Origin of the sequence: Clostridioides sp. ES-S-0190-01, assembly GCF_020658275.1 — a bacterium.
Taxonomy (GTDB): domain Bacteria; phylum Bacillota; class Clostridia; order Peptostreptococcales; family Peptostreptococcaceae; genus Clostridioides.
The window spans coordinates 1-57,671 of record NZ_JACVWA010000023.1 but is presented as its reverse complement, the minus strand read 5'-3'; the positions used below and the strand labels follow the sequence as shown (position 1 = coordinate 57,671).

The following is a 57,671-nucleotide window of genomic DNA, read 5'->3' as shown; positions in this document are numbered from 1 at the left end:
ATATTAACATCCTAGCTATGTATCAACCAAAATCACTTTTATGCGTTTTTTATATCTAGACATATGTGTAACAACTATATTGCAACACATGTACTCAAGTGAAAAACACTCTGAACAGACTCCAGTTACTCTGCAAGGTGTTTTACGTTTTCCATTTGCTTCTAGTTCAGAACAAGCAAATGTTCGAATTCTTTCAACAGAAATTAAAAAAATTTACAAATATGAACTTCATTGTTTTTTTGAAAAAATGAAATGTATGTGTAAAATATATGGGAACACTTTTATCAAGTTTTTATAGTAAAAAGATTATATTATTAAATTTGCTTAGATATAACTTGAGGGAGTAACAGAATATCAAAAAAGAAATACATAAATATACATATATATTTATAATATGTCTATTGAGATTTTAATTGATAATTAAGAAGTATAAAATTATTTTAACAAATTCATAATTAAATCTTAATTTTTTAAATTATACATATAAAAGTCAATATTTACTTTTATATGTATAATTTTACACAATTTTATTGAAAAGTTATTTTATTAAAGAAATATGTATTTATAATTACTGATGTTATTTATAATAAGCTATTTTAACTTTAAAAATTAATGTTAAAAAAAGAGTCTGTAGGTCAGTATCAAAAATAACTTTATAAATATCTCAAATAGACTAATCTTACATATATTTCCGATAGATTATATTGATAAAAAACACTAAAATTAAATTAATAAGAATACTTGGAGGGATGGTAATGAAAGAGGAATGTTTTATTAATATTGAATACGAAGATAAACGTTTTTCAATTAACATTAAAGAAATTTTGTACATAGAAAAGCAAGAGTATGAATCAAAAATTTATACAGAAAATGGAACTTATTATATTGGAGAAAATTCTTCTAGTGTAAGAAAACTACTGAAAGAAGAAAATTTTTTCAAATGCAGTAACAGTTATATTGTAAATTTAGATAAGTGTGAATTTTATCTCAGCAATAATTGTATTTTTGTAGGAAATAATTTTATAAGAGTTTTAGGTTTAGATAGAAAAAAGAAATTAGAAAAGAAGTTAGAAAAATTATATGATTATAAATATTAACTTTGAGAGGCTGTATTTTATACAGCCTCTTTATTTATTTTATTGTATTATTAATAAACTTTAAATTATGATAAAATATAAGACAAGTATTGCTTTTAATAAATAAAATATAGGATAAGTTTTATATAACTACATGATTTTATATAACTACATAATAAGAAAAGTAGAATATATTTATATAAATAAAAATTAAATTCATAAACAACTAAATATATTATATGATGTGTAAAAATATTAGACAAATTATAATATATAATTTGAATATTAAAAATTGCTGTATTTTGAAAAAGTTTAAATAACTTAGTTTGTAAATTTATTTTAAAATAAAAAATAATAAGATAAAGCATATTTTTTAAAAAATACATATAGGAGAGGATAGTAAAATGGATAAACCAAAAAATAGTCTAAACATTGATGAAAGAAAATTAAAATGTCCTTGTATTTATAAGCATTTTAAAGGAAAATATTATGCTACAATGGGATTGAGCAAAGCCATTGATAATAATGATATAGAAAAAATCTGTGAAACATACAATGAAAAAGGTTCAACTAAAAACAAAATTAGGTATAAGCTAGATGTTAAGCATACTGAGCTAGATGAAAATATTTATATATATATAGACATGAATGGAAGTTTTTATCATAAAAAAGAAAAAGATAATAATAATTTGGTTTTATATAAAACTCTATATGATGATACAGGGATATTTGCAAGGCCATTAGATATGTTTTTATCAAAAGTAGATAGAGATAGGTATTTTAATCCAATTCAAGAATATAGATTTGAAGAATTTTATAAATAAAATATGATGATTATTTTTTATAAGTTGAGAAAAAACCTGTTATTATATAATAAATTGTGGTAAATATAAATAGTATGAGCTAAGAAGGATATATTAGATTAAGTTATAAAATAGAAACATAGTAAACTATTATATGGTATAATTAAAGTTTGAGAAGTGACAATTTATATTTAATAAAAAATAGACAGATATATTAGGAGGAAATATGGGAAATACTTTTTATATAGTAAGACATGGACAAACAGACTGGAACTTATTAGGAAAAACACAAGGTCATGGTAACTCTGACCTTACACCACAAGGGATAGAACAAGCAAGAGAACTTTCTGAAGACATTGGTAAGTATTCGATTGATTATATTTTTAGTAGTGATTTAGGAAGAGCAATGCAAACAGCTCAAATTTTAGGTGATAAGCTCAATATTGAAGTACAAAAAACTGAAGCACTTAGAGAAATGGGATTTGGAGTTTGGGAAGGTCTTTTAATAAAAGAAATTCAAAAAGACTATTCAGATATATATTCAACATGGAGAAATGAGCCACATTTAGTAAATATACCAGAAGGAGAAACTCTTAAAATTATAAAAGAAAGAGTGGATACTTTTATAAAGGAATTAAATGAAAAATACAATGATAAAAATATAGTTCTTGTTACACATTCAATTACATTGAGGGTTATGTTACTATCATTCTTAGAGTCAGGTATGGAAAATATATACAGAATTAAGCAAGATAATACTGCTTTAAATATAGTAGAGTTTAAAGATTATGGTCCAGTAGTAATAAAGATGAATGATACAAGTCATATAAAAAATCATGTAAAAATAAATAATTCTGCACTTGAGTAAGTATCAAATTATAAGGAGAAGTTTATGAGTAAAGTTATAGTGGTTGGTGGAGGTCCATCTGGCATGATGGCAGCCTTGTCAGCTTCGAAAAATAATAATGAAGTAATATTGATTGAAAGAAATGGAGAGTTAGGGAGAAAGTTAAGAGCAACTGGTGGAGGTAGATGTAACTTTACCAACAATAGAGAGATAGAAGATTTTTTTGATAAGGTTGTGAACAATAAAAAATTTCTATACAGTAGCTTTTATACATTTACAAATAAAAATCTTATATCGTACTTTGAAAGTAAAAATTTAGAATATAAGATTGAAGAAGAAAATGACCACAAGGTCTATACTAAGAATGATAAGTCTATAGAAGTAATAGAATTATTAAATAAGGACTTAATTAATCATAATGTAAAGATAATGTATAATAAAAAAGTTGTGGATATTATAACTGAAGAAATTACTGAACAAGGTGACCATAACAATAATAAAGCAAATTATTCAATAAAAGGTGTCATTTTAGATAATGGAGATAAGATATTAGGAGATAAAGTCATTATATCAACTGGAGGAGTTAGTTATTCAAAAACAGGTTCAGATGGTTCAATGTATAAGGTTCTTCAAAATCATGGACATACATTAAATAAACTATATCCTGCTTTAGCGCCACTTACAATAGAAGAAAAATGGATTAAAGCTTTGCAAGGAATATCTATGAGAAATGTAGAAATATCTTGTAAGATTAAGAAAAAGAAAATATCAAAATCAGGAGACATGTTATTTGCACATTTTGGGATAACAGGTCCTTGTGTACTTATAATCTCTTCTTATATCAACAAGATTATTGAAAAAGATAAGATAGAATTAAATATAGATTTTTTACCAAACTTAGATGTCAATGAAATTTCTAATATAATTAGAGAATTTCCAAATAAAAATATCTTAAATAATCTTAAACAGATATTACCTCAAAACTTCTTAAAAGAAATTCTTTCTATATTATCTTTAAGTGATAAAAAAGCAAATGATTTATCTAAGGCTGATGAGATTAAAATTATTGAGTATATAAAAAATATGAAACTAACTTGTAATGGAACTACAGGGATAAACACTGGAATGGTTACTTCTGGTGGTATTTCAGTTAAAGAAATTAATTCTTCTACAATGGAGTCTAAGTTAATAAAGGATTTATTTTTTACAGGTGAGGTGATAGATGTAGATGCAGAAACTGGTGGATATAATTTACAAATAGCATTTTCAACTGGATATCTTGCAGGGATTAGTGTATAAGTTTTTGATAAGTCGATTATTAAATATAAATAAAATAGAGGTGTAGGTATGAGTAATTTGATTATAGCTGTGGATGGACCAGCAGGGGCTGGTAAAAGTACAATAGCTAAGATAGTATCAGAAAAACTAAATATAAATTATATAGATACAGGTGCTATGTATAGAGCTGTTACTTATAAGTGTTTAAAAAATAATATTGATGTTAATAATGAAAAAGAGGTTATTAAAATAGCTAAAAATTCAGATATAGATTTTGAAAATAATAACATATACTTAGACCAAAAAATTATAAATAATGAAATAAGAACAATAGAAGTAAGCAATAATGTTTCCAATGTAGCTAAGATAAAAGAAGTAAGAAAGTTGATGGTTGAAGTTCAACGAAAAATTGGAACAAAAAGTTCAGTAATATTAGATGGTAGAGATATAGGTTCATATGTTTTTCCAAATGCAGATTATAAATTCTTTTTAGTAGCTACACCAGAAGAAAGAGGAAGTAGACGTTATAAAGAACTTTGCAATAAAGGATATAATACTACTTTAAAAGAAGTAATTGAGGATATAGTAAAGAGAGATGAAATTGATTCAAATAGAGAATTTGCACCACTAGTAAAAGCTGAGGATGCACTAGAAATAGATACAACAGGAAAGACTATAGATCAGGTTGTACAAGAAGTTGTATCTAAGATAAGTTTTTAAGCTCAATTTATCTAAAATGAAAATATAATGTAGTATTGAAGGGAGATAAACGTGAATTTTTATAGATTTGCAATAAATATTTTTAGATGTTTTTCTAAAGTGTTTTTTAAATATGAAGTTATAGGTGCCGAAAATATACCAGACAGAGGAAATATAGTGGTGGCTTCAAATCATAAATCAAATCTTGACCCTGTATTTTTAGCTGCAGCTATAAAGAATAGAGAGATAGCAGCTATTGCAAAACAAGAATTATTTAAAGTGAAGCCACTAGGTTTTATATTAAAAAAATTGCATGTTATGCCTATAAATAGAGAAAAGCCAGATGTATCCACTATAAAAACTATTTTAAGGTCAATTAGAGATGGTTATATATTAGGAATATTTCCAGAAGGAACAAGAATTAAAGGAGACAACTTTGGCAAAGCTAAGGCAGGTCTTTCTCTATTTACAATAAAGAGTAAATCTAAGGTTGTACCAGTATCGATAATATCTAAGTATAAACCTTTTAGTAAAGTAATTGTGTACTTTGGAGAGCCAATATCATTTGAAGAACATTTTAAAGAAAAGTTAAGTAATGATGACCATGAAAGAATGTCGCAAGAAGTTTTAGAAATAATAAAACAGAATTACTTTAAATATTCAAAATAAGGGGGGGATTTTGTGAATGTTAAAATAGCAAAAAATGCAGGATTTTGCTTTGGAGTAAAGAGAGCAATGAAAATGGCATGGGATGAAGTAGAGAAAAATGATTCTGGAATATATGCTTTAGGACCTCTTATTCATAACAAGCAAGCAGTAGCAAGATATGAACAAAAAGGTCTTAAAACTGTAGATGAAATCGATATAATACCAGATTATGAAAATATGATAATAAGATCTCATGGAGTTCCTGAGAAAGTATACAAAGAAGCTAAAAATAAAAAACTTAAAATTGTAGATACTACATGTCCATTTGTAAAGAAAATACATACAGTAGTGAGTGAGTATCATAATAAGGGTTATGAAATAATAGTTATTGGAGATATGAAACATCCAGAAGTGATAGGTATAAATGGATGGTGCGAAAACTCAGCAATAATAATAAAAGCTGTAGAGCAAATGGAGAATATGGAATTTGATAATTCAAAACAATATTGTGTTGTTGCACAGACAACAATAAATCCAGATTTATATTCAAATATAGTTAATAAATTAGCTGATAAACTAGAAAATATAGTATTTAATGATACAATCTGTTCAGCCACAAAAACTAGACAAGAAGCAGCTAAAGCATTAGCAGGAGAAGTTGATTGTATGATAGTTATAGGTGGAAAACACAGCTCTAATACTCAAAAGTTAGTAAAAGTTTGTGAAGATTTAGTTCCAACTTTTGCAATAGAAACTAAAGACGAATTGGATGTAAATATGCTTAAGAAGTATAAAACTTTAGGAGTGACAGCAGGAGCATCTACACCAGATTGGATAATAGAGGAAGTAATAACATTTATTGAAAATTTATAAATATAGTAAACGATGAAAAAATGTGTAATATCGGTATAATATATAAAATTTGTTGTAATATCTATATGTAATTTTATATTATAATATAAAATTACATATGGCAACTAGATAACCTAATATCAGAAAGTGTGTATCTTAATATGCAAGAAATTAACAATATAAGATATGCACTTTTTAATATTAGAAATTTAAAAGATATAATGATATTGATTATCAATAATAAATGAAATATAATATAATTATTGCGAAATTAATATAGGAGGTAAATTAATGGAAATGTTAATATCTGCTTCTGAAGAAGCATTTTTACATGTGGGTTCTATGATTGGATTTTTTATTTTGCTATTTGGATATATAAACTATAAAACTAGTGGTAATTTTACTAATATTATATCAAAAAATAGAAAATATCAACCTTTAATAGGAGCTTTGATAGGAGCTATACCAGGTTGTGGTGGGAGTTTGGCAATAATGCCATTATATATAAGTGGAAAACTAAGCTTTGGAGCAATCATTGCAAGCTTAATAGCAAGTATGGGAGATGCTGCATTTATACTTATTTCATCAAATATTAAAATGTATTTTTTTGTGACTATAGTTAGTACAATTACAGGAGTAATAACAGGACAACTAGTAGATTATTTTAAGTTAGAAGAAAAATTGAAATTAAATAAATATCGAAAATCAGAAAAACATAATACAGATAAAAATTACCATAAAGATAATGAAGAATCGCATAATCATGATGATATAATTTTGGATAATTTAGCTAAATCTCATGGAAATACAAATAGACTTGCATTTATAATAACACATGGTAAAGGGTACAAAATTTATATAGGAATTGTATTAATAGGTTTTATATTTATGTCTCTTGCTCATTCTGGAATAAATCTTCCTATTATTGAAAAATTACATTCACTAGAAGAAGCAATAGCAGTTATAGGAATACTATTCTCAATAGTTTATATGTGGTGTTTTAAAAAGGTATTTAAAAATTCTAATCAAAAAGAGGAAGAAAATAAGAAAATTTCCCTAAGAGAAATGCTTATACATTCTGTAGGTGAAATTTCATTTGTTATTACATGGATTTTTATTGCATATCTTATTTACGATTTGATAATATTGGTTTTAGGTGGAGATGAATACTTAGTTAATTTAGTTTTATCAACAGGTGTAATTAGTGTATTTATAGGTGCAGGTCTTGGGCTTATTCCAGGGTGCGGTATACAAATTGTACTTATGTCATTTTACTTGAAAGGAACTATACCACTTGGTGCAGTAATAGCTAATTCCATATCTCAAGATGGAGATGCACTTTTTCCGCTTTTAGCAATGGATAAAAAATCTTCCTTATGGGCTATGATTATTACTACTATACCAGCTATAATCGTAGGAATTATAGTTTATGCTTTTTTAGGTTAATTGAAAGTAGATTTTAATATAAATGATAAAAATACATAAATCTATACTATGGATATAGTAACAAGTATTAAAAATATAAAAAATAAAATTTAATATAATTAAAATATTTATAAATAACATGAGAAATAATATTATTGTTTCTTATGTTATTTTTGTTTAATTTAATAAGCTATGGAATAAATTTCAATCAATACTTTTTATTGAAACTCATATATAATATATATTAATAAATCAAACTATAATATATGATACAACAAGTATATTGATATAAAAAATTTAAGAGGAGTTGTAAAAATGAGCAATTTGAAAAAAAAGTGTGATGTTGCAAGTGGAAGAGATAAAGCTGATATTGTACTTAAAAATGGAACAATTATAAATGTATTCACAGAAGAATTACTAGTAGGAGATGTAGCAATAGTAGATGATACAATTGTTGGAATCGGCGAATATAGTGGTAAAATAGAGATTGATTGTAGTGGTAAATACTTATCACCTGGTTTTATTGATGCACATATGCATATTGAATCTACAATGGTAATGCCAATTGAATTATCAAAAAAATTACTAAAGTCAGGTACAACAACTGTTATAGCTGACCCTCATGAACTAGTCAATGTAAAAGGAGCAAGTGCAATAGACTTTTTACTAGAATCAACAAAAGAAATACCCTTAAATGTATATATTATGCTACCATCATCTGTCCCTGCAACAAGATTTGAAACTAATGGAATAGGAAATTTTAGTGCAAAAGATATGGATGCTTACATAAATAATCCTAGAATCTTAGGATTAGGAGAGGTAATGTGTTTTAATGATGTCATATCTGCGGAAGAGGAAATTTTAGATAAATTAGAGGCTTTTAAAGATAAAATTGCAGATGGACATGCACCAAATATAAGTGGGAAGTCACTTCAAGCATATGTATGTGCAGGAATAAAAAATGACCATGAATGTATAACTTTTAATGAAGTGTATGAAAAATTAAGAGCAGGTTTAAAAATTTTTATAAGAGAAGGAAGTGCAGCAAAAAACTTAGAAGCCATAATAAAGGGATTATTGAAACACAACTTACCAATTGAAGAATTTATGTTTTGTACAGATGATAAACATTTGGATGATATAGAAAAACAAGGTCATATAAGATGGAATATAAAGTGTGCAATCGATTTGGGTATGGAGCCAATTAAAGCTATTAAAATTGCAACTTACAATTCAGCAAGAGCATATGGTCTAAATAGAATTGGAGCAATAGGTGCTGGATATAAAGCGGATATTGTTGTTTTAAACAATTTAGAAAACATGGAGGTAGGTAGTGTTTATAAAGATGGTAAATTGATAGATGAGGGAATTTTTTCTGATTATAATTATGAAATTAAGGATAAAGATTTACTCAATACAGTCAAATTTAAAGACGTTGATAGAGAAAAAATACAATTAAAGTCAAATGAAAAAAATTATGTAATGGAAATTGTACCATATCAAATTCTGACAAATAAATTATTTGAATCTATACCAAACAAAAATGGATATTTCAATCCAAATGAAGAATATTCAAAGCTTTGTGTTGTTGAGAGACATAGAATGACTGGAAACATATCAGTTGCACCATTAAAAGGGTTTGGTATAAAAAATGGAGCAATAGCAACTACTGTAGCTCATGATTCACATAATATCATAGTTGCAGGAGATAATGATGATGATATTATAGTTGCAGTAAATTACTTGAGAGATATACAGGGTGGCTATGTAATTGTATCAAATGGAAAAGTACTTGCTCACTTAAGTCTTAAAGTAGCTGGATTAATTAGTACTCTTCCAGCTGATGAAGTGCAAGAAACAACTGATAATATGTTAAAAATAGCAAGAAAAATGGGAGTTCCAAAGTATGTAGACCCTTTTATTACACTTTCATTTATGGCTCTTCCTGTTATTCCAAAAATAAGACTTACTGATTTAGGTCTGTTTGATGTAGAAGAATTTAAATTTATATAGATTAGAGTATTAGAAGAATAAAAATAAATAGGCAGGATTTAATACATAAATTAAATCCTGCCTATTTATTTTTATTACTTAACATAAATTCCAGTTTAAATGTTCTAATCAAATAAAGCTTGAAATTTTCAGTATATAAGATTTACATATTCATGAAAATTTCTATATAAAAAGTAAAATATTTTATTTATATACAGAAATATAGGGTAGTAATATAAATATAGTATAAATTATTGATTAAAAACAAAAGGAGAGATATTTATGTTAAGTATAGGTACAAAAGCACCAGAATTTACATTAGAAGATAAAGATGGAAATAAAGTCAGTATGTCTGATTTTAAGGGGAAAAAAGTGGTAATATATTTTTATCCTAAAGATAATACACCAGGATGCACACGTCAGGCATGTGCATTTAGGAACGCATATGAAGGATTTAAAAATAATGATATACCAGTTATTGGGATAAGTAAAGATAGTATTAAATCACATCAAAAATTTGCAGAAAAGCATGAGCTTCCTTTTATTTTACTTTCTGACCCAGATTTAACTACTATTAAGGCTTTTGATGTGTGGAAAGAGAAAAAAATGTATGGGAAAACTGCTTTAGGAGTTGTTCGTGCAACTTATATTGTAGATGAAAGTGGAATTATTGAAAAAGTTTTTGAAAAAGCAAAACCAGATACAAATGCACAAGAGATTCTTGAATATTTGGAAAAATAGGAGTAGTAGAAATTTATGATTATAATGTTATCACCAGCTAAAAATATGAAGAATGTACAAGAATTTGATAGAGATTTAAGCTTGCCCTGTTTCATAGATAAAGCAAAAGAAATATCAAAGAATATAAAAACCTTTAGTGTAGAGGATTTCAAAAGTAAAATGAAAATCAACGAAAAATTAGCTATATTAAACAAGAGTAGATTTGATAATTTTAAATTTGACAGTTTAGGTACTCCTGCAATCTTAACTTATGCTGGAATACAATATAAAAATATAGAAGCAGAGAATTTTACAAAGCAAGATGAGGAATTTGCAAATAGTTGTATTAGAATCATAAGTGGATTGTATGGGGTCGTAAAACCCTATGATAGTATATATGAATACAGATTAGAAATGCAGACAAAGTTACAGATAAGAGAATTTAAAAATTTATATGAATATTGGGGAGACAGTATATATAACGAATTAAACAAAGAAAATACAGCTATTGTCAATCTTGCATCAAGTGAATACAGCAAAACTGTGGAAAAATTTATTGATGACAATCATACATATGTAACATGTAATTTTAAAATAAATAAAAATAATATGTTAAAAGTCGAATCTACACAAGCAAAGAAAGCTAGAGGAATGATGGTAAAATATATTGTTAAAAATAAAATAGAAGATATTAACGACTTAAAAAAGTTTAACTTAGAAGGGTATAAATATCGAGAAGATTTATCTAATAATAAGGAGTATGTGTTTGTAAAAGAGTAGATATTTTTATATAGACTTTAAATTGAATTGTTAAATTTAGGTAAAATATAATTACTGAGTATTGAATTGAATTGGATTTTAAAATATAATTATTCTTAAATCAAAAAAAGAAAGGAGTGATCTTCCAAAATGGAAAATCACAAACAGATGCCTTGGCATTCGATGGCAACACATGAAGTATTAGAGAGTTTAGACTCATCAGAGGAGGGGCTCACCGATACCGAGGCGGAAAACAGGATTAAAGAGTATGGTTTAAATGAACTGAGAAAAAGACCACCTAGAACAGTTTTACAAATGCTTTGGACCCAAGTTACAGATGCTATGGTATTGATATTAATAGGTGCATCAGTATTATCTTTAGCATTTGGAGAATTTACAGAAGCTTTTGTAATTCTAATAATTGTAACAGTAAATGCAGTTATTGGTATTGTTCAAGAAAAAAAAGCAGAATCATCATTGGAAGCACTAAAAAATATGAATTCACCTACAGCACGTGTTATACGTGATGGTGAAGAAAATGTTATTCAAGCAAGTAATCTTGTAATAGGAGATATTGTTTTTTTAGAAGATGGAGCGATGATTCCAGCAGACATTCGTTTAATAGATACATCTAGTTTAAAAATTCAAGAAGCTTCTTTAACAGGAGAGTCTGTCCCATCAGAAAAAGATTCAGATGGCATTTTACCTGAAGAATGTGTATTAGGAGACCGTAGTAATATGGCCTATACGTCTTCAATTGTCACATATGGTAGAGGTGTAGGTGTTGTAGTTGCAACTGGGATGGACACAGAAGTAGGTAATATAGCACATCTTTTAGATTCACAAAATGATTTTGATACTCCTATAAAACGTAAACTTAATACTGTTGGAAAAACATTAAGTGTTATAGGTATTATTGTATGCGTTATTATATTTGCAATAGGTGCATTTTATCAGAGACCTCTCTTACCAATGTTTATGATTGCAATTTCACTTGCTATATCAATCATTCCAGAGGGATTACCTGCAACAGCAACCATTGTAATGGCTCTAGGTGTGCAACGTATGGCTAAAAGAAACGCTTTGATTAGAAAGTTGCCAGCAGTTGAAACATTAGGAGGAGCTACAGTAATATGTTGTGATAAAACTGGTACATTAACCTTAAATAAAATGACTGTTACACATATTTCTGTAAATGGCGATTTTGAATCTGGAAAAGTAACATCAATAGATACTGCGTCTGAGAAACATCCACTAGTATATAAAGAGCTTGTTTATGCTGGTGCACTTTGTAACGATGCATGTATAAATCCAGATAAAAAAGATGAAATATTAGGTGATCCAACAGAAGGTTCATTGATTTTTATGGCTAATAAATTTGGAATAGATCAAGAAGCTCTTGAAGAGAAATATCCACGTGTATTTGAGCAACCTTTTGATTCTGACAGAAAATGTATGACAACTGTTCATGATATAGATGGAAAAATCACAGCATATACTAAAGGTGCAGTGGATGAACTTCTCCATTTATGTACCAAAATATTAACATCAAAAGGTGAAAGAAACATTACAGAGATGGACAAAAAAAACATACACGAATTATGTCTTACTATGTCTAAAGATGCATTACGTGTACTTGGTTTTGCTAAGCGTGAAATTCTATCGATACCAAAGGAAGATAGTGAAAACATAGAATATGATTTGACATTTATTGGTATGGTTGGTATGATTGACCCACCAAGAACCGAGGTAACTGATGCAGTAAAAACTTGTAAAGAAGCGGGCATAAGAACCATAATGATAACAGGTGACCATAAAGTCACTGCCACAACAATAGCTCATGAACTTGGAATTTGGAATGAAGGAAATACTGTTATATCTGGTGATGAACTTGATAATTTAAGTGATGATGAACTTGATAAAGCTGTTAAAAATGTGACAGTATTTGCTCGTGTATCACCATTTGATAAACTTAGAATTATACAGTCTCTAAAAAGAATTGGAGAAGTACCAGCAATGACTGGAGATGGGGTAAATGACTCCCCTGCATTAAAGTCTGCTGATATTGGTATAGCTATGGGTATAAGTGGTACAGATGTGGCAAAAGATTCTTCAGATATGATTTTAATGGATGATAGTTTTACCACAATTGCATATGCAATAAAAGAAGGTAGACGTGTATATAGAAATATACAAAAGGTTATACAATTCTTGCTTGTTGGAAATATAGCAGAGATACTTACACTATTTGTTGCAATATTGTTAAACTGGGATACTCCACTTCTTGCTGTGCATATTCTATGGGTAAACCTTGCAACAGCAACTCTTCCAGCTCTTGCTCTTGGAGTTGACCCACCAAGTAGAAATATAATGAAGCATCAGCCTGTTAAATCAGAAAGTTTGTTTGAAAAAAACCTTGTACAAAGAGTTATTACTCAGGGGATATTTGTAGCAATAATGACCATTTTAGCATATAAAATTGGTCTTAATATAGGAAACCATACTGTAGGTCAAACAATGGCATTCTGTGTATTAGCATTTTCACAAATGTTGCGTGCATTTAGCCAGCGTTCAAATACAGATTCTATGTTTACTAGAAATAGTGCTAAAAACCCATTTCTTTTAATCTCATTTTTAACTTCTGCTTTGCTTATGGCAGTTATATTATTTGTCCCTAATTTTAGAGATGCATTTAATTTAACTGTTTTAAATAGCTCACAGTGGCTTGTAACAGTGATTTTAGCTATAATGTCTGTAGTGCAAGTAGAGGTTGGAAAAGTTCTTAAAAGAAAATTATATGAAAAATAGTTGACAAAATTAGGAAAAAAATATAAGATATAAAACATAGAAAAATTAAATAAATCTTATCCAGAGAGGTGGAGGGACTGGCCCTATGAAACCCGGCAACCAGTATATTTATATACATTGGTGCTAAATCCTGCGGCGAAAGCTGAGAGATGAGTATAATTAAGCTTATACAGAGCCTGAGTTATATACTCAGGCTTTATTTATTTTAAATCTCATCTGACAAATAGTTTAATTTTCTTAATTAAAATCTAAGGGGGATACAAAAATGTATAACAAAGAAACAATATGTGTGCAAGGAAATTATAAGCCAGGAAATGGAGAACCAAGAGTTTTACCTTTATATCAAAGTACAACTTTTAAATATAGTAGTATAGACCAACTTGCTGACTTATTTGATTTAAAAGCTGATGGTCATATGTATTCCAGAATAAGTAATCCTACAGTTCAAGCTTTTGAAGAAAAGATAAGTTTGTTAGAGGGAGGAGTATCATCTGTTGCTGTATCATCAGGTCAATCTGCAAATATGTTAGCAGTTTTAAATATATGTAAATCTGGAGATAGTATACTTTGTTCTTCAAAAGTATATGGAGGAACATTTAATTTATTAGGGCCTAGTCTTAAAAAATTTGGAATAGATTTAATATCATTTGATTTAGATGCAAGCGAAGATGAAATAGTAGAACTTGCAAATGAAAATACTAAAGTTGTATTTGCAGAAACACTTGCAAATCCAACTCTTGAAGTTATAGATTTTGAAAAAATAGCAAATGTAGCTAAAAGAATTAATGTTCCATTTATAGTTGATAACTCATTAGCATCACCAGTACTTTGTAATCCGCTAAAATATGGAGCAAACATAGTCACTCATTCTACTACAAAATACTTAGATGGCCATGCTTCAAGTGTTGGTGGAATTATAGTAGATGGTGGAAATTTTAACTGGGACAATGGGAAATTTCCAGAATTAGTTGAGCCAGACCCAACATATCATGGAATAAGTTATACTGAGAAGTTTGGCAATGCTGCATATGCTACTAAAACAAGAGTTCAATTACTTAGAGACTATGGAAATTGCCTGAGTCCATTTAACGCATATCTTACTAATTTAAATATTGAAACACTACATCTTAGAATGGAGAGACATAGTGAAAATGCACTTAAGATAGCTGAGTTTTTAGAAAAACATAAAAATGTAGATTGGATTAACTATCCAGGGCTTGAAAATAATAAGTATTATGGAAATGCCAAGAAATATCTATCAAAAGGATGTAGTGGAGTTTTATCATTTGGAGTAAAAGGAGGACTTGAAAATGCTAAAAAATTTGTGGAAAAACTACAAATAGCAGCATTAGTAACTCATGTATCAGATGTAAGAACTTGTGTTATACATCCAGCTTCAACTACTCACAGACAATTAACAGAAGAACAATTAATTGCGTCTGGAGTATTACCTTCCCTAATAAGATTATCTGTTGGAATAGAAAATGTAGAGGATTTAATAGCTGATTTAAATCAAGCTTTAAATTTCTAATAGTATAAGAGAAAGAGAAGTGAAAAGATATGGCTTTAATACTACCAAAGGGACTACCTGTTATTAATAAATTATTAGATGAAGGAATAGATGTAATTTGTAAAGAAGACTTTAATAAAGATTTAGAATACAAAGAAAATATAGATACTAAAATAGCTATATTAAATCTAATGCCAATAAAAATAGATACAGAGCTAGATTTACTTAGAAGAATAGACAAGACAGGTTTTAATGTATCTGTAGAATTTATTAAAATCTCAACAAGAGAGAGTAAAAGAAGTTGTAATGAATATGTTAAGAATTTTTATAAAACATTTGATGAAGCAAAAAAAGAATCTTTTGATGGTTTTATAATAACAGGAGCTCCAGTTGAACAAATGGAGTTTGAAGAAGTTGATTATTGGGATGAACTAAAAGATATTATGGATTATTCTAAAAGAAAGGCTAAATCGACATTATATATATGTTGGGCAGCTCAAGCAGGTCTTTACAAATACTACAATGTAAAAAAACTTCCATTAAGTCAAAAATGTTTTGGAGTATTTAAGCATGAAGTGGATAAAAATAGTAAGATAGTAGATGGATTTGAAAAAGAGTTTTTTGCTCCACATTCAAGACACACTACTGTAAATATTGAAACTTTGAAAAATAATGATGAATTGAGCATTGTAAGCCATTCTAAAGAAGCTGGTCCTTATATAATTACAAATTCAAGAGATGTATTTGTAATGGGTCACAGTGAGTATGATAAATACACTTTAGATAAAGAATATAAAAGAGATGTAGATAGAGGTGATAAAATCTCAATACCTAAAAATTATTATATAAATGATGATCCTTCAAAAGAACCAACTGTTAAATGGAAAAAGCATTCAGAACTTTTGTTTAGAAATTGGATAAAAAACTATCTAATAATATAAAACGCAACTAAAAAATATGAGAATCTATAAGGTATAAAAGTAATTATCATACTTCTTTATACCTTATTTTTATTTTATAAAATTGACATTATAAAAGTAGTTTTATATAATAAAACTAAACCGACTGTTGGTCTATTGAAAGGAGAAAGTATATGAGAATTATAAAAGACCCTGAAGAACGTAAAAATGAAATACTTGATACAGCTGAAATGCTTTTTTGTACTAAAGGTTATACAAAAACTACTGTAAATGATATTTTAAATGAGATTGGAATTGCAAAAGGAACATTTTATTACTATTTTAAATCTAAAGAAGAGGTAATGGATGAAATTATAACTAGAATTATAGATAATGATATAATGATGTTGAAAGAAATTGCTTCAAATCCAGATATTCCAGTTATTGAAAAGTTCTTTCAGATATTAATATCTCAAAGACCTAAAGTTGGAGGAAGTAAAGAAAAAGTGATTAACCAATTTCAACAACCCAACAATGCTGAGATGCATCAAAAGACAATAGTCAAAACTATTTTAAATTTTACACCTATATTAACAGAGGTAGTAGAACAAGGTATAAGAGAAGGTGTATTCAATACAAAATATCCAAAAGAGACAATAGAGTTTTTACTTGTTTCTTCTGAGTGTATATTTGATAAAGGCATGTTTGATTGGGATAATGATGAAATACTGCAAAAAGCAAAGGCATTTGTTTGTATTATGGAAACGACCTTGGGAGCACATAAAGGAAGTTTTGATTTTGTATATAATATGTTAACAGAAGATTAAATTTATTGTAATAGTAAATAACTTTAGATTTTTATTTTTGAATAAGATTAAAATGAGAGGAATCGGTGTAAAATAAATACATCGATTTTTTATTAAAAATATCTTATTCAAAAATTTCAATAAGATAAGATAAACTATTTATATTATAACTGAAGTTACAATATTGTTATTGACAATAAATCCTTAATACTATAATATTTAATACATTAAATATTTATAGTGTTAAGGATTATTTATAAAATATTTTTGAATTTAAAGTTAAAAATATTAGTAAAATAAAGTATTTTTACAGGGAGAATTTATATGGATGAGATAAGTTTTAAAAAAGCACTGCTAGAATTAACTAGAGATATAAATATCAAATTTACAACTTCATTAAGTCAGTTCTATCAACCACTTGGGATTACAGCAGTACAAGCTTTGATTTTATCAGAACTATGTGAACATGGAGAGAAAAAAATAAGTGATTTAGGTAAAAATTTGAATATGACAAATAGCAATGTGTCAGTAATATGTCAAAGACTCGAAAAAAATGGATTTTTAAATCGTATAAGAGATAAAGAAGACCAACGAATTGTAAAAGTTAAAGTTACAGAAAAATCGCTGGATATACAAGAAAATATTTCAAGTAGTATTTTTGATGACTATTTTGAAAATATGACTAGTGAAAAATTGCAAGATATGGAAGATATAATAGAGGGCTTAGAAAAATTAAATAAGCTTTTAACTCATATTGATTGCAAATAACATAAAATTAATTTAAAGGAGAACAAAATTATGGATGAACACAAACCACAAAAGAGGTCAATACTCTATTATTATACAATAATAATAATAGTAGTAATGTTTTTAAATGCTTTAATATTTCCAAGTCTAATGGATAAAAAAATGATTGAGATTGATTATGGAAAATTTCTTACAATGTTAGATTCAGGAAAGGTTAAATCTGTTGAAATAGAAAGTAATAAAATTGCAATAAGCCCATCTAGTAGTAAGGATAAAAATATATACATAACTGGTAGAATGGATGACCCAGAACTAGTTGATAGATTAAAAGATGCAAAAGTAGAATTTACTAAGATTATTCCTAAAGAAAATTCACCTCTTTTGAGTATTTTACTTACATGGATAGTACCTATAGGTATTCTTATGCTATTTGGTAATTTAATGATGAAATCAATGCAAAAACGAATGGGTGGCAATAGTATGCAATTTGGAAAGAGCAATGCCAAAATGTATGTATCTGCTCAAAGTGGAAAAAGATTTAATGATGTAGCTGGTCAAGATGAGGCAAAAGAAGCTCTAAGTGAGATAGTAGATTTCTTACACAATCCAGAAAAATACAAAAAAATAGGAGCACAAATGCCAAAAGGTGCACTTTTAGTAGGGCCTCCAGGAACAGGAAAAACACTACTTGCAAAAGCTGTAGCAGGCGAAGCAGATGTACCATTTTTCTCAATATCTGGTTCTGAATTTGTTGAGATGTTTGTAGGTATGGGAGCATCTAGAATACGTGATTTATTTAAACAAGCTAAAGAAAAAGCTCCATGTATAGTGTTTATAGATGAAATTGATACTATAGGTAAAAAGCGTGATAATGGAAGTGGAATAGGCGGAAATGATGAACGTGAACAAACTTTAAATCAATTATTAAGTGAAATGGATGGATTTGATGGTGGAATAGGTGTAGTAATACTAGCTGCAACGAATAGACCTGATAGTCTTGATAAAGCATTACTTCGCCCAGGACGATTTGATAGACGTATACCAGTTGAACTTCCAGACCTTGGAGGACGAGAAGCTATCCTAAAGGTACATGCTAAAAATGTAAATGTAGACTCAAATATAGATTATAATGCAATTGCTAGGTCTACATCAGGTGCATCTGGAGCAGAACTTGCAAATATTGTAAATGAAGCAGCACTTTTAGCAGTTAAGTCTGGCAGAGATGTAGTAGAACAACAAGATTTTGAGGAATCTGTTGAGACTGTAATTGCAGGATATCAACGTAAAGGAGCTGTGATTTCTGATAAAGAAAAGAAAATCATAGCTTACCATGAAATAGGTCATGCACTTGTTGCTGCAATGCAGAAACATTCTGCACCTGTCCATAAAATTACAATAATACCTAGGACTTCAGGTGCATTGGGTTATACTATGCAAGTTGCAGAAGATGAAAGTGTACTTATGTCCAAAGAGGAAGCCATTGATAAAATAACTACTTTTACAGGTGGTCGTGCTGCTGAAGAAGTTATTTTTGATACTTGTACATCAGGTGCATCAAATGATATAGAGCAAGCTACTAAGATTGCAAGAGCTATGGTTACTCGTCTTGGTATGAGTGAGGAATTTGATATGGTTGCTCTTGAAACAGTAAGTAATCAGTACCTAGGAGGAGACTCTTCTCTTGCTTGTTCTTCAGATACTGCAGCTAAAATTGATGAAGAAGTATTTAGAATAGTAAAGACTTGTCATAAAAAAGCAATTGAGATTTTAGAGAATAATATTGATAAGCTACATGAACTTGCTGAATATTTATTAGAAAAAGAGACAATTACAGGTGATGAGTTCATGGAAATACTGAATTTAAAGTAACCATGTTGAAATAAAGATTGTAGTAATAGTTTTATTTAAAGATATATTTGTATATTTAAAAATGTTAATGTATTTTCAATAAAATATAAATAAATATCTATATAAATCAAAACAAGAGAATCGATAAAAATGACTGTGTAAAAAATAAAAATGCCTAAATAATAGGCATTTTTATTTTACAATTAAACTACATACTTGTATCTTTACATAATCTTAATCATTAAAAATACATCTTAACTACATTTTTATACTAGAATTGATATTATAATAGTAATGAAATGTACAAGGAGGTTGTTTGATGGACAGACCAAATCCTGATATTCTATTAAAAAAAATAAAGAATGAAGAAAAAAAACTAAATAGAGGTCAGTTAAAAATATTTTTTGGGTATGCAGCAGGTGTAGGTAAAACTTATTCTATGTTGGAATCTGCACAAAATTTAAAAAAAGTAGGGGTTGATGTAGTTGTTGGATATATTGAACCACATACTAGACCAGAAACATTAGCATTACTTGACGGATTAGAGACTCTTCCTGTAAAAGAAATAGAATATAAATCTATAAAATTAAAAGAGTTTGATTTAGATGCAGCATTAGCAAGAAAGCCAGAAGTTATATTAGTTGATGAGTTTGCTCACTCTAATGTCACTGGGTTAAGGCATACTAAAAGATGGCAGGATATAGAAGAATTATTACTAGCAGGTATAAATGTATATACTACTGTAAATGTACAACATCTAGAAAGTTTAAATGATATTGTGGAGATAATTACAAATGTATCAGTCAAAGAAACTATACCAGATAAATTTTTAGATACAAGTACACAATTAGAGCTTATAGATGTTGAACCTGACGTACTTCTTGAAAGATTTAATGAAGGTAAAATATATAAAAAGGAACAGGCAATTAGAGCAAAAGATAATTTTTTTATAAAAGACAATCTAGTTGCACTTAGGGAAATTGCACTTAGAAAAACAGCCGAAAGAGTAAATAAAGAAGTTCAAATGACTAGATTATCAAAGGGTGATGTAACAGTAATACCTACATCAGATACACTTCTTGCATGTATAAGCCCATCTCCATCTTCAGCCAAGGTTATTAGAACTGCATCTAGGATAGCAGATAGTACGTTTGCTAAGTGGATAGCTTTATATGTTGAAACTCCAAATACAGCAAAATTGCCTTTTGAGGAGCAAAAACAATTACAAAACAATTTAAAACTAGCTAAGAAGTTGGGTGCTGAGATAATTGTTTTACATGGTGAAAATGTAATAGAACAGATACTTAGAATTGCCAAGATAAGAAATGTAACAAAAATTGTAATAGGCAGAAATCATTCAAATACTAAAAAATTGAGTAAAAAACTGAAAAAAGATATAGTTGACAAATTAATAGATGAAGTTGATTATATAGATATACATATAATCCCTTATAAATTTGCTTCAGAGGTTAAATATAGACCTAAAAAAGATAACTCATCAATAAAATCAAAATTTAAAATTAGTAAAACTGATTTTATAAAACTTATAATTATTACTTCAGTGATAAGCATTTTGGCATATATAGTACAAAGTATGGGATTTATAAGAGAAAATATATTACTAATATATATGTTAGGTGTAGTTTTGGTTTCTATGTGGACTAAAGGATATAGTACAGGTATAATAAGTTCTGTATTTAATATAGTACTGTTAAATTATTTTTTTACAGCACCTTTATATACACTGTCAATAGCTGATTCAAATTATATAGTAACATTAGTTGTATTCTCAATAGTTGGTATAATAACTAGTACTCTTACATCCAAGATACAACATGAAGCAGATACAGCTGCTAAAAGAGAAGAAAATACAAAAATGATATATCAAATCATTAAGGGATTTTTAAGATTGTCGAATAAAGATGATATAGTAAATAAGGGTATAGAACTTTTATGTCTTAGTCTAAGTAGAGATATAGTTTGTTATTTAAATGTGGATAAGGATAAGAAATCAAAGTTCTATAAAAAAAATACTGCTAATAAGGACAAAAATGATTTAGATATAGAAGATGAAAAGGCTGTTGCAAGTTGGGTATTGTCTAATTCAACAGTAGCAGGTAGTGATACAGATACACTTCCTGGTTCAAAAGGATATTATATACCAATTATAGGTATGAATTCAACTTTGGGAGTCATTGGTATATCATGTGTTGATTCAAAATTAGATACAGAAGATATAAGTTTAATTGAAACAATAACTGCTCAAATGGCAATAGCTCTTGATAGAGAAATTCTATCAGAAGCAAAAGAAAACACTAATCTTGAGATAGAAAGAGAGAGGCTTAGAAGCAATCTTTTAAGAGCAGTTTCACATGACCTCAGAACACCATTAGCAGGAATATCTGGAGCAGTTAGTACAATTATAAAAAATAATGATACTATAGGTCAGGATATAATAGACGAATTACTTAGTGGTGTATATGAAGATACTCAGTGGTTAATAAGACTTGTTGAAAATTTGCTTAGCATGACTAAGATAGATGAAGGAAAGTTAGAAGTCAAAAAACGTTCTGAACTTGTTGAGGAAATTATATCAGAGTCATTGCAAAATATAAAAAAAAGAATTGAAAATGCAATTATAGATATTAATATACCAGAGCAAATATTATTTGTTCCTATGGATGCCAAATTAATAGAACAGGTTTTAATTAATCTAATAGATAATGCTTTAAAATATTCAAAAGAGGATTGTAAGATAAATATAATTGTATATGAAAAAGAAGATTATGTTTGGTTTGAAGTGTCTGACAATGGTCCTGGAATATCAAAAGAATTGAAAGAGCATATATTTGATCGATTTTTTACTGGAGAAGAAGGTACTAAGGATTCTAGAAAAGGTGTTGGACTTGGATTATCAATTTGTAAATCTATAATTCAAGCTCATAAAGGTGAAATTTTAGTAGTAAACAATAAAGATAAAGGTTCAACTTTTAAATTTAGTTTGCCAAAAGAAAATGAATAGTATGAAATTTTGAAATTTAGTTTTGGAGGAAGAAATGAGTAAAAAACTTATATTGTTAGTAGAGGATGATAAAACAATAAGAAAATTTATATCTACTGCACTTGCAACTCAAGATTATGATGTTAAAGAGGCTATAACTGGTAAAGAAGGAATATCAATTGCTGTATCATATTCTCCAGATGTCGTTCTATTAGATTTAGGGTTAGAAGATATGGATGGAATAGAGGTAATAAAAGCTATTAGGCAGTTTTCAAATATACCAATAATTGTAGTTTCAGCGAGAGAACAAGACAGAGAAAAGGTAGAAGTGTTTGATGCAGGTGCAGATGATTACTTAACAAAACCATTTTCTATAGTAGAGTTATTAGCTAGGGTCAGAGTAGCGTTTAGACACTCACAAGTAGAATTACAACAAAAAGAAGAGATTAGGTCTACGTTTGAAGTAGGTGAATTATTTATTGATTTTGATAAAAGAAAAGTTATTGTTGACAATAATGAAGTACATTTGACACCAATTGAATATAATATTCTTTCATTACTTGCAAAGCATCATGGAAAAGTACTTACTCATAATTTTATAATAAAAGAAATATGGGGTAGTATTATAGGCAATGAAACTAAGTCTTTAAGGGTTTTTATGGCAACATTAAGACGAAAAATAGAGAAGCAACCTGCTGACCCTAGGTATATAATTACAGAAGTTGGTGTTGGATATAGACTAAATGATGAATAGGCAAAATGGATGCTAAAATTGTATAATTTAGATTAAGTTAAAATGAAGTGTGTATGCTATTATTAATTTAAGTATATGCATTTCATTTTTTAGTACTTTTTTAACATTGATAATATTAAACACATTTTAAAATAAAAGTATGGTATAATTTGTAAGAAAAGTCTAAGTTAAAAAATAAAAGATTTAATATTTATTTTCTAATAAATTTAATATAAATAAATATTAAATAATAATTACTGAAATAGTGAAAAATAATTACAGTAATAAATATATATAATTTTAAAAATGTAAATTGAGGTTTAGGAGTAGATTTATGTATATATTGAATTTAAATACAAGAGAGATTGCAAAAGATTTTAGAACAAAATTTTATATACCAGAAAATTCATATCTTATATTAAGTGCTCCAAAAAATTTAAAATTACTCAAGGAAACTTTGGATATAGATGAAATAACATTTAATGATTGTCTTAAATTTGATGAAATAACAAAGCTTGATTTATTTGATAATTATGATTTTTTGAGCCTAAATACTTTTGAATTGAGAAATGGAGAAGCTGTTATAGAAGAAGTAAATATGTATTTATCAGATAATTTTATATTAGTTGTTGTAAATGAAGAGCATTTTCTATTTGAATTTGTAAAGAATCTTATTTTAAAAAACTCTCAACTTGAAAAAAATCCTGTCATAAACCTTTTTAAGATAAATTATTTAATTTTTAGAGAAGTTATAAAAAATGGTTTTGAATCTTTAGAAAAAGTTGAAGAATTAATTCTTGAAATAGAAGATGAGATGATGGACAATATTCATAAAAATCATGTTTCTAGAATAAGTGATGTAAGAGGATTGACTAGAACTATAGTTAAAAACACCAGACCACTTTTATATATTGGAGATAGAATAGTTAAAGAAAATATACGATATTTAAAATACTCGAATGTAAAAAAATATAATCTTGAAAATTTTCAAGGGATAGATTTTGGTATTGATAAATTATATAATTTTGCACTATCAACACGTGAGCTAGCAGATAAACTCCTAGATATTTATTCTTCTAGAGTAGGTGAAAAAACGAATCACTTAATTACAAAATTGACCTTACTTACGGCTATCTCTGCACCACTTACAATTATAACGGGAATATATGGAATGAACTTTAGGTATATGCCAGAACTAAACTGGCTTTATGGATATCCAGCAACATTACTTTTGATGTTAGGCATAGTTTTTGTTGGAATTATAATATTTAAAATAAAAAAATTATTGTAAAAATAAGATGCTTTTTAAACGATTTTAGAAAAATATATTAAAAGAAAAAGTGTATTAAGAAAATAAAAAAATATTTTAAATTGAAAATATTTATAGAAAATATTGACAATTATATTTTCTTTGCTATAATTATTAAACAAGAAGATTAATAAATTATAAAAATGGAGGATAATACTATGAAAGGGATTTTAAAAGAACTAGTGGCAAAACTTTATAGCTTTTTTTATTTTATGTTCTGGGGCTTTTATTTTAGCGCTGGCTATTTATTTTACAAAAATACATGTAATTCCTTTCTGGTGAGGCCTTGATTTTAATAACCTTGGGCATAGGTCAATTTTATAAAAATGATTATTTTATATGGTCATGTAAGATTTGATGCTTAATAGATTATTTTAGAGAACTCATTAATGAGTTCTCTTTTTTATTTTAAACTCAAGTATAAAAATATAACATTAGGGGGTAGTAAAGATGATAGTGGTATTAAAAGTAGGAGCAGATAAGAGAGAAGTTAAGAAATTAATAGAAGCTATTTGTAAAGAAGGTGTAGAAGTGAATCCTATAGATGGAAAAGAATTAACTGTTTTGGGGTTAGTTGGAGATACTAGTAAAATAGATGCCAAAAGAATAGAAGCAAATAAGGTGGTTGAAAAAGTTATGCATGTAGTAGAACCTTTTAAAAAAGCAAATAGAAAATTTCATCCAGAACCTTCAATTATAAATGTAGATGGTATGGAAATTGGGTCAAAAAAACTTACTATGATAGCTGGTCCTTGTTCTGTTGAAACAGAGGAACAAATAGTTTCTATAGCTGAAGATGTAAAAAAATCAGGAGCAGGATTTTTAAGAGGAGGAGCATTCAAGCCAAGAACATCTCCATACGCTTTCCAAGGATTAAGATATGATGGATTAGATTTATTAAAAAAAGCAAAAGAAAAAACAGGTCTTCCTATAGTTACAGAAATAATGTCAACACAAGATATAGATGTATTTGAAGAAAATGTAGATGTAATTCAAGTTGGAGCAAGAAACATGCAAAACTTCGATTTATTGAAAGAATTAGGAAAAACAAATAAAACAATACTTTTAAAAAGAGGATTATCTGCTACAATTGAAGAGTGGCTAATGTCAGCTGAATATATAATGGCTGGAGGAAACGAAAGTGTGGTTCTTTGTGAAAGAGGTATAAGAACTTTTGAAACATACACTAGAAATACTTTGGATTTAAGTGCAATCTTAGCTGTAAAAAAACTTAGCCATTTACCAGTTATAGTTGACCCAAGTCATGCAGCAGGAAAATCATGGATGGTTGACTCTCTATCTAAAGCAGCAATTGCGGTTGGAGCAGATGGTTTAATAATAGAGGTTCATAATGACCCAGCTCATGCACTTTGTGATGGTAAACAATCAATTAAACCAGATGAGTATGAAGGATTAATAAATGAACTAAAAACTATCGCATCAGCAGTTGGAAGAGAAATATAATCTATAGAAGGATGGTTAAACGTGGAAGAAAAATTATTAGTTAATCTAAAAGAGAATAGTTACAATATATTTATAAAAAAAAGTATATTAAAAAATATAGGTAAAGAAATTAAAAAAATATATTCTGGAAATAAGATTTTTATTGTTACAGATGAAAATGTAGCAAAATTATATTTATATGAAGTTAAAAATAATTTGATTGAATCTGGATTTGAAACTAAAGCTATAATATTAGAAGCTGGTGAAGAGACAAAGTCATTTAATACTCTACCTAAAATATATGAAAGTTTACTTGACTTTAAGTTAACTAGAAAAGATTTGATTATCACATTGGGAGGTGGGGTAATTGGAGATTTAGGAGGATTTACGGCAGCAACTTTTTTAAGAGGTGTAAATTTTATTCAAATTCCAACATCTCTATTAGCTCAAGTGGACAGTTCTGTAGGTGGAAAAGTTGGAGTTGACCTTGAAAGGGGAAAAAACTTAGTAGGGAGTTTTTATCAGCCGAAAGCAGTATTTATTGACCCAGATGTATTATCATCTCTTCCAGAAAAATTTTATAGAGATGGAATGGCAGAGGTTATAAAGTATGGATGTATAAAAGATAAAACTTTCTTTAATAAGCTTGAAAACTTAAAAAATAGGGAAGAAGTGATGCAACATATAGAATACATTATACACAAATGTTGCCTTATCAAAAAAACTGTAGTTGAAGCTGATGAGAGAGATTTAGGAGATAGGATGCTTTTAAATTTTGGACACACACTAGGTCATGCTATTGAGAAACACTATAACTTTACAGGTTATACTCATGGAGAAGCTGTTGGTGTAGGCATGTATAAGATAACATTAGAGAGTGAAAAAAAAGGGATTACAAAACAAGGTACATCAGAGCTTATAAAATCAATTTTAATAAATTATGATTTACCTTATGATGTTGAATTAGGAGATAATAAATCTATAATAGATACTATATCTCTTGATAAAAAAAATCTAGGTGATACACTAAAAATAATACTTTTAAAGGATATTGGAGAAAGTATTATATATGATACTACTTCTAAATTTTTTCAGGAGGTAAAATGATGGGAAGCTTAAAAATATATCCAAGCAAATTATCAGGAGATGTGAAAATTCCTCCATCAAAAAGTATGGCACATAGAGCAGTTATTTGTGCTGCTTTAAGTGATGGAAAAAGTAGAATTTCTAATATAGATTTTTCTGATGATATCATAGCTACTATAAGAGCAATGATATCATTAGGAGCAACCATAGAAAAAAAAGAAGACATTTTAGAAATTACAGGAATCTACTCTAAAGAAGCAATCTTAAATAAAGAGAATCAATTGAATCAACCTAAATTGACTATAGATTGTAATGAATCAGGTTCTACTTTAAGGTTTCTGGTACCTATATCTTTAGCCTTTGATGGAGTAAAAAGATTTATAGGAAGAGGTAATCTTGGAAAAAGACCACTTAATACTTATTATGAGATATTTGACAGACAAGGCATAGAATACAACTACAAAGAAAATAAACTGGATTTAATCGTATCAGGAAAACTTAAACCAGACGAATTTAGAGTAAAAGGAAATATAAGTTCTCAATTTATAACAGGATTATTATTTATATTACCTACATTAGATAGTGACTCAAAGATAATAATTACCACTGAACTGGAATCTAAAGGGTATTTAGATTTAACTATTTCAACTATGAAAGATTTTGGGGTAGAAATTGTAAACAATAATTATAAAGAATTTATCATAAAAGGAAATCAAACTTATAAAGCTATAGATTATAAAGTTGAAGGAGATTATTCTCAAGGTGCATTTTATTTATCAGCAGATGCTATTGGAGAAGATATTAACATACTTGACCTTAAAGAAAATTCTCTTCAAGGAGATAGTGAAGTTATTGAGATTTTATCAAGGATGGGTGTGGAAATTTTAAGAGAAGACAACAAAATCAAAGGAATAACAAATTGTCTAAATAGTACTTTGATAGATGCATCTCAATGCCCAGATATAATACCCGTTTTATCTGTGGTAGCAGCTTTAAGTATAGGGAAGACGACTATAATCAATGCTGGAAGACTTAGAATTAAGGAGTGTGATAGACTTCATGCAATAAATGTTGAGTTAAGTAAGCTTGGGGCAAATATAGAAGAAAAAGAGGATAGTTTGATAATTGAGGGAGTAAGCAAATTAAATGGAGGCGTAGAGGTATGGAGTCACAAAGACCACAGGATTGCCATGACACTTGCAATTGCTTCCTGTAGATGTGATAAACCAATCATATTGAAAGATTTTGAGTGTGTATCAAAGTCTTATCCACATTTTTTTAAAGATTTTGAGATGTTAGGAGGAAGAATTGATGAGTGGAATATGGGGAAATAATTTAAAAATATCCATCTTTGGAGAATCTCATGGAAATGCTATAGGTATAAATATAGATGGTCTTCCAGCTGGCATTGAGTTAGACTTTGATAAAATTGATAAAGAAATGAAGAGAAGAGCACCAGGAAAAAATTCTATATCAACTTCAAGAAATGAAAGTGATATACCAGAAATTTTAAGTGGATATTTTGATGGAAAAACTACAGGAACTCCATTATGTGCAATTATAAGAAATAGTGATACTCGCTCAAAAGATTATGGAGAAGTTAAAAACTTGATGAGACCAGGTCATGCAGACTATACAGGTCATATAAAATATTCTGGGTTTAATGACTATAGAGGAGGAGGACATTTCTCAGGAAGAATAACTGCTCCATTAGTATTTTGTGGTTCTATATGTAAACAAATTTTATCACAAGAAGGTATAGAGATAGGAGCCCACATAAAAAAAATCAAGAATATAGAGGATAAGGGTTTTAATTATATAGACATCTCAAGACAAGAATTATTAAATTTACAAAATTTAGAATTACCTTTGCTTGATTTATCAAAAGAAGAAGCTATAAAAAATACTATTCTAGATGCAAAAAATCAGGGAGATTCAGTTGGTGGTATAATTGAATGTGCAGTGGTAGGTGTTAATGTAGGTGTTGGAAATCCGTTTTTTGATTCTGTTGAATCTACTCTATCACATTTACTATTTTCTGTTCCATCTATAAAAGGTGTAGAATTTGGATTAGGATTTGATATTACAGACATGTATGGTTCTCAAAGTAATGATGAAATGTACTATGATAGAGATACAGTAAAAAGTAAAACTAATAATAATGGTGGGATTGTTGGAGGGATTACAACTGGAATGCCAATAATTTTTAAAGTAGCAATTAAGCCAACTCCATCAATTAGTAAACAACAAAATACTGTTAATATAAAAGATAAAAAAGATGATGTTTTAGGTATTAAAGGTAGACACGACCCTTGTATAGTTCAAAGAGCTGTACCTGTAATAGAAGCAGTAACAGCTATTGGAATTTTTGATTTGATGAAAGGACGATAATAATGGAGGATTTAACGAGATATAGAAATAAAATTGATGATATAGATAAGGAACTTGTTCAACTATTTGAAAAAAGGATGAATATAGTTCTCGAAATTGCTAGATATAAAATGAAAAATAATACTACTATACTTCAAAAAGATAGAGAAGAAAAAGTATTGAGTAAAGCAGTAGATAATCTAGAAGATAAAAAATATTCACAAGAGACTGTACAATTTTTCAATTCAGTAATGGAAGTTAGTAGAAATTTGCAAAAAAGATTAATAGATAATGATGTAGAGGAAAAAAATGAAAACAGTTCAAATTCATCAAATGAAAATTTTGATTTGTTAAATCTATATAAATATAAGTCATTAAAAAGTGAACTTAATAAAAAAAATCTCCTAGTAGGATTTCCTGGTATATCAGGTTCATTCACAGAAGAAGCACTAACAAAATTTTTTAACACTCAAATCACAAAAAAACAATTTAAAGAATTTGAAGATGTCTTTATAGCACTTCAAAATAAAGACATAAATTATGGAATAATACCTATAGAAAACTCCTCTACAGGAGCAATTTCTGAAACTTACGACCTTTTAGGAAAATATGGATTCTATATAGTTGGGGAAGAGTGTATAAAAATAAATCAAAATTTAATTGGAATAAAGGGCACAAACCTTGAAGATATTAAAGAAATATATTCACATCCACAAGGAATAGGTCAGAGTAGTGAATTTTTAAAACAAAATAGTCAATGGAAATTGATACCTTTTAATAATACAGCAACTAGTGCTGAACTTGTTAAAAGGCTTCAAGATAAAACAAAGGCAGCAATTGCTAGTAAAAAAGCCGCAACGATTTATGGATTAGAAATAATAAGTCCTTGTATAAATGATATAACAGATAATTATACTAGATTTGTGGTAATTAGTAATGAGATACACATTGAAGAAGAGTCAAATAAGATGAGTATTGTATTTTCTGTTGAGCATGAAGCTGGAAAGCTTTATAAAATACTTGGATACTTTGCTGAAAACAATATAAATATGACAAAAATAGAATCAAGACCAATGAAAAATGCTTCTTGGAGATATTTCTTTTATATAGATTTTGAATGTTCTATATATGATTCAAAAGTATGTAGTTTGTTAGACATGATAAAATGTAATACAGCATACTTCAAATTTATCGGTGTATATAGAAATAAAATTGAATAGATAAATGTAATTTTTTCTTTAAACAGAATGATTGGAGGTGGAAAGATGAATTTTTTTGGTCTAATAGGTGAGAAGCTATCTCATAGCGTTTCACCTCAAATTCATAAGAGGTTATTTGAAATATTGAATATTGAAGGTGCTTATAAGAACTTTGAGATTTCAAAAGAAAATATACCAATGTTGGATGATGCTATAAAATTATTGAGAATCAAAGGTGTAAATGTTACTGTCCCATATAAAGAAAGAGTCATGGAGTTTTTAGATTTTATATCTCCAGAAGCAAAGCGTATAGGAGCAGTTAACACAATTTTACTTAAAGAGAATAAATTATATGGCTATAATACAGATTATTTTGGACTTGATATTATGTTCAAAATAGCTAATATTGATATTCAAGGAAAGACAGCTGTTATATTAGGTACTGGAGGTGCATCTAAAGCAGCTATAACATACCTTCTTGATTCTGGAATAGATAAAATTTATGTTTCAAGTAGAAAAAAAGATAATAAAAAGCTATCAAATAATTCAGCTATATTAATAGATTATGAAGAGCTTAAGAATATAAAAGGAGATATAATATTAAATGCAACTCCAGTAGGAATGTACCCTAATATAGGATTATCACCTGTCTCAAAATCTATTATACAAAATTTTGATATATTAGTAGATTTGATTTACAATCCTAAAAAAACTTCTTTTCTAGAAATTGGTCAGAATCTAGGTAAAAAAACGTGTAATGGATTATATATGTTGGTTGGGCAAGCAATAAAATCTCAAGAAATATGGCAGAATACTAAAATAGATAATGGTGTTTTAAATATTATATATGAAGAAATAAAATTAAACTTTTTATAGGGGGATTTATTATGATAAACAAAGAAAAAGTAATATTAATAGGTATGCCAGGCAGTGGAAAAACTACAATTGGAAAACTTTTAGCACAGGAATATAATTGTAGTTTTTGTGATATGGATGATTATATAAACAAAATATCTCAAAAAAGTATAGCAGAATTATTTTTAGAGGGAGAAGAGGTTTTTAGAAATTATGAAACTCAAGCATGTAGAGAACTTTCTACTAGCGATAAAACAGTAGTCTCTACTGGTGGTGGTGTAATAAAAAAAGATATTAATATAGAAATACTCAAAGAAGCAGGAATAATACTTTTTATTAATAGACCTATAGAAAAAATTTTAGAAGATATAAATATTAATTCAAGACCCTTATTACAAGATGGAAAAGAGAAATTATACAATCTTTATAATGAAAGAATAAATCTTTATAAAAATGCTGCGGATATAGAAATTTTAAATGATAAATCATTAAATGATGCTGTATATAATATCAAAAATGCAATTAATAAAAATTTTAAATTTGAATTTAATGAAAAAATAATCTAGGGGGAAATAAGAATAATGAATATTGTTGTTGTAGGATTAGGAGTTATAGGAGGTTCTTTTGCTAAGGCATTTAAAAAAGCTGGATATGAAGATGTGTTTGGAGTAGATATAGATTCTGAAACTCTGAAAAAAGCAGAAGAGTTAGAAATCATCAAAAAAGGATGTACTACAGGGAAGGAATTTTTCAAACAAGCTGATTTGATTATATTATCTATATATCCTAGATTAATTGTAAATTTTTTAGAAAATAATAAAGAGTATTTTAAAAGAGGAACTATAATTACTGATACCACAGGAATAAAAGAAGTTCTTATAAATGATGTCTTAAAAATTATTCCAGATGATATAGATTTTATATTTGGTCATCCAATGGCAGGTAGAGAAAAAAAGGGAATTGATTTTGCGAGTGATGAGGTATTTAAAGAAGCAAATTATATAATTACTCCAACTGGCAGAAATAATATAAAAAACTTGGAGTTTGTTGAGAATTTAATTTTAGAGATAGGATTTAAAAGAGTAAAAAAATTAACTGCACAAAAACATGATGAAATGATAGCTTTTACATCTCAATTACCTCATGTAATGGCAGTTGCTCTTATAAATAGTGATGAAGAAGGTAGAGATACAGGCAAATTTATTGGAGATAGCTATAGGGATTTAACTCGTATTGCAAATATGAATGAAGACCTATGGAGTGAACTTTTTTTAGGAAATAGAGATAATTTATTAAAATCTATAGAAAATTTTGAGATGGAAGTGAATTTAATAAAAGAGGCTATCTTTAATAATGATAAAAATAAACTTGTTGAATATTTTAAAACATCTTCAGTCAGAAGAGAGTATTTAGAAAAATAGACTCTTATTTAAATTATATAAATTTAAAATTACATGTAAGTGGGTATAAATATAAACAATAACATATTTAATCATATTAGTTTTATTGTTACTAATGTAATTAAATATGCTATTGCTGTATTTATACCCTTAATTTTATTATCCTATAAATAATACTTATTTAATATGTTCTTTATTAACAATTTATAAAACTCAATTGTAAAAAAGAGTTTTTAATAGTAAAATAAAGTGAATCAACTAAATATAACTAGTGGAGAGGGTGAGGTGTAGCTACTTGAAATATAGTAGGCAAATATTAAAAAGTATATTAATAGCATTTATGGTACTATTCTTTTTTAGTGTATTTGCGTTTTTTTATATAAGTAATATGGATAATGTATTAGAATATGAGACAAAGAATTATTTATCAGAAATTAGTGAAGAGAGTAAGATTGCAATTAATAGTAAGTTGAAAAGTAATTTAAATGAATTAGAAAGTATTTCTAAGTTTTTAGAAATAGAAGATAATTTTAATTTAGAAAAAACTTTAAAAATCTTGGAATCATATAATAAAAATAGTAACTATAATAACATTGGTATGATTTTACCTAATGGCAAAGGCTATGCTAAAGGTATTTTTGGAACAGATTTTTCAGATAGGGATTATTTTAAGTTGGCCATTAAAGGTACAGCTAATATATCAAAGCCTTTAATAGATAAAGATACTGGAAAATTGACGAAAACATATGCAGTCCCATTATACAATAATGGTAAAATTGTTGCTGTTATTGCAGCTGATTATGATGTTGAGTTTGTATCTGAGTTTTTGTCTATTTCAACTTTTAATGGTGAAAGTTTTTCACTTATATGTGATAGCAATGGTGAAATAATTATACCATCTTATCACAAAAATTCAAATTCAAATATTACAAATCTTTCACAAGTTAATTTTAAAAAAACATTTACTTTTAAAAATATGAAAATATCGGATAAAGGAGTAGTAGAGGCTAAAGAATCAGGAAAAGAAATTTATATGGCATATACTTCTTTAGGAATAAATGACTGGTTTATAATATCAATCATTCCAAAGATAGTTGTATCTAAAAAGCTAAACAATTTAATGATGATTACAATTATTGGATGGATTATACTTTCATTTTTGTTTTTAGGTGTTATACTGTACATATTATATTCAAAAGCAAAGAGTCAAAAGACTATAGAAAAAATAGCATATACAGATCTTGTAACTGGTTATTCAAATTGGCGAAAATTTGAATCAGATGCTATAAATTTACTAAAGAAAGCATCACAAAATGATAAACATGCAATGGTAACATTTGATATTGATAAATTCAAAGCAATTAATGATATATATGGCCATAAAAAAGGCAACTCAATTTTAAAAGATATTGCAGATACATTAAATAATATGACTCATGATAATGAGACTTTTGCTCGTGTTAGTTCTGATAATTTTAATATCTTATTAAAATATAATACAAAAGAAGATATAATAAATACTATTAAAAAATTCATTATTAGTAATGACTTTGTAAATTTGTCTTTTGGAATCTATGAAATTAAGGATAAGAACTTATCTATAAGTGCATATAGTGATAGAGCTTCACTTGCGAAATTATCAATAAAAAACAATAGAGATATAAATTTTGCTTTTTTTAACGATGAGTTAAGGGATAAGTTATTACTTGAAGATAAAATAGAGAAAGAAATGGAATATGCACTTGAAAATAATCAATTTATAATGTACTTACAACCAAAATACAATATTAAATCAGATAAATTTTGTGGAAGCGAGGCACTGGTTAGATGGCAATACACAGAAAAAGAATTTATATATCCAAGTGATTTTATTCCTATATTTGAAAAGAATGGTTTTATTACAAAAATTGATATGTACATACTAGAACAAGCTTGCAAAGAAATTAGAACTTTATTTGACAAAGGTATTTTACCTTTACCTATATCTGTGAACTTTTCAAGAGTTGACTTTTTAAAAAAAGATTTTATCACAAAAATAGTTAATATATGTGATAAATATAAAATACCATATAGTTTAATAGAAATTGAAATTACTGAATCTAGTATGTTTGGTGATACGGACACTCTATTTGATGTAAGTAGAAGACTTCAAGATATTGGATTTATAATTTCAATGGATGATTTTGGGTCAGGATATTCTTCTGTAAATATGCTTAAAAATATACCTTTAAATGTAATCAAATTAGATAGAGGATTTTTTATTGATGATAAGAATATTGATAAAAGCCAAATTGTTATAAAAAGTATAGTTTCGCTTATTAAACAATTGGGAATAAGAGTCGTTGCTGAAGGAATTGAAACAAAAAGTCAGGTGGAAATGTTAAGGGAAGCAAATTGTGACATTATTCAGGGTTATTATTTTTCAAAACCATTACCAGTTAAAGAGTTTGAGAAATTAGTCTATAAAATATAGGTCAATAAATTTTAATTTGGAGGTGGTAAGTAAGTGATAAGAGCAAAATCGTTGAAAAGCGTAATGAGTATTATATTAATATTTTTATTCACAATAATTTCTTTTTCTGATTTTGCATTTAAAACTAATGTTCAAGAAGAAGAAAACAATAAAGTTAGTTTAAAAGAAATATCTTTACAAAGTTCTAATGCTATAAAAATAAAGCTAGACAGTTCATTATCATTTGTTAAGAGTATAGCGAATATGGTTTCATATTTTGATACTATAGATAATCCTGAGATAATCCCGTTATTAGCTAAAATATCAAAAGAATCTGATTTTCAAAGAATATCAATTGCTTCTCCTAATGGAATAAGTCGTACTAGCGATGGGAAAGTTGTTGATATATCAAATTACCAATATTTTAAGAAAGCTATTAGTGGAGACAGTAACATATCTGAAGTAGTAAAATCTCCTATTGATGGAAAAGATACTTTTGTTATAGCTACACCTGTATACAAAGAAAATAAAGTGATTGGTGTTTTATATGGTTCATACTATAATGATAAATTAGCTGAATTCATTGACATAACAAGTTTCAACAGTGAAGGATATATAGATATATTTGAATCTAGCGGACAATTTGTTTTGAAATCTTCACATACAAATGCTATAGTTGGAGCAAGTAGTAATATATACGATATATTCAAGGAAGCTTCTTTTGATGCTGGTTATAGCTATAAAAAAGTATATGAAGATACAAAACATAAAAAGAATGGATTTATTTCATATAAATACAAAGGTAAAGAACGTTATGCAACATACACACCAATAGGTGTAAATGACTGGTATGTTCTCTCAGTAATACCACAATATACTGTAAGAAAAAATATTGATAAAATAAATCAATTAGCATTTTCTTTAATTTGTAAGGTGTTCTTATTATTTATTGCACTAATAATATATATCTTCTATAAAAATAATAAATCACAAAAGCATATTCTAAAAGCCAATAAGGAAATATCATCTATTACAAATAGCATTCCTGGAGGAGTTCAAAAATGTACTGTTGATGAAAAATTTGAGTTTGAATTTTTAAGTGATGGATTTGTTGATTTGTTTGGTTACACAAGAGAAGAAATAAAAATGCAATTTAATAATAGTTTTTATAAAATAATACACAAAGATGATGTTGAAAGAGTAAAAAAAGAAATCTCTGAACAACTTTATAAAAATAAAACTATTGAATTGGAATACAGAGTTATAACTAAAAGTGGTGATATAGTCTGGATATCTGATAAGGGGGAACTTATAGTAGAACCTGATGGTAAAAAATATCTTTATTGTGTTACAGTAGATATTACCAAAACAAAACAATTAGAAAAAGAAATGGAACAAAAGAATTTAGAACTTGAAATGGTATCAGAAAATATATTAGGCGGAATACTTATAACAGAATTTGATGAAGATTTTACTATACAATATGCTAACTCTGGTTATCTATCAATGATTGGATATACACGTAAACAGTTAGAAGATGAACTCCAATATAAATCATGTAATCTTGTTTTTTATGATGATAGAAAAAAGATTCTTGAAAATTTAAGACATCAGTTGATTATTGGAAATATCGCTGTAGGTGAATATAGAATAAAGAAATGTGATGGCAAGATGATATGGGTTTCTTTAAAAGGAAGGCTTATTACTGATAGTGATGATAGCAAAAAAGGAATTTGGATTTTAACTGATATAACTGATTTAAAAAATGCAGAACAAAAACTTAGAATTAATGAAGAAAGATTTAGAATTGCATTAAATCAAACATCAAATATTATATTTGAGTATGATATAAATACAAAATCTCTTGTAAATACTAATAAGAGTATGGAAAATTATAATATTGATAAAATAAATGAAAATGTTCCTTATTCCTTAGTTGAAGCAGGAATTATTTATAAAGACTTTAGTGAAGATTTTATAAAAATGTATGAGAAGATAATAAGTGGAGAAAAAACTGCAAGTTGTGTTGTTAAAATAAGAGTTCCAGATGAAGGCTACATATGGAACAAAATTACATTAACTACTATTTTTGATGAAGATGGTAAACCTATAAGAGCTATTGGGATACAAGAAGATATAAGTGAACAAAAAGAAGCAGAAATAAGATATAATCAAGCATACAAATATCATTCCGCTATATTATCAGAAGCAATAATAACCTATGAAATAAATGTATCAAAGGATATTTTTATAAGGGGTAATGAAAATTGGTATCGACAATTTGGAATTAAACCAAGCAATGACTACTCTGAAATGGTAAAATCTATATCAGAGACTGTTATTTATAAAGATGATAAAGAAGTCTTTTTAAATACATTTTTATGTAGACATTTATTAGAAGCCTATAAAAATAATATAAGTGAAATAAAGTTGGAATATAGAAGAATGAATCAAGATGATAAAATGATTTGGGTACTTTGTACAATGCATTTAATAAAAGACTCTATTACGAATGATATAAAAGCACTTGCTTATATTAAAGATATCGACGAACAGAAAAATGAAGAAATTAAATTAAAATTAAAAGCTGAAAGAGATACTTTAACAGGATTATATAATAAGGGTACTACAGAAAATCTTATTAATGATTTTCTAAATTCAGAAGAATCAAATTCAGGAATTCATGCCTTTTTAATTATTGATATAGATAATTTTAAATCAATAAATGATAATTTAGGACATGTTTTTGGAGATAAAGTTTTGTATGAAGTTTCTAAACAACTAAAGCCTATATTTAGAAATAATGATATAGTGGGGCGTATTGGTGGTGATGAATTTATAGTATTCTTAAAGAATATTCAATCTTTTGAAAATGCTAAAAGTAAAGCAGAAAAAATATGTAATATATTTAGAAATTCTTATACTGGAAATAAAAAAACGTATAAGATATCAGGTACAGTTGGAATTTCATTCGTACCAGAACATGGAGCTGTATTTGAAGAACTTTATAAAAAAGCAGACATGGCACTTTATTATGCAAAGAATAAAGGAAAAGATAAGTATTCACTTTATAATGATTGTATATGTGAAAATAAACTTGAAACCGATATAAGTAATGGTAGTGTGAAAGAAGAAAGTCTAAAAGGTGAAATTGAATATGAAGATTCTAATCTATCACTAAAAGAAGTTCTTGATTCTATTGATAATTATATATATATAGTAAATCCGAATACTTATGACCTTATTTTTATTAATAATAAGGTCTCAAATTTAGACTTAGAAATAAAAATAGGAGATAAATGTTATAAATCATTATTAAAATCTAATATTCCTTGTAATAACTGCCCGATTAATGGATTAAAAGAAAATAGAGATTCAAAATTTAAAACAGAGACAAATATATTTGGACAAAATGTATCAATTGCAAGTTGGATTAATTGGATAGATGGAGAATATAACTGTCTTATAGAGTGCATAGATATTTCTTTATATAAAAACAAAAACAAATAAAAAGGATTATAGAAATATGATTAATTTAATATTGGGTTTAATATTTATAATTTACTATTTTTATCTTAAAATAGTTTTTGGTGGTATTTCATTTAGTGGATTTTTCTTAGTTATAGGAATACTATTAATTGTTTATCGAATCTTAAAAAAGAAAATTAAAGAAAAGAAGGTTTTTTATAAAGTGCTAAAAATACTAATTAGTGTTTTCTTAATAGTATTCATGATTACTGAAAGCTTAATAATCTTTTATCCTAAAAATAGTTTTGAGACAAAAAGTGATTATCTTTTGATTTTAGGAGCTTCTGTAAAAAAGACTACACCAAGTACTACATTGAAGGGAAGATTAAACACTGCTTTAAAATATTTAAAAGTTAATAGTGAATGCTATGTAGTAGTATCAGGTGGTAAGGGTAATGGAGAAAATATAACTGAGGCAAAAGCTATGAAAGATTATCTTGTTAGAAATGGTATAGATAGCAATAGAATAATAGAAGAATATAAATCTACAAATACTTATGAAAACTTTAAATATTCAAAGCTAAAGATAGAAGAGCATAGTAGAAAAAGAATAAAAAATATAAAAGTAAAAATTGTAACAACTGATTTTCATGTTCTTAGGAGTAAAATACTAGCATCTAGAAATGAATATAAAAATATTTCTTTTTACGCTAGTAAGTCAAAGCTTTCATTTGTTCCAACATATTATACAAGAGAATTTTTTGCAATATGGAAAACAATTGTTTTTGATAGGTGAAAGTGATATGTGACAAATAAAAATACTAGATATAAATCATAAATTTATATCTAGTATTTTTTATGTAAAAATCCAATGCAGATTTCACAGTATGAATTGACCTTGAAGAAAGGCGATAACTGGAAGATAGTAAGGTAAATCATAAAAGCGTGCATTTCTATATAAGATTTGCATACTTTTAATTTGACAATAAAACTTTGCAAAAGTTATTGACAAGTAAACTTGGTAGTGTTATATTATAATTGACAAGTAAACTTGGCAATAAAAGGAGAATATAGATGAATAAAGAAGAAATTTTAGAAAGAAGTAGACAAGAAAAATCAGATGAGGGATATTTATTCGTATTAAATAAAGGTCAACGATATGGAACTTTATTATTTGTAGGTATAATAGTACCGCTCATTATCTTAAATCTTATAAAATTAAGAACAACTGATTTATCCTTATTATTAACTATATTATGGGGCTGGTTAACTGGGAACTATTATGGGAGTTTTAAGGCATTAAATAAAAAGAGTGGCTTTATTATCCTTCTCTCTTCTATTATAACATTGAGTAGTTTTATCTATTACATTACACAAGTATTTTAAGAAAGGGGAATTGATATGAATAAAGAAGCTGTTTTAAACAAGGCAAAATTGGAAAAAAACGAAGAATTTGAAAACACAGTAAGTCAAAAAGCTACTGCAATTGGTTCAATTGCTTTAGCGATTATTTGTGGTGTTGTTTTCGCAGTCAAAGTAGTTGTATCTGACATGAGAGGTCTTGAAAAAGTAACACCATTCTATGATATTTTAGCTGTATTAACTGGCTATGTATCAGTTGCTTATTTTGTTGTTTACAGAAAGATAAATGAGAAAAAATATTTGCTGATAAGTATAGGGGCTTTAATTATTTTTGCACTATGTATTTTTAAATTCATTTATACGTTATAGGTAGAAGTGATATGGAAAAAGAAGAATTGATATTAAAAAATAGTTTGAAAGAAGCAAGGTCAGAAGCAAAATTATCTCAATCAGCATTAGCAAAAATGGTTGGAGTATCACGTAATACTATTAGTTCAATAGAAACAGGACAATTCAATCCTACTGCTAAACTTGCATTGATTTTATGCATTGCATTAGATAAAAAGTTTGAAGATTTATTTTTCTTTTAGGATGGATTAATTTATGAGAATAATAGTATGCCTATTCATAACTATAACTGCGAAAGTATTATTAACTCAACAAAGAAGAAAAGAAGTGAAAAGAGAAGCACTAATCTAAATAGATTGTAATGCTTCCCTTTTTTCTTTAAAGTACTATTGGTAAATATTCATAATATTAAGATAAATCACTATGAAAATAATTTCAAGTTTATCTTAATTATTTAAAAATATAAATGAAGCTTTCAAAAATCAATTTAGTTTACATAATATAAATATAGTTAACTTTTTAGATTCGCTTGTAGCTTAAACATCAAATTACACATTTAAATAGATTTTAAGGAAGTTTGTATGAAATATGTATAAAACATCGCGTGGTTTTATAGAGTGCATTTAAAATCCAAAATGCGGAGAGATAAATTTTGGCTGAAATTTATAAAAATGAAATTTATGAATTTAATTAAAAAAATAAAAGAAAAGTTTGCTAAAATAAAAAATAGAAACGCAAATATTTTTAATGGAAATTTATGCGATACAACGAGTCTTTAATTTGAAAAGGATTTGAATGAAAATAAAATTCGATAAATTCTTTGTGGTAGAAATATGGTATAGCTAAAACAAAAAATATAAAGTTTAAATAATTTAATGTAAAAACTATTTAGAGTGGTAAATTAATATACTTGATTTCTATAAATTTTAAAAATATAAATACAAATATAATGTTTATGAGAATCCTAAAAAGATGAAAAAATAATAAAAAAAACAAAAAAATTACTGACATTTCACTGACAAATAAACGATTTATGTTTATACAAGCATTGAAAAAACTATATTATTAAAAAAAGGCATAAAATAATATAGTTTATGCCTTTTTTTAATAATATAGTTTTAAGTATAAATTATATTTAATATAATAAATTTTAATTAGCCTAAATAGCTTCGTGATAAACCTGATTTGGTAAGGAGAGAATTAAATAAGTTTATTGGTAAGTATAAGTAACAAAATAATACTGGTAAATTTTACTAATGACAATTATAATTACTTTATACATAAAATTAAATACAAAATACTAATATTGAACTGATTTTTAAAAATTGTTAAATAAACATATTGAAGAATAGATATAATAGGAGAGAAGAGTCTATGAGTTTGATTCTAAGTGATATTTTTAGAACGGTTTTAGTAAGTAATTTATTCCTAATTCTTTTATTAGTATTTAGAATAAGTGTATTTAAAAGATTTAGTAAAAGATTTAATTATTATATCTGGTTTATTGTAGTTATTAAACTCTTGCTACCATTTACATATTATACTTTTACATTTAATACATTGAAATATCAAGATAGTATTAAAAAGATAAACTTAGAAAACTTTAATAATATTTCTATTTCTAAAAGTGGCATTTTAATATTTATTTGGATTATTGGTGCAATAGTATATTTAATTTACAATATTTTGAAATATATAAAACTCAAAAATTTAATTAATGATTTATCTTATGAGATAGATGATAAAGATATAATCAAGCTTTATGAAAATTTATTAAAGGAACTAAAAATAAGTAAAGATATAAAACTTAAATACACTTATGAAGTTGAAACACCTGCATTTTTTGATTCATGTGTTCTTTTGCCACCATGTGAATATACATTAAAAGAACTTGAATGGATATTTAGACATGAACTTATACATTTTAAGAATAAAGACCTTTATATTAAATATTTAGTGTTATTTTTAAAATGTGTTTATTGGTTTAATCCTTTTATGTATATTATGGATAAGATTATAGATTTAGATTGTGAACTTTATTGTGATGAAAGAGTTTTAAAAAATTGTAATATAGAAGAGAAAAAAGAGTATGCTTTAATTATCATAAATATGATGAGAAAAAAATTAAATTATTCAAATAAATTTGTAGCTGGTTTACATCAAAAATCAGATATTCAAAAACGTGTTTATTATATGTTTAGTGAAAAATATAAAGGAAGCACTGTTGTAGTATTGTTTTTATGTTTATTTTCATCAATAATGTATTTAAAATTAGAATTTATCTCTACAAACTTTTTGAATAACTCTATTTCAAATTCAACATATATTGAAAATAGAATCAAAAGTAAACCAACCTATGAAAAAAACATTAGAATAGAAAATCAAGATAATCATTAAATATATGTAATGAAATAATTTCTGTGTTAAAAGGTTAAGATGTAAGTTTAATAAAAACATTAAAAAATTTAATTTATATTAAGGAGTCATAGTTACAAGTAAAAGAATTTTATTCCTATTATGTATAAGGAGAATACTATTTTTTTATATTGGAATAATAATAGTAAATCTATAATATAGAAAAGAGGTATTTATAGTATGCATGAAAATAAAAAGAATCTATTAGATGGAAGCTTAGCTCAATATAATGATGCAGCAGTACCAAAAATACCAGTATTTGCTGGTAATGATATAACTTCAGAAGTTTATTATTTTAAACCTAATCAAGTTCTTAATGCCCATAGACATCCTAATGGTGAACAAATATTTGTGTTCTTAAAAGGAGAAGGGAAAATGAAACTTGGAGAACATGAGTGTGATGTAAAACAAGGTGATACTGTTTTTGTACCAACAGGAGAATGGCATGAAATTACTAATGGAAGCAATGAGGAAATGGTTGCTGTTCAAATTACAAAAATCAATGCTGGAGCAGAATACAGAGGATAGATATATAGGTATCTTTACGATACTTTAATTTCTATTTTTTAATATAAACTTTAATCTCAATTATAAAAAGAGTCTTTTAAAAGACTCTTTTTATAATTTTTGTAAGCTTTTAGTTAAAACTGATGCATATTTATTTTATATTTTTTATTGCATTATTTGCAAATTCAGTATTTACTATGTCTTTGTAAGGGGCTTCTTTGTCTAATTCCTTAGCTTCTTTCATAACATCCATTAGTTTATTTAAACCTTCCTCTTTTAATACAGGGTTTTGAGACCATGCATCTATTGACTTATATCTATCTACAACTGTTACTAAATCTTCTAGAGATATATCTTCAAAGAAAGGTTGCATAGCTTCGGCGATTTCTTTACTAGGAGCTTTTTGAACCCATAATTGACCTCTATAAACAGCATTTGTAAATCTTTGAATTAAATCTTTATTATTTTTCATGTAAGATCTAGTAGTAGAGTAAGCTGTAAATGGTATTTCTCCAGAATCTTTTCCTATAGATGTTACTATATATCCGCTGCCTTCTTTTTCCATGGCAGTTGCTGTAGGTTCAAATGCTGTTGTAAAGTCACCTTCACCACCTGCAAAAGCCCCAGCCATTACTCCAAATTGTACATCAGTTCTTACGTTGACATTGCCTGTTTTTAAATTTTCTCCAATAGTAAGTCCTTTGTCTTTTAGAACATATTCAAAAGTCATTAGTGGAACGCCACCTTTTCTACCACCTAATATTTCTTTTCCTTTTAAATCATCATAGGAGAAATTAGGCATCTTTTCTCTGGCAACTAAAAAGCTACCATCTCTTTTAGTTAATTGTGCAAAGTTTACAGCATAATCGTTTTTGTTTTGATTATATACATATATGGAAGCTTCAGGACCCATTAAGCCTACATTTGCTTCACCTGAAATTAAAGCTGCCATAGTTTTATCCGCACCTTGAGTATTTATAAGGTCAACCTTTATTCCTTCATCCTCGAAGAATCCTTTTGTAATAGCAGCATATTGTGGGGCATAAAAAACAGAATGAGTAACTTCTGCAATAGTTACTTTATCTAAGTCTTTAGATGAAGCAGACTTATCATTTTCATCATTAGAGTTAAAATCACATCCAGTTAAGCATACTGTGCTCATAACAATAGAACTTGCAATTGCGATTATTTTTTTAAACATAATAAATACCTCCCATAAGACATCCGAATAATATATAATATTAAATATTTGTTGTAGTTGTTACAAAAATATATACCTATAGAATTTATTTCTACAATAATTTAAAAATAATTTTTATATTTGAATTTTTCAAGTAATCGATTATATTAAATAGATTGTATTGATTATTTGTAAATTAAGATATAAAATTAAAACAGTAATGTTTTTATATAAATTATATAGGCACAAAATTTATTAATAATAGATATTAAATTAATTCATATAAATAATAATTTAATCTTATAAATTTAAAAAATGTTATTGTGTAAAGTAGTGAAGATTTGCATTTTATATTTTGGCAAATATAGTTAAACAAGTACAGTTAAAATGGAGGAAATTAAATGAAACAAAATAAATATGATAATGATGAATTTTTTTGTAAATACAGTGATATGGAACGCTCTAAAAAAGGTCTTGAAGGTGCTGGAGAATGGCATACTCTAAAAAAAATGTTACCTGATTTTGAGGGGAAACGAGTATTAGATTTAGGGTGCGGTTTTGGATGGCACTGTCAATATGCAGTTGAAAATGGTGCAGAGTCTGCTATTGGAATTGATATTTCAGAAAAGATGTTAAAAGAAGCAAGAAATAAAACCAAATTTGATAATATAAAATACATATGTATGCCTATTGAAGATATAGACTTCCCAAAAGATTGCTTTGATGTAGTAATTAGTTCTTTGGCTTTTCATTATATTCAATCATTTGAAGATATATGTAAAAATATAAGCAATTGTCTTTCAAGCGGAGGAGATTTTGTATTTTCAGTTGAACATCCTATATTCACTGCATATGGAGCTCAAGAATGGTACTGTGATAAAGATGGAAACAATTTACACTGGCCAGTAGATAACTATTTTATAGAGGGACTTCGAAAATCAAATTTTTTAGGGGAAGAAGTTATAAAATATCATAAAACATTAACTACTTATCTAAATACTTTAGTTAAAACTGGATTTGAGATATTAGAAATAATCGAACCTCAACCAGAAGGGAAATTATTAAATACGATTCCTGAAATGAAAGATGAATTACGTAGACCTATGATGTTACTTGTTTCTGCAAGGAAAAAGTAATAAAAAATAGTGGAATTTTGGTTGCAAGTGATTATGGGATTCTATTGGGTGACACAAGCTATATATTCAAAGAGGGTGAAAGCACTTGTTGCTTTCACCCTCTTTATTACACTATAAACATGTACATTTGACACTGTAAATATAGGTAAGGCATTTATCAAACCTGTATTTACAGGAATATGGTTACTTTCTATAACAATGCAAAATGAGAACTTTCGAAAATTGATTTCATTATGGAGAACTATTTTCAAATGTAAAGATGCTTGTTAAAGCAGTTTTACCAAGACCTCAACTTGTGTATTTCCATCAAAAGAAATATAATATAGCAATGGAGGTGTTACGCGTGAGCTATATAACAACAAAAGAACCCTTGAAAAATTGGGAAATTGCATACATAATAGTGATATGAAATTACTCTGCTGAGCGGATTAAGTAAACAAAAAAATGAAGAATATGTGATTTGTTTCAGCTGATGGACGATATAGAAATAGTAAAGTAAAGGATGGTGAAAACAAATGAAACGAATATTTTTGGTTGAGGACGATAAAGCAATCGCTAAAAATCTTATGCTTTTGCTGCACTCAGAAGGATTTGAAGTCACTCACGCTCCTACACGAGGTGAAGCTATTGCCATACTTTCCAGTAATAAATTTGACTTGGCGTTAATTGATATTTCCTTACCTGACGGAAATGGTTTTACAGTTTGCACAGAAATCAAAGAAATGCAAGATGTTCCTGTTATCTTTCTGACAGCTTCAGGCGATGAGGCGAGTGTTGTTACTGGGCTGAATATAGGCGCAGATGACTATATAACAAAACCTTTTCGTCCACGTGAATTGATTGCGCGAATTGGAACTGCCCTACGAAAAAACGGACGTTCAGAAGCGGCTTTTGAAATCTGTGGGCTTCATGTCGATATGGCAAGTGGCGTTGTGAAAAAAAACAGCAATGAGGTTTTTCTTTCAGCTTTAGAGTACCGCTTGTTGTTGGTGTTTATTAATAACCCCAAAAGTATTATCACGAGGAGCAGGCTCCTTGATGAATTATGGGACGCGGCGGGTGAGTTTGTCAATGATAATACATTAACTGTGTACATAAAGCGCTTGAGGGAGAAGATAGAGAGCGACCCAGCAAGCCCACAAATAATTCTGACTGTTCGTGGGACAGGGTATAGATTGGGGGACGATTATGCTTCGAAATAGAGAGTTTAAGCAGTTTGCTATTTTGTTCTCTTTAATGGCTGTCACCACTGTAACGCTTGGATTTACAATAAATATGGTGGCTGGAATCCTTTCTATTATTTCTGTTACTGCCTTTGGTTTAGCGTTTTTCTCTTTTACCAAAGCTCGATATAAAAATATTGCACAGATTTCTAATCAAATTGATCTTGTGCTTCATAATGCTGACCATCTGTATATTGGTGAATCGGACGAGGGCGAACTTTCCATTCTGCACAGCGAGATAACAAAAATGACACTATGTATTCGGGAACAAAACGATGCGCTGAAAAAAGAAAAAGAACATCTTGCTGATTCGTTGGCTGACATAGCCCACCAACTCCGCACACCTCTTACATCCGCGAATATTATTCTGTCATTGCTATCAAATAGCTCTGATGAAAATCAACGAAAGGCATTGGTGAGGGAAACAGAGGAATTATTTGTAAAGATGGATTGGTTGATTACTTCCCTATTGAAGTTATCTCGCTTAGACGCAGGTATTGTAGTTTTCCAAAGCGAGCAGATAGATGTGAACAACTTGATATACAACTCACTTCGACCATTTCTAATTCCAATTGAACTGCATAACATTGCTTTACAAATAGATGTGCCTAAAGGAATGATTATTCAGGGTGATTCGGGTTGGCTTTCAGAAGCAATTCAGAATATCCTCAAAAATTGTATGGAAAGTGCAGGCGATAATGGGAAGATTGAGATTGTTTGTGAGGATAATCCGCTATTTACTGAGATTACTATCCATGACAGTGGCACAGGATTTGAAAAAGAAGATTTACCTTATTTGTTTGATAGATTTTATCGTGGTAAAAACGCAGAAGCCACAGGATATGGGATTGGATTGGCACTCTGTAAAATAATTATAACACGACAGGGAGGGACGATTACTGCAAAAAATCACCAAAAAGGTGGCGCGATATTTGTAATTCGTTTCCCAAAGTGACTAATCTCTCACCTGAAAGTCACACAGATGTAAGTTGAAAGTTATATTATATGGTTAAACCATAAGAAAGGAGACTTACATAATGGAGTTCTTAAAAATTGAAAATCTATGCAAGGTCTACGGCAAGGGCGAGAACAAAGTTACCGCACTTGATAATGTTTCGCTTACAATAGAAAAGGGGGAGTTTACTGCAATCATTGGTTCATCTGGCTCAGGAAAATCCACATTACTTCATATCATCGGTGGAGTGGACGTACCAACAAGCGGAAAGGTGTATTTGGACGGTCAGGATGTATATGCCCAAAGCAATGAAAAGCTGGCCATTTTCCGTAGGCGACAAGTCGGACTGATTTACCAATTTCATAACCTTATTCCAACTCTGAATGTTGTGGAAAACATCACTTTACCTATACTGATGGACAAGCGAAAGGTCAATGAGGAACGCTTAAATGACTTGATGGACCTACTTGGGCTAAAAGACCGCAAAACGCATTTACCAAATCAGCTTTCTGGCGGTCAGCAACAGCGTGTTTCCATAGGACGTGCTTTAATGAATGCCCCAGCGGTAATGCTTGCTGATGAACCCACAGGTAGTTTAGACAGCCGAAATGGACATGAAATTATCAATCTATTGAAATTAAGCAATAAAAAATATCGTCAAACCCTTATCATTGTAACGCATGACGAAAATATAGCCCTGCAAGCAGACCGCATTATCTGCATATCAGATGGCAAAGTGACGCGAGATGAAAGGAGGTAGGTATATCCATGAACATTTTCAACAAAGTTGCACTGCAAAACATGAAAAAGAGACGCACACGAACGATTGTAACAGTTATCGGAGTTGTTCTGTCTGCTGCTATGATTACAGCAGTCGCTACACTTGCCATTTCCCTGCAAAACTATATGGTAAATGGTTCGATTGAGAAATATGGTGGTTGGCATGTTGAGTTTTTGGATGTTAATTCCTCTTTCGTACAGAAACAGATAGGAAATGATAAAGTTGCAAATACCGCAACATTTGAAAATATTGGCTATGCAAAGCTTGATGGCAACAAAAACCCAAACAAACCGTATCTTTTTATAGCTGGATTCAGCGAAAAAGCCTTTGATACTTTGCCTATAACTTTGATTTCTGGCAGATTACCTGAAAACAGTGGAGAGATTCTTGTTTCGGGTAAAGTTGCAACAGATGGTGGTGTCAAATTCGCAGTGGGCGACACTATTTCTTTGCCTGTGGGAAACCGTATGAATGGAAATGAGAAGCTTAGTCAGAGTGACCAATATACTGCTGGAGATGAAACTCTTGTTCCACAAGGCGAGAGAAGCTACACAGTTGTTGGTACCTGCCAAAGGCCTGTCTTTGAGGAATCTTCCGCACCAGGATACACATTGATAACCAAAGCGGATGCACAAATCAAGGCTGACAGCCTTAGCCTGTTTGTCACGTTGAAAAATCCACGTAAGGTTCATTCATATACAAACAGTACTGGAGACCATGCTTACGTTTTAAATGATAATGTGTTGCGTTTCATGGGTATTTCCGACAATAACTTGTTCAATATGCTTTTGTACTCAGTTGGTGGTATTGTGGTCGCCATAATCATGCTCGGCTCGATTTTTCTGATATATAATTCGTTTAACATGTCGTTGAACGAACGCACACAGCAGTTTGGAATCCTTTCATCTGTTGGAGCTACAGCAAAGCAGCTACGTAATTCAGTTTTATTTGAAGGTCTTTGCATTGGTGCTGTTGGCATACCAATTGGTGTTGCGGTTGGTATAGTTAGTATTGGACTTGTTATTTCTGTTATCTCCAAAAATTTCGCAAATGTTCTCTACACCAATGTACCTTTGACCTTGACGTTGTCCATCCCAGCAATCGTTGTTGCGGCAGTGGTCAGCATGGTTACCATCTTGATATCGGCTTATATTCCAGCTAGAAAGGCTGCCAGCAAACCAGTGATGGAGTGTATTCGCCAGACGAACGAGGTGAAAATTGAATCCAAAGCAGTAAGGATATCAAAGCTTGCACAGCGTATTTACGGTCTGGAGGGAACTCTGGCGCTGAAGAATTTTAAAAGAAACAAGAAACGCTATCGTAGTATTGTGCTATCGCTTGTTTTAAGTATAGTGCTGTTCATATCGACCAGTGCTTTGGTAGCTGATTTGAAACAAGTTTCAAATCAGGCATCAGAGGTTACTGACCAGGACATCATTTTTTCCACACAGGACATGAATGACAGTAAAATGCTACAGCTATACAATAAGCTGAAGACTACCAATGGTGTGTATGAAGGCTTGTATCAAGAACTTATGACCTATTCATGTGTTGTTAAAGTAAGTGAACTTACAGATGATTACTTGAACTATGAGGGTTCACATTCGCCATCTGAAACGGTTGATATGCCAGTAGATATGCAGTTTCTTGATGACAGTACGTATCTGAATATTATCAAAAGTCTGGGGTTGCCAACAGAAGAGTACACTGGGCAAAATGCAAAAATGATTGCCGTTTCCATGATGGTGGAGGATGACCATACTATTGATATCTTCACAAATTCTTCCATAAATCTTAAACTTACTCCTGAAGCTGATAGCAAGTCGAACACAGTCGATAGGCAAAATGTAAACATTTCATTTGTAAAAGTCGTGCCACCTGATTCTCCACCAGGTGTCAGAAACTCAAAGATGAGGAAAGCCTGCTTCAGGGTGTTGGCACCTTATTCGGTCAAAGATTCGTTTGAGACTCCAAGTATTTCTAAAGGAATTAAAAGCCTGAGTTTTAAATCAAAGAATCCCAATCAGTCAGTTGCAGAAATGGAGAAAATCATCGAGAGGGAAGGGATTACGGCTGAGTACAACCTGTACAATATGTATGGAATGATGGACGAAAACCGTAATTACATCTTTATTGCCAATGTGTTCGCATATACTTTTATAATTATGATCTCGCTGATTGCAGTAGCCAATGTATTCAACACAATTTCCACAAATATCAAGCTACGCCGTCGTGAACTTGCCATGCTTCGCTCTGTGGGAATGTCTGAACGTGATTTTCAGAAGATGATGAATTTTGAGTGTGCCTTTTATGGCATGAGGTCGCTGCTCTTTGGACTTCCTATAGCTGTAATTTCTTCCTGGCTAATTCATAAAGGAATGGTCAAAGATGATATAGATTTTGTACTTCCATGGACCAGTATCGGAATCAGCGTGTTTGTCGTTCTCTTTATAGTGTTCATTACAATGTTGTATGCCATTAGTAAAATAAAAAGAGAAAATATTATTGATGCGCTTAGGGATGATATGACTTAATAGAAAATAAAAGAGACATCTGCGTGATTGAGTTCAAATGATTCACAATTGTCCCAAAAGGCGATTTAAACATTGAAAATACAGAGTTCATCCTATGGAAGTAGTGTGAATTATACTAGGGGTTCTTATGAACCCCCCTTTCTATTTTTTGTATAAAAAAGTGGATGACTCAAATTTTTATTTTGAGGTACCCACTTTATCTATCATTTATTATATGTAAAATAATAAAACTATACTTCTACATAGTATATTTCATTTCCATTTTTTTCTATAATACTTTTTAAATCTTCAAACTTTAAAAATACAGTGGCAGTATTGTCATTTGGATGTATACCTATTTTATCCATTTTCAATAAATCTTTATCAAATACAATTTTTATAATAGCATCAGTATCATTTAGTATACCAAAAGGTGTTACAGCTCCCTTAGTAAGTTTTAGATATTTTTCAAGTCTTTCTTCAGAAGCGAAACTAAGAGGTTTACTATCAATTTTTTGGCGTATATCCTTTAAATCTGCTTTTTTATCCTTACCTAAGACAACTAAAAAGTGTTCTTTACCCTTAGAATCACGAAGGAATAAATTTTTTACAACAAACTCCATTTGTAGTGTTTTTAATTGTTCCATTTCATCAATTGTATAGACTGCAGGATGATTTACAATTTCATAAGATATATTTAGTTCATCCAATTTTTTATATACTTCTTGTTGAGCGTTCATAATTTCCTCCTGTTGGTAATTTATTTGATATATAAAAATAATATTATCATAGAACACTTTAAAATAAAACATGCATTATTATTCCGTACAAACAAAAGTCTACTACACTTTCTCCATATCTAATCATAAAATCTTTCAACAACCTTGCCTAATTTCATTTCAATTCTTACTATTATAATAATTCAGAATATATATATTTTCAAGTAAAAAATGATATATATATATAATATAAGCCAAAAATAATTTGAAAATAGAGCCTTAGTTACCATTTATAAATCATATAAAAAGAGGTTATGTAAGGTCAGATATGAAAAAACTATATTATACTATCTTTTCTTTTTCGAATAAACTATACTTTAAATATAGATATTTAATTTTAATAATTTTAGCAATAAATTATCTTAGAAAGGAATGTGCTTTATATGTCTACAGACAAAGTTGTTGGAATCATAGATGAAGAATTAGCTGAACTCGCTGGAATTAAATATACTGGTAAAATTTATGCTTCTTCTGGTGTTATAAAACATATAAAGAAAAAACATAGAGGTCAATTGAGTAAAGACATTTTTAATGATATACTAGAAACTATAAAAACAGTGCTAAAATCTCCTGAGTATATAGGAAGTCATCCTAAAAAACCTGGTAAAAGTGTAGAATTTGTAAAAAAACTTGATGATTATATATTAGTTGCTACAGAACTAGATACAAAAAAGGGATATCTATATGTCTCTTCATTATACGCCATAAAAGAAGCAAAATTAGAAAGTAGAATTAGTAGTGGAAGAGTATTACAATATGATGGTTAACATAATATTATTAATTTTTCCTAAAGCATTGAAAAATATTATCAAATAAGTTATAATATAAATATATATGTAAATATTTATTTATTAGATTTGAGGTTGGAAAAGGCACCCAATACGCTGCTTATAGGGTAGTTAATAGAGATGCAGGATACGCCGCCCTGCCAAATCTAATTAAATTTAAAAGAGAGGATTAATTCCTCTCTTATTGTTTTTTTAATTAATTTATTTAAAAGGGTTAAAAATATGGAGATATTTAGCACAAAAGAAATAAGATGTTTAAACGCTAATGAAGAATTGTATTTAGAAACTGCATCAAAATTTTTGATATACAGTGAAAGAGTAGGAGACTTATATTAAAGAGTTTTCAGATACTTATATTATAGAATTTTTGGAATGTAGTTTAGAATTCTTATTATATATATAAATACTAGAAAGAACTTTTTATTAGTTTTTAAAAATTTAGTTAGAAACTATATCATTATGGAAAAAAATGTATTATAATATTTAGAAATATTATAATAAGGAGCGATTGGATATGAGCTTATCAAAAAAAATAGAAGATAAAAGAAAAGCTAAACAAAGAGCTGAAAAAGCCAAACAAGCTAAAATTGCAACGGCTGGTGTCGTATTAGGAGCTGTTACTGGTGCAGTTGGAGGAGTATTACTAGCACCTAAATCAGGAAAAGAAACAAGAGAAGATATAAAAGATGCATCTCAACAAATTGCGGATAAAATAAACATGAAAACAGTGGATGTAAAAGGTAAGATGTCTGAGAAATTAGAAGACAGAAAAGGAAATTTCATTGAATCAAAGCAAAAGATAAGAAATTATATAGATAATAAAAAACGTGTTGAAGATTCTAGCGAGGAAGATAAAGTAATAGACATTGTTGAACCAGTAAGTGTCACTGAGGAATAACAATGAATAACACAATAACAATTAATATTAGTATAATATATGTATTATTAGCTATACTTGGGTGTATCGCTTTAATTTATTTAATTATTGTACTTGCTAAATTACATAAGATTTTAAATACTGTTGGAAATGTATTAAATGAAAATACTCAAAATATAAATACAACTTTAAATAATCTTCCTAGTGTTGTAGATAGTTTTGGAGAAGTAGGCGAGAATATGAAAGATGTAACAGAGGCTGTTACTGAAGTTACAGCAGACTTTCTTGTTACTAAAGACAGCGTTAAATCAAATATGGATGTCATAGTTGATATATTAACTATAATTAAAAATATTTTTTCGGATAAAAAATATTAATACGATAAGCTTTAGTATTTCTGTGAATTTAAAACTTTACTAAACTAATTTTACAGAAAATACTTTATAAAGTACAAATAAATAAAGATGTATCTATTGATGAATAAACATAATAAGTAGATACATCTTTTTATTATATATTTATAAAATAATATCTATTTTATAACTTACCTACTTGTCTTAATGCTAATTTTACAGTTTCATATCTATCAGCACCATTTATTATTACATCACCTTTTACAAGATTATTAGCTTCTCCACCTACAACATAAACTTTTTTGCCTAAACCTTGCTTATAGCTAGATGCTTCTACTACTAAAGCATCTTTCAATTGCCAGTATAAAATTTGAGCAGCAACTTTATCAGCATCCCCCTTATAAACTATTACATTTTCATACACTTTATCTCCCCCTTGAGAATTTGATATAGATTTATTTAATATTCCTTCTGCTATTAACTTAGCAACTTTATCTTTATTATTAACATAGTAATCTGTATCTGCTTTGCTATCTACAAAGCATACTTCTATTAGTATAGCTGTTGCGTTAGTGTGATTAAGCCAATAAAGATCTCTAACATCAGATTTTGCACCTCTATTTTTAAATACTGTAGCTAGTTTAGCATTTACCTTTTCTGCATATGCTTTTCCATTATTAGATTTATATATAGTTTCTGTACCTTCTGGGGCTGAAGTTGTAACATTTGCATTAAAATGAATCTGAACAGCTAAATCAGCTTCTTGTTTATTTGCTATAGCACATTGGTCAGCTAAATGATTATTTGATGCATCAACTTTTCCTGTATAAACAGTAGCCCCTCCTAATTTAAGCCATTTAACTATTAAGTCATTCATTATTCTTGTTTCTTTACTTTCGTTTATATATCCTACAGCTCCTGTACCTTTCCCAGTTAAAGTGTGCCCTGGTATTACTACTACTTTCAAATTATACATCTCCTTTATGATTAAATTTAACTTCTATTTAATATATGCACAATTTAAAATTTTGTTTCTTTTTATACTTTAATTATCTAATATAAAATATTTTGTAAAATTATAGAATAATATGTGTAAGTATTAAAATTGCAATTTTGTATATAACACATTGCTTGATTGTAATAATCTCAAGGCATATTCATCCATCCTATATCCAGTTTTATAGTAGATATGTTTAATTCCAGATTGAATTATGGCCTTAGTACAATTTAAACAAGGAAAATGGGTTACATAAATAGAACAATCTTTAACTGATATGCCTTCTTTAGCACAATAGTAAAGGGCATTTTGTTCGGCATGAATGGTTCTAATACAATGACCATCTCTCATCTCATGACCAACTTCACTACAGTGATTATCTCCAGATATACTACCATTGTATCCAGTAGATACGATTCTGTTTTCTGAGTTAACAATTATAGCTCCAACATAAGCTCTGTCACAAGTACCTCTTTCAGCTACTGTCTCACATAATCTCATAAAATACTCTTGCCATGAACATCTATTTTCAAGTTTACTTTCCAAACTAAATACCTCCAAATCTTATCTTTAATATATAAGATTTATACCTCAAAAACAGTATTAAAAACAAATTTGTTTTATAGCTAAAAATATAAAAGATAAAATAAATTTTAAATTGTTTTTTTAATAATTAAATCTTATTTCATTAAACTTTTTATAAAATTTTCATCATAAAATATGAAAACTGTCTTAATAAAATCAAGACAGTTTTTTATAATCAAAATTTATAACACAAGTTCATATTTTTCTTTAAACTCTTTTACAGCTTCAGGCCATGCCTTTTGTTCTGTAATACCTTTTTCTTTGGCTATTTTAATTGCAATTTCTCTTATCATTGCAGCTCCTTCTAATATTCCCATTTTCAATCTCCCTTCAAGTATCTTTTTGTACAGAATATAAATAGTGCTGAAATTTCTTACATATTACATCTACTACAATATCTATACAACATATAACTTATGAATTCCTTTTATTTTTATGCGCCTTTAACCGACATATAATTATATGCATTAAGCCTTAAAATTATGAATTTGATGATAATTATTTTTTATCTTTTATATACAATTGTGTAAGTTGCAAAATAGGGTAATCAGTATTTTAATTGTTCTATTACTTTATAATATACTCAATAAAAAATAAGATTGTATGATACATCTCCAGATATTATGGAAAGATGAATTGTACTATTGGATTTATGTAATAAAATCAGTAAATATCTAACTTATTTTACTGATTTTATACACTAAAAACTGTAGGTAAATTTGCTTTATGTTTCTCACAAATATTCCTACAGTTTCACATATTAAAGTTATATAGTTATAATTTTTTAATTGTACAATTCTAGTATTTCTAGAAAACTATCCTATAAATACTAGAATGATTAAAATTTACTAAATAATATTTTTTATTTATCTAGAATTATATATTTTTTCAATAATGTTAACTATAGCATACATTGCCCATGCACAAACAGCTAACACGAATACACCCATCATTACTAAATCTAACTTAAATACTTGACTGCCATAAACTATCAAGTATCCTATTCCATATCTTGATACTAAAAATTCTCCTACTATAACACCTACCCAAGCCATACCAATATTAATCTTAGTTAAGTTTATTAAATTTCCTGTATTTGCGGGTAATATAAGTTTAAATAGGATTTGTGATTTGCTAGCTCCAAAACTCTTTAACATCTTAATTTTTTCTTCATCTATATTCATAAAGTAATTATAGGCCGAAAGTATGGTAACAACAACGGAAATAGTTACAGCTGTTACTACAATTCCTTCTATTCCAGCACCAACCCAAACTATAATTATAGGAGCCAAAGCAGTCTTAGGAAGAGCATTTAAAACTACCAAAAATGGGTCTAATATTTTTGATAATTTTTCTGACCACCAAAGAGCAATAGCTACTAAAATACCTAAAACAGTTCCTATAACAAGACCAAGAACTGTTTCATATACAGATACTCCAATATGTTTAAATAGTTGGCCACTAGATGCATATTGAATAAACAAGTTGTAAATATCACTTGGTTTGCTGAATAGAAAAGTATTTATAACGTTTAAACCAGCTAAAATCTCCCAAATTATAATAAAGCCAATTAAAATTAATAGTTGGTAAAATAATACATTTCTTTTTTCTCTTTTTACACCTTTAATATAGTTTATATATCCTTCAGATCTTTTATTAAGCCTCATGTGTATCTAGCTCCTTCCATAAGATGTCGAAATACTTTTGAAAATCGGGAACTTTACGTGTTTTGAGAGGCGTTTTTGTTCCATCCATATTAAGTTCAATGTCATAAATATTTTTTATAGTAGCTGGTCTTTTAGATAGTATTGCAACTTTATCTGATATGCTTATTGCTTC

At 28.2% G+C, this 57,671-nt stretch carries 51 protein-coding genes, 2 pseudogenes and 1 riboswitch; of the genes and pseudogenes, 46 read left to right on the top strand and 7 right to left on the bottom strand.

Annotated elements, in window-relative coordinates:
- The first annotated feature begins 40 nt into the window (after nt 1–40).
- The 38 genes and pseudogenes from IC214_RS07780 to IC214_RS07600 all read left to right on the top strand — a co-directional run bounded on the left by IC214_RS07780 (nt 41) and on the right by IC214_RS07600 (nt 43,686).
- Complete coding sequence (locus tag IC214_RS07780) at nt 41–298, top strand: hypothetical protein (RefSeq protein ID WP_227862800.1); 258 nt, start codon at nt 41–43, stop codon at nt 296–298.
- A gap of 457 nt (nt 299–755) precedes the next feature.
- On the top strand, nt 756–1,097 hold the full coding sequence (locus IC214_RS07775) for a LytTR family transcriptional regulator DNA-binding domain-containing protein (protein ID WP_227436024.1): 342 nt from the start codon (nt 756–758) through the stop codon (nt 1,095–1,097).
- Nucleotides 1,098–1,480: 383 nt separating this feature from the next.
- Nucleotides 1,481–1,900, top strand: coding sequence for a DUF1653 domain-containing protein (locus IC214_RS07770; protein ID WP_227483122.1), 420 nt, complete (start codon nt 1,481–1,483; stop codon nt 1,898–1,900).
- A 205-nt stretch (nt 1,901–2,105) separates the two neighbouring features.
- Entirely contained in the window at nt 2,106–2,747 is a 642-nt protein-coding gene (locus IC214_RS07765) for a histidine phosphatase family protein (protein ID WP_227436028.1), read from the top strand.
- Between the two features lie 24 nt (nt 2,748–2,771).
- Nucleotides 2,772–4,025: an NAD(P)/FAD-dependent oxidoreductase gene (locus IC214_RS07760; RefSeq protein ID WP_227834351.1), complete on the top strand. Its 1,254-nt coding sequence runs from the start codon at nt 2,772–2,774 to the stop codon at nt 4,023–4,025.
- 48 nt (nt 4,026–4,073) lie between these two features.
- Nucleotides 4,074–4,724, top strand: a complete 651-nt coding sequence (gene cmk / locus IC214_RS07755; protein ID WP_227436041.1) for a (d)CMP kinase — start codon at nt 4,074–4,076, stop codon at nt 4,722–4,724.
- A gap of 51 nt (nt 4,725–4,775) precedes the next feature.
- The gene (locus IC214_RS07750) at nt 4,776–5,372 is read left to right on the top strand and encodes a lysophospholipid acyltransferase family protein (RefSeq protein ID WP_227436043.1); all 597 of its coding nucleotides are present in this window, start codon (nt 4,776–4,778) and stop codon (nt 5,370–5,372) included.
- A 12-nt stretch (nt 5,373–5,384) separates the two neighbouring features.
- Entirely contained in the window at nt 5,385–6,224 is an 840-nt protein-coding gene (locus tag IC214_RS07745; protein ID WP_227436045.1) for a 4-hydroxy-3-methylbut-2-enyl diphosphate reductase, read from the top strand.
- Between the two features lie 270 nt (nt 6,225–6,494).
- Nucleotides 6,495–7,649: a putative manganese transporter gene (locus IC214_RS07740; RefSeq protein WP_227866447.1), complete on the top strand. Its 1,155-nt coding sequence runs from the start codon at nt 6,495–6,497 to the stop codon at nt 7,647–7,649.
- Nucleotides 7,650–7,943: 294 nt separating this feature from the next.
- The gene (ade, locus tag IC214_RS07735) at nt 7,944–9,641 is read left to right on the top strand and encodes an adenine deaminase (protein ID WP_227862799.1); all 1,698 of its coding nucleotides are present in this window, start codon (nt 7,944–7,946) and stop codon (nt 9,639–9,641) included.
- Nucleotides 9,642–9,902: 261 nt separating this feature from the next.
- Entirely contained in the window at nt 9,903–10,361 is a 459-nt protein-coding gene (bcp, locus tag IC214_RS07730) for a thioredoxin-dependent thiol peroxidase (protein ID WP_227823865.1), read from the top strand.
- A gap of 15 nt (nt 10,362–10,376) precedes the next feature.
- Nucleotides 10,377–11,120 carry a peroxide stress protein YaaA gene (yaaA, locus tag IC214_RS07725; protein ID WP_227866446.1) on the top strand — a complete coding sequence of 248 codons (744 nt, stop codon included), beginning with the start codon at nt 10,377–10,379 and terminating at the stop codon, nt 11,118–11,120.
- Nucleotides 11,121–11,249: 129 nt separating this feature from the next.
- A complete protein-coding gene (locus tag IC214_RS07720) occupies nt 11,250–13,907 on the top strand; it encodes a calcium-translocating P-type ATPase, PMCA-type (protein ID WP_227866445.1) in 2,658 nt (885 codons plus the stop codon).
- 53 nt (nt 13,908–13,960) lie between these two features.
- A riboswitch (SAM riboswitch) is annotated at nt 13,961–14,063 on the top strand.
- A gap of 109 nt (nt 14,064–14,172) precedes the next feature.
- Complete coding sequence (locus tag IC214_RS07715; RefSeq protein WP_227436055.1) at nt 14,173–15,438, top strand: O-acetylhomoserine aminocarboxypropyltransferase/cysteine synthase family protein; 1,266 nt, start codon at nt 14,173–14,175, stop codon at nt 15,436–15,438.
- 29 nt (nt 15,439–15,467) lie between these two features.
- Entirely contained in the window at nt 15,468–16,358 is an 891-nt protein-coding gene (locus IC214_RS07710; protein ID WP_227483113.1) for a homoserine O-succinyltransferase, read from the top strand.
- A 152-nt stretch (nt 16,359–16,510) separates the two neighbouring features.
- Nucleotides 16,511–17,143, top strand: coding sequence for a TetR/AcrR family transcriptional regulator (locus IC214_RS07705; protein ID WP_227866444.1), 633 nt, complete (start codon nt 16,511–16,513; stop codon nt 17,141–17,143).
- 303 nt (nt 17,144–17,446) lie between these two features.
- Nucleotides 17,447–17,890: a MarR family winged helix-turn-helix transcriptional regulator gene (locus IC214_RS07700; RefSeq protein ID WP_227823867.1), complete on the top strand. Its 444-nt coding sequence runs from the start codon at nt 17,447–17,449 to the stop codon at nt 17,888–17,890.
- Nucleotides 17,891–17,920: 30 nt separating this feature from the next.
- A complete protein-coding gene (gene ftsH / locus IC214_RS07695; RefSeq protein ID WP_227845318.1) occupies nt 17,921–19,738 on the top strand; it encodes an ATP-dependent zinc metalloprotease FtsH in 1,818 nt (605 codons plus the stop codon).
- Nucleotides 19,739–20,036: 298 nt separating this feature from the next.
- On the top strand, nt 20,037–22,739 hold the full coding sequence (locus IC214_RS07690; RefSeq protein ID WP_227436064.1) for a sensor histidine kinase: 2,703 nt from the start codon (nt 20,037–20,039) through the stop codon (nt 22,737–22,739).
- A gap of 34 nt (nt 22,740–22,773) precedes the next feature.
- Nucleotides 22,774–23,472 (top strand): response regulator, encoded by a 699-nt coding sequence (locus tag IC214_RS07685; RefSeq protein ID WP_227436066.1) that lies wholly within the window; start codon nt 22,774–22,776, stop codon nt 23,470–23,472.
- 313 nt (nt 23,473–23,785) lie between these two features.
- Nucleotides 23,786–24,742 carry a CorA family divalent cation transporter gene (locus IC214_RS07680; RefSeq protein ID WP_227436068.1) on the top strand — a complete coding sequence of 319 codons (957 nt, stop codon included), beginning with the start codon at nt 23,786–23,788 and terminating at the stop codon, nt 24,740–24,742.
- 468 nt (nt 24,743–25,210) lie between these two features.
- Nucleotides 25,211–26,224 (top strand): 3-deoxy-7-phosphoheptulonate synthase, encoded by a 1,014-nt coding sequence (aroF, locus tag IC214_RS07675; RefSeq protein ID WP_227436070.1) that lies wholly within the window; start codon nt 25,211–25,213, stop codon nt 26,222–26,224.
- A 21-nt stretch (nt 26,225–26,245) separates the two neighbouring features.
- Nucleotides 26,246–27,310, top strand: coding sequence for a 3-dehydroquinate synthase (gene aroB, locus IC214_RS07670; protein ID WP_227823869.1), 1,065 nt, complete (start codon nt 26,246–26,248; stop codon nt 27,308–27,310).
- On the top strand, nt 27,310–28,623 hold the full coding sequence (gene aroA / locus IC214_RS07665) for a 3-phosphoshikimate 1-carboxyvinyltransferase (protein ID WP_227823870.1): 1,314 nt from the start codon (nt 27,310–27,312) through the stop codon (nt 28,621–28,623). The genes aroB and aroA overlap by 1 nt, the downstream gene beginning before the upstream one ends.
- Entirely contained in the window at nt 28,601–29,680 is a 1,080-nt protein-coding gene (gene aroC / locus IC214_RS07660) for a chorismate synthase (RefSeq protein WP_227866443.1), read from the top strand. Before aroA ends, aroC begins: the two co-directional genes overlap by 23 nt.
- Before the next feature lie 2 nt (nt 29,681–29,682).
- Nucleotides 29,683–30,879 (top strand): prephenate dehydratase, encoded by a 1,197-nt coding sequence (pheA, locus tag IC214_RS07655; RefSeq protein ID WP_227866442.1) that lies wholly within the window; start codon nt 29,683–29,685, stop codon nt 30,877–30,879.
- 45 nt (nt 30,880–30,924) lie between these two features.
- Complete coding sequence (gene aroE / locus IC214_RS07650; protein ID WP_227866441.1) at nt 30,925–31,734, top strand: shikimate dehydrogenase; 810 nt, start codon at nt 30,925–30,927, stop codon at nt 31,732–31,734.
- A gap of 11 nt (nt 31,735–31,745) precedes the next feature.
- Complete coding sequence (locus IC214_RS07645; protein ID WP_227483106.1) at nt 31,746–32,279, top strand: shikimate kinase; 534 nt, start codon at nt 31,746–31,748, stop codon at nt 32,277–32,279.
- 15 nt (nt 32,280–32,294) lie between these two features.
- Nucleotides 32,295–33,134: a prephenate dehydrogenase gene (locus tag IC214_RS07640; protein ID WP_227866440.1), complete on the top strand. Its 840-nt coding sequence runs from the start codon at nt 32,295–32,297 to the stop codon at nt 33,132–33,134.
- Nucleotides 33,135–33,453: 319 nt separating this feature from the next.
- Nucleotides 33,454–34,179: pseudogene (locus IC214_RS21140) on the top strand (cache domain-containing protein); the annotation flags it as partial.
- Nucleotides 34,180–34,233: 54 nt separating this feature from the next.
- Entirely contained in the window at nt 34,234–35,586 is a 1,353-nt protein-coding gene (locus IC214_RS21135) for a putative bifunctional diguanylate cyclase/phosphodiesterase (protein WP_413926655.1), read from the top strand.
- Nucleotides 35,587–35,619: 33 nt separating this feature from the next.
- A complete protein-coding gene (locus IC214_RS07630) occupies nt 35,620–39,075 on the top strand; it encodes a diguanylate cyclase domain-containing protein (RefSeq protein WP_227866438.1) in 3,456 nt (1,151 codons plus the stop codon).
- Between the two features lie 16 nt (nt 39,076–39,091).
- On the top strand, nt 39,092–39,829 hold the full coding sequence (locus tag IC214_RS07625) for a YdcF family protein (protein WP_227834344.1): 738 nt from the start codon (nt 39,092–39,094) through the stop codon (nt 39,827–39,829).
- Nucleotides 39,830–40,107: 278 nt separating this feature from the next.
- A complete protein-coding gene (locus IC214_RS07620; protein ID WP_227436109.1) occupies nt 40,108–40,419 on the top strand; it encodes a DUF6442 family protein in 312 nt (103 codons plus the stop codon).
- Between the two features lie 15 nt (nt 40,420–40,434).
- On the top strand, nt 40,435–40,764 hold the full coding sequence (locus tag IC214_RS07615; RefSeq protein WP_227834343.1) for a DUF6442 family protein: 330 nt from the start codon (nt 40,435–40,437) through the stop codon (nt 40,762–40,764).
- A gap of 11 nt (nt 40,765–40,775) precedes the next feature.
- Nucleotides 40,776–40,985 (top strand): helix-turn-helix transcriptional regulator, encoded by a 210-nt coding sequence (locus tag IC214_RS07610; protein ID WP_227436112.1) that lies wholly within the window; start codon nt 40,776–40,778, stop codon nt 40,983–40,985.
- Nucleotides 40,986–42,117: 1,132 nt separating this feature from the next.
- A complete protein-coding gene (locus IC214_RS07605) occupies nt 42,118–43,140 on the top strand; it encodes a M56 family metallopeptidase (RefSeq protein WP_227483101.1) in 1,023 nt (340 codons plus the stop codon).
- Nucleotides 43,141–43,338: 198 nt separating this feature from the next.
- Complete coding sequence (locus IC214_RS07600; RefSeq protein WP_227436116.1) at nt 43,339–43,686, top strand: cupin domain-containing protein; 348 nt, start codon at nt 43,339–43,341, stop codon at nt 43,684–43,686.
- Nucleotides 43,687–43,816: 130 nt separating this feature from the next.
- Here the strand turns inward: IC214_RS07600 and IC214_RS07595 are convergent, their stop codons facing one another.
- The gene (locus IC214_RS07595; protein ID WP_227866437.1) at nt 43,817–44,866 is read right to left on the bottom strand and encodes an ABC transporter substrate-binding protein; all 1,050 of its coding nucleotides are present in this window, start codon (nt 44,864–44,866) and stop codon (nt 43,817–43,819) included.
- Between the two features lie 380 nt (nt 44,867–45,246).
- Between IC214_RS07595 and IC214_RS07590 the strand changes: the two genes are divergently transcribed.
- From IC214_RS07590 to IC214_RS07570, 5 genes are all read left to right on the top strand, one after another.
- Nucleotides 45,247–45,981, top strand: coding sequence for a class I SAM-dependent methyltransferase (locus tag IC214_RS07590; RefSeq protein ID WP_227834339.1), 735 nt, complete (start codon nt 45,247–45,249; stop codon nt 45,979–45,981).
- Between the two features lie 515 nt (nt 45,982–46,496).
- Entirely contained in the window at nt 46,497–47,183 is a 687-nt protein-coding gene (locus IC214_RS07585; RefSeq protein WP_227834338.1) for a response regulator transcription factor, read from the top strand.
- Nucleotides 47,170–48,159: a sensor histidine kinase gene (locus tag IC214_RS07580; protein WP_227437332.1), complete on the top strand. Its 990-nt coding sequence runs from the start codon at nt 47,170–47,172 to the stop codon at nt 48,157–48,159. The genes IC214_RS07585 and IC214_RS07580 overlap by 14 nt, the downstream gene beginning before the upstream one ends.
- 82 nt (nt 48,160–48,241) lie before the next feature.
- Nucleotides 48,242–48,919, top strand: a complete 678-nt coding sequence (locus IC214_RS07575) for an ABC transporter ATP-binding protein (protein ID WP_227437334.1) — start codon at nt 48,242–48,244, stop codon at nt 48,917–48,919.
- 8 nt (nt 48,920–48,927) lie between these two features.
- Nucleotides 48,928–51,474: an FtsX-like permease family protein gene (locus IC214_RS07570; protein WP_227866436.1), complete on the top strand. Its 2,547-nt coding sequence runs from the start codon at nt 48,928–48,930 to the stop codon at nt 51,472–51,474.
- A 230-nt stretch (nt 51,475–51,704) separates the two neighbouring features.
- Here the strand turns inward: IC214_RS07570 and IC214_RS07565 are convergent, their stop codons facing one another.
- Nucleotides 51,705–52,193 carry a prolyl-tRNA synthetase associated domain-containing protein gene (locus IC214_RS07565; protein ID WP_255613145.1) on the bottom strand — a complete coding sequence of 163 codons (489 nt, stop codon included), beginning with the start codon at nt 52,191–52,193 and terminating at the stop codon, nt 51,705–51,707.
- Nucleotides 52,194–52,615: 422 nt separating this feature from the next.
- On the opposite strand from IC214_RS07565, the gene IC214_RS07560 reads away from it, so the two are divergent.
- From IC214_RS07560 to IC214_RS07550, 3 genes are all read left to right on the top strand, one after another.
- A complete protein-coding gene (locus tag IC214_RS07560; RefSeq protein WP_227830545.1) occupies nt 52,616–52,999 on the top strand; it encodes a PBECR2 nuclease fold domain-containing protein in 384 nt (127 codons plus the stop codon).
- 535 nt (nt 53,000–53,534) lie between these two features.
- Nucleotides 53,535–53,918, top strand: a complete 384-nt coding sequence (locus IC214_RS07555) for a YtxH domain-containing protein (protein ID WP_227482660.1) — start codon at nt 53,535–53,537, stop codon at nt 53,916–53,918.
- Nucleotides 53,919–53,920: 2 nt separating this feature from the next.
- Complete coding sequence (locus IC214_RS07550) at nt 53,921–54,274, top strand: hypothetical protein (RefSeq protein WP_227435212.1); 354 nt, start codon at nt 53,921–53,923, stop codon at nt 54,272–54,274.
- 160 nt (nt 54,275–54,434) lie between these two features.
- Here IC214_RS07550 and IC214_RS07545 read toward each other — a convergent pair whose 3' ends face one another.
- The 5 genes and pseudogenes from IC214_RS07545 to IC214_RS07530 form a co-directional block, all read right to left on the bottom strand.
- The gene (locus IC214_RS07545; RefSeq protein WP_227435210.1) at nt 54,435–55,226 is read right to left on the bottom strand and encodes an N-acetylmuramoyl-L-alanine amidase; all 792 of its coding nucleotides are present in this window, start codon (nt 55,224–55,226) and stop codon (nt 54,435–54,437) included.
- Nucleotides 55,227–55,349: 123 nt separating this feature from the next.
- Complete coding sequence (locus IC214_RS07540) at nt 55,350–55,793, bottom strand: deoxycytidylate deaminase (protein ID WP_227435208.1); 444 nt, start codon at nt 55,791–55,793, stop codon at nt 55,350–55,352.
- A gap of 221 nt (nt 55,794–56,014) precedes the next feature.
- A complete protein-coding gene (locus IC214_RS20845) occupies nt 56,015–56,149 on the bottom strand; it encodes a hypothetical protein (RefSeq protein WP_009889851.1) in 135 nt (44 codons plus the stop codon).
- 549 nt (nt 56,150–56,698) lie between these two features.
- Nucleotides 56,699–57,499, bottom strand: a complete 801-nt coding sequence (locus IC214_RS07535) for an ABC transporter permease (RefSeq protein ID WP_227866435.1) — start codon at nt 57,497–57,499, stop codon at nt 56,699–56,701.
- Nucleotides 57,489–57,671, bottom strand: a pseudogene (locus IC214_RS07530) (ABC transporter ATP-binding protein); the annotation flags it as partial. The pseudogene IC214_RS07530 and the gene IC214_RS07535, both read right to left, overlap by 11 nt.

Coding starts and splice junctions, on each gene's coding strand:
- IC214_RS07780 (WP_227862800.1), top strand. CDS start 41: ATGCGTTTTTTATATCTAGACATATGTGTAACAACTATATTGCAACAC.
- IC214_RS07775 (WP_227436024.1), top strand. CDS start 756: ATGAAAGAGGAATGTTTTATTAATATTGAATACGAAGATAAACGTTTT.
- IC214_RS07770 (WP_227483122.1), top strand. CDS start 1,481: ATGGATAAACCAAAAAATAGTCTAAACATTGATGAAAGAAAATTAAAA.
- IC214_RS07765 (WP_227436028.1), top strand. CDS start 2,106: ATGGGAAATACTTTTTATATAGTAAGACATGGACAAACAGACTGGAAC.
- IC214_RS07760 (WP_227834351.1), top strand. CDS start 2,772: ATGAGTAAAGTTATAGTGGTTGGTGGAGGTCCATCTGGCATGATGGCA.
- cmk (WP_227436041.1), top strand. CDS start 4,074: ATGAGTAATTTGATTATAGCTGTGGATGGACCAGCAGGGGCTGGTAAA.
- IC214_RS07740 (WP_227866447.1), top strand. CDS start 6,495: ATGGAAATGTTAATATCTGCTTCTGAAGAAGCATTTTTACATGTGGGT.
- ade (WP_227862799.1), top strand. CDS start 7,944: ATGAGCAATTTGAAAAAAAAGTGTGATGTTGCAAGTGGAAGAGATAAA.
- bcp (WP_227823865.1), top strand. CDS start 9,903: ATGTTAAGTATAGGTACAAAAGCACCAGAATTTACATTAGAAGATAAA.
- yaaA (WP_227866446.1), top strand. CDS start 10,377: ATGATTATAATGTTATCACCAGCTAAAAATATGAAGAATGTACAAGAA.
- IC214_RS07720 (WP_227866445.1), top strand. CDS start 11,250: ATGGAAAATCACAAACAGATGCCTTGGCATTCGATGGCAACACATGAA.
- IC214_RS07715 (WP_227436055.1), top strand. CDS start 14,173: ATGTATAACAAAGAAACAATATGTGTGCAAGGAAATTATAAGCCAGGA.
- IC214_RS07710 (WP_227483113.1), top strand. CDS start 15,468: ATGGCTTTAATACTACCAAAGGGACTACCTGTTATTAATAAATTATTA.
- IC214_RS07705 (WP_227866444.1), top strand. CDS start 16,511: ATGAGAATTATAAAAGACCCTGAAGAACGTAAAAATGAAATACTTGAT.
- IC214_RS07700 (WP_227823867.1), top strand. CDS start 17,447: ATGGATGAGATAAGTTTTAAAAAAGCACTGCTAGAATTAACTAGAGAT.
- ftsH (WP_227845318.1), top strand. CDS start 17,921: ATGGATGAACACAAACCACAAAAGAGGTCAATACTCTATTATTATACA.
- IC214_RS07690 (WP_227436064.1), top strand. CDS start 20,037: ATGGACAGACCAAATCCTGATATTCTATTAAAAAAAATAAAGAATGAA.
- IC214_RS07685 (WP_227436066.1), top strand. CDS start 22,774: ATGAGTAAAAAACTTATATTGTTAGTAGAGGATGATAAAACAATAAGA.
- IC214_RS07680 (WP_227436068.1), top strand. CDS start 23,786: ATGTATATATTGAATTTAAATACAAGAGAGATTGCAAAAGATTTTAGA.
- aroF (WP_227436070.1), top strand. CDS start 25,211: ATGATAGTGGTATTAAAAGTAGGAGCAGATAAGAGAGAAGTTAAGAAA.
- aroA (WP_227823870.1), top strand. CDS start 27,310: ATGGGAAGCTTAAAAATATATCCAAGCAAATTATCAGGAGATGTGAAA.
- aroC (WP_227866443.1), top strand. CDS start 28,601: ATGAGTGGAATATGGGGAAATAATTTAAAAATATCCATCTTTGGAGAA.
- pheA (WP_227866442.1), top strand. CDS start 29,683: ATGGAGGATTTAACGAGATATAGAAATAAAATTGATGATATAGATAAG.
- aroE (WP_227866441.1), top strand. CDS start 30,925: ATGAATTTTTTTGGTCTAATAGGTGAGAAGCTATCTCATAGCGTTTCA.
- IC214_RS07645 (WP_227483106.1), top strand. CDS start 31,746: ATGATAAACAAAGAAAAAGTAATATTAATAGGTATGCCAGGCAGTGGA.
- IC214_RS07640 (WP_227866440.1), top strand. CDS start 32,295: ATGAATATTGTTGTTGTAGGATTAGGAGTTATAGGAGGTTCTTTTGCT.
- IC214_RS21135 (WP_413926655.1), top strand. CDS start 34,234: ATGATGATTACAATTATTGGATGGATTATACTTTCATTTTTGTTTTTA.
- IC214_RS07625 (WP_227834344.1), top strand. CDS start 39,092: ATGATTAATTTAATATTGGGTTTAATATTTATAATTTACTATTTTTAT.
- IC214_RS07620 (WP_227436109.1), top strand. CDS start 40,108: ATGAATAAAGAAGAAATTTTAGAAAGAAGTAGACAAGAAAAATCAGAT.
- IC214_RS07615 (WP_227834343.1), top strand. CDS start 40,435: ATGAATAAAGAAGCTGTTTTAAACAAGGCAAAATTGGAAAAAAACGAA.
- IC214_RS07610 (WP_227436112.1), top strand. CDS start 40,776: ATGGAAAAAGAAGAATTGATATTAAAAAATAGTTTGAAAGAAGCAAGG.
- IC214_RS07605 (WP_227483101.1), top strand. CDS start 42,118: ATGAGTTTGATTCTAAGTGATATTTTTAGAACGGTTTTAGTAAGTAAT.
- IC214_RS07600 (WP_227436116.1), top strand. CDS start 43,339: ATGCATGAAAATAAAAAGAATCTATTAGATGGAAGCTTAGCTCAATAT.
- IC214_RS07595 (WP_227866437.1), bottom strand. CDS start 44,866: ATGTTTAAAAAAATAATCGCAATTGCAAGTTCTATTGTTATGAGCACA.
- IC214_RS07590 (WP_227834339.1), top strand. CDS start 45,247: ATGAAACAAAATAAATATGATAATGATGAATTTTTTTGTAAATACAGT.
- IC214_RS07585 (WP_227834338.1), top strand. CDS start 46,497: ATGAAACGAATATTTTTGGTTGAGGACGATAAAGCAATCGCTAAAAAT.
- IC214_RS07580 (WP_227437332.1), top strand. CDS start 47,170: ATGCTTCGAAATAGAGAGTTTAAGCAGTTTGCTATTTTGTTCTCTTTA.
- IC214_RS07575 (WP_227437334.1), top strand. CDS start 48,242: ATGGAGTTCTTAAAAATTGAAAATCTATGCAAGGTCTACGGCAAGGGC.
- IC214_RS07570 (WP_227866436.1), top strand. CDS start 48,928: ATGAACATTTTCAACAAAGTTGCACTGCAAAACATGAAAAAGAGACGC.
- IC214_RS07565 (WP_255613145.1), bottom strand. CDS start 52,193: ATGAACGCTCAACAAGAAGTATATAAAAAATTGGATGAACTAAATATA.
- IC214_RS07560 (WP_227830545.1), top strand. CDS start 52,616: ATGTCTACAGACAAAGTTGTTGGAATCATAGATGAAGAATTAGCTGAA.
- IC214_RS07555 (WP_227482660.1), top strand. CDS start 53,535: ATGAGCTTATCAAAAAAAATAGAAGATAAAAGAAAAGCTAAACAAAGA.
- IC214_RS07550 (WP_227435212.1), top strand. CDS start 53,921: ATGAATAACACAATAACAATTAATATTAGTATAATATATGTATTATTA.
- IC214_RS07545 (WP_227435210.1), bottom strand. CDS start 55,226: ATGTATAATTTGAAAGTAGTAGTAATACCAGGGCACACTTTAACTGGG.
- IC214_RS20845 (WP_009889851.1), bottom strand. CDS start 56,149: ATGGGAATATTAGAAGGAGCTGCAATGATAAGAGAAATTGCAATTAAA.
- IC214_RS07535 (WP_227866435.1), bottom strand. CDS start 57,499: ATGAGGCTTAATAAAAGATCTGAAGGATATATAAACTATATTAAAGGT.